This is a genomic window from Thermobifida sp. (genome assembly GCF_017577275.1).
Classification (GTDB): domain Bacteria; phylum Actinomycetota; class Actinomycetes; order Streptosporangiales; family Streptosporangiaceae; genus Thermobifida; species Thermobifida fusca.
Window position 1 is genome coordinate 1 of sequence record NZ_PITY01000029.1, and the last position, 57671, is coordinate 57671.

Sequence of the window (57671 nt, forward strand, 5' to 3'; positions counted from 1 at the left end):
GGGGGGGGGGGGGGGCGGGGGGGGGGGGGGGGGGGGGGGGGAGGGGCGGGGGGGGGGGGGAGGGGGTGGGGGGGGGGGGAGGGGGGGGGCGGGGGGGGGGGGGTGGGGGGGGGGGGGGGGGGGGGGTGGGGGGGCGGGGGGGGGGGGGGGGGGGGGGGGGGGGGGGAGGGGGGGGGGGGGGGGTGGGGGGGGGGGGGGGGGGGGGTGTGGGGGGGGGGGGGGGGGGGGACGGGGGGGGGGGGGGGGGGGGGCGGGGGGTGGGGGGGGGTCCAGCGGGCGTGGAGGACCCGGTAGGCGGTGGGGGCTGGTTCGTCTCCGGTGAGGAGGGCGGGCAGAAGCCGGAGGACGGTCGTGTCGGGGGTGGCTCCGGTGAGGAGGAGCCGGGTGGCGAGTCGGCTTGCGTCGTCGACGACGGCGGGTTGGGCGCGGGAGAGCAGGCCGAGTAGGGCGACGGCGATGCCGAGGATGGCGCGGTCGGTGCTGTCCAAGGGTTTGGGGCGGCCGAGGAGGAGCACGGTCCGGTCGCGGGCTTGGTCGCCGATGGCGTGCAGGACGACTTCGTCGGGGGGGATCCAGAGTTTGGCGCTGAGGGGGCCGCCTGGCGTGCGGACTTTGCGGATGAGTTCGTGGGCTTCGTCGGGGAGTGGGGGGACGCGTCCGACTTGGCCGAGAGGGCGGGTGCCGAGAAGCTTGGTCCAGCAGCCGAGTGCGGCGCTGAGCGTGGTGAGGAGTTCTTGGACCGGGGTGGCGCCGATTGCGGCTTTGGTGAGGGAGCGTCCCGCGGCGGTGAATCTGCGCTGGCCGGCGAGGCGGAGCCGTTCGAGTTCTTCACCGACGGCTTGGCTGACGGCGACGAACGGTGTTTCACGTGGAACGAGCAGGAGGGGGAGCCCGTGGGCGCGGCAGCGTGCCACGAGCGTGTCGGGTACTGCGTCGTGGACGGGGGTGACGCCGAAGCCGAGCGCGGTGACCTGTGCGGAGACGAGGGCGGTCACGTACCGGTCGAGTGCTTCAGGGTCGGTGGGCAGGTTGGTCCCTGCGGTGAGGAGGAGTTCCCCACCTTTGAGGTAGGGGGCGGGGTCGAGGAGTTCGCTGACTGTGGCCCATCGAACGTGCGCGTCCGGGGCCGCGGGAACAAGGGGTTCCAAGGCGAGGTCACGGCGGGCGAGGATCGTGCGGAGCGGCACGGTTTGGGCGTCGGAGACGCCGTCACGGAAAGGTGCGGGAGACAAGTGGCTGCTTCGTCCAGGTGCGGCACAAGAGGTGTGCGGGGCGTCCATCTGTGCGGAGTTTCTTTCGAGTCTATGGTGTTTGAGGCCTTGACCTGTGCCTTTAGCGGATCGAGGACCGCATGTTCCGCGCCGTGTTAGCCGATCACGACAGTGAGGGAAGGCGGTAATCCCGTGAGCACACCGATCGGTCCCACCGACTCCAGCTTGGTTCCCCGGTTTGCTGGTCCGGCGACTTTTGCCCGACTGCCCCGCACCGATGAGGTAGCCAAGACCGATATCGCCGTGGTCGGTATCCCGTTCGACAGCGGTGTGTCCTACCGTCCCGGCGCCCGGTTCGGTCCTGCTGCTATCCGTGAGGCTAGTCGGCTGCTGCGCCCCTACAACCCGGGGTTGGATGTGTCCCCGTTCGCTGAAGTCCAGGTGGCCGACGGCGGTGACATCGCGGTCAACCCGTTCGCGATCAAGGAGGCCATTGCAACGGTCGAAGCCTCAGCCAGCGAGTTGTTGTCTCAGGGTACTCGCTTGGTGACTTTGGGTGGAGACCACACGATCGCGTTGCCGCTGCTCCGCGCCGTGCACCGGATGCACGGGCCGGTGGCGCTCCTGCACTTCGACGCCCATTTGGACACGTGGGACACCTATTTCGGTGAGCCTTACACGCACGGCACCCCGTTCCGCCGTGCCGTGGAGGAGGGGATTCTCGACACGGAAGCCCTCACCCACGTGGGGATCCGCGGCCCCCTCTACGGCAAGAAGGACTTGGAGGACGACCGCCGGTTCGGTTTCGGTATCGTCACCGCCGCGGACGTGATGCGCCGCGGGGTGGACGAGATCGCTGACATGGTGCGGCAGCGGATCGGGAACCGGCCGCTATACGTGTCCGTGGACATCGACGTCCTCGACCCGGCGCACGCTCCCGGCACCGGCACCCCGGAGGCGGGCGGCCTGACCAGCCGGGAACTGTTGGAGCTGCTGCGTGGGCTGGCCTCCTGCAACCTGGTGGGGGCCGACGTGGTGGAGGTTTCCCCCGCATACGACCACGCGCAGATCACGGCGACCGCGGCCGCCCACGTCGCCTACGACTTGGTGTCCCTTCTCGCGTTGACCGCGAAGAAGGACCGCTAGGCCACAGATACCGGGACGTGCCAGTGCCGCCGCGTCCCGGTTTTCTTCTTCACCCCCGCACCCAGCAGCCATGCTGGTTTCCCCCTTGTTGGGAGGCACTATGTCCGCATCCCGTCTTGCGCCTGAACCGGTCACGAAGATCGAAAGCTACGGGATCGCTCCGATCCCGGTGGAGGCCCAGACGTCACGCCCGTTGGACTTGTTCCGGTTGACGTTCGGAGGCGCGAACACGTTCGCGACCATCATTTTGGGCACCCTGCCGGTGGCGTTCGGGTTGAGTTTCTGGGCGTCAGTGGCAGCCATTGTCACCGGTGTTGTCGTGGGTGCGCTGATCCTCGCCCCGATGGCGTTGTTCGCACCGCGGACCCGCACCAACAACGCGATCTCCTCGGGAGCACACTTCGGCGTGGTAGGCCGGGCTTTGGGTTCGTTCCTGTCGCTGCTGACCGCTGTCACTTTCTTCTCCCTGTCGGTGTGGGGGAGCGGTGACGCGATCGTCGGCCTCGCGCTGCGGCTCGGCTTCGACGGCGGAGACGCGCTGCAAGCCGCCTCGTACGGGGTGATCGCGGTGGCCGTGTTCACGGTGTGCATTTACGGCTACCAGTTCATGCTGCTGGTCAACAAGGTGGCGGTGGTCGCGTGCACGGTCATCATGCTGCTCGGCGTGGTGGCGTACGGCGGTGTTTTCGACCCGTCGTACGCGGGCACCGGCTCCTACATTCTGGGGAGTTTCTGGCCGACGTGGATTCTGGCGGTGCTCACCGTCATGGCCAACCCGATTTCTTTCGGCGGGTTCCTCGGCGACTGGGCCCGCTACATTCCTGCCAGCCACAGCACCCGGTCGCTGCTGGCCGCGCCGTTCTTTGCCCAGGTGGCGACACTGGTGCCGTTCTTGTTCGGTGCGAGCACTGCGACGCTGGTCGCCGACCCGAACAACTATGTGACCGGCCTGGCCGTGGTGTCGCCGCTGTGGTATGCGCTGCCGTTGATCGCGGTGGCGCTCATCGGCGGCCTGTCGACGGGCACGACCGCGCTCTACGGCACGGGGCTGGACTTCAGTTCGCTGGTGCCCCGGTTGAACCGGGTGCAGGGCACGGCTGTGGTGGGCACGCTCGCGCTCGTGCTGATCTTCGTGGGCAGTTTCGTCGTCAACATGGTCGACGCGTTGAGCGCGTTCTCGATTCTGATCGTGCTGCTGACGTCGCCGTGGATGGTGGTCCTCATGATCGGGTACGTGGTTCGGCGCGGCTACTACCTGGTCGACGACTTGCAGGTGTTCAACCGTGGTGAGAAGGGCGGCGCCTACTGGTTCACCCGCGGGGTGAACTGGCGGGCTGCGGCGGCGTGGCTGGTTGCGGCGGTCGCCGGGCTGCTGTTCGCGAACACGTCGATTATTGTGGGGCCGTTTGCGAACGCGGCCGGGGGATCGACATCAGTCTGCCGGTGACGCTGCTTGCCGCCGCGGTGGTCTACCCGGTCATGCTGCTGCTGTTCCCGGAGCCGCGCGGCGTGTTCGGCCCGGAAGGGCCGCGGTTCGTCCCCGCCCGGGACACGGTGATCGAAGAGATCCGGCAGCGCCGTTCCGTGGAACCGACCACCAGCGTGTAGACGTCGGGTCTGGCAGGGCCGCGCCCCGTCCCCTAGGGTGCGGCCCTTTTCTGTGGGGTCCCTCCCAGCGTGGGGACCGTGTGTGGACCGGGGATGACGTGCAGTTTCCCCAAAAATGACTTGACGAAGTATCACCAAAAGAAGGTGGGATGCGCTGGCGGGGCCTCCTAGGCTCACCAGGTGAGCGGGTCCGAACCAGGACGGCGGTCCGACCGGGTCGCCGCGGGCCGGGGCCCGACCACCCCGGTCTGGCCCGTATCCGACGGGGAGGTCCCCATGGCTCAGCTCAACAGCACGACAGTGACCGGTACCGCGGTCGCAGAATTCCGTTCCGAGTTCGCCGGACAGGTCCTGGAACCTGGCGACTCCGGCTACGACCAGGCCAGGACTGTGGTCAATCCTCTCGTGGACTTGCGTCCCCGCGTGATCGCCCAGTGCGAGACGGTGGACGATGTGGTGCGGGCGGTCAGGTTCGGCCGCGAACACGATTTGGAGATCGCGGTCCGCGGCGGCGGCCACGGGGTGGGCGGTGAGGCGCTCACCGACGGCGGAATCGTCATCGACTTGCGGCGCATGAGCGAGGTGACGGTCAATCCCGAAGAGGCGAACGCGCGGGTCAGCGGAGGGGCCACGATGGGGCACCTGGACCGCGCCGCCCAGCCGTATGGTCTGGCTACGACCGGGGGCCGGGTGTCCACGATCGGGGTGTGCGGGCTGGTGCTCAACGGGGGCAGCGGCTGGCTGGACCGCAGGTTCGGTTTGGCGTGCGACAATTTGCTCGCCGCGGAACTGGTGACGGCTGACGGTGACGTGGTGCGTGCCTCCCCCGAGGAGAATCCGGAACTGTTTTGGGCCCTGCACGGCGGCGGGGGGAATTTCGGCGTGGTCACGTCGATGACGCTGCGCTTGCACGAGCTGCCGTCAGTGAACGTGTCTTTGCTGCTGTGGGATGCCGAAGCGGGCCCGGATGTGGTGCGTGCCTACCGCGAGTTCATGGGGGCGTCCACGGATGACGTGTGCGGCGGGTTGATGTATATGACGGCGCCGTCGGAAGATTTCGTGCCGCTGTGGCTGGTGGGCCGGTTGGTGTGCGCGGTGCTGCTCATCCACACCGGCCGGGACCCGGACGAGGTGGCGCGTGACTTGCAGCCGATGCGGGAGGCCGGGCATGTGGCGGAAATGTCCGCGGAGATGGCTTATGCGGATGTGCAGTGCCTGTTGGACGGTCCGCCCGGCTACCACACCTACTGGTCGGCGGAGCATGTGACGACGCTGCCGGATGAGGCGGTGGACCGCTACTGCGCGGGGGCGCAGAGGATGCCGGCTCCGTCGCCGTCGCAGTATCTGCTGGCCCCGCAGGGCGGCACCGTGTCGCGGGCGTTGACGGATTATCCGATCCCGTGGCGGTATGCCGCGTGGGGGGTGTACCCGTTCGGGGTGTGGCGGGATGCTGCGGACGAGGAGCGGGTGGTCCAGTGGGCGCAGAGTGTGCGCGCGGAGATGAGTCCGTGGGCGACGGGCGCGGTCTATCTCAGCGTGGCCGGTGATGAAGAGGAGCACCGTATGGTGTCCGGGTTCGGCGGCTGGGACAACTATCACCGCCTGGCACGGGTGAAAGCCCAGTACGACCCGGAGAACGTGTTCCACCGCAACCCGAACATCAAACCCGCCTGACCAGGGCGATCCGGGGCGGCAGGCCGCCGCGGGCTCAGTGGTCCGCGGCGACCCGGCTCAGGAATTCAAGGGCTCCGTCCAGGTCGAGGGCGTGCGCGGCATAGGAGCGGGACAGCAGTTCCTCGCCTAGGTAGCGGTCGTATTTGTGGCGGCGTTGATCAGCGACCCTGCGCGCGAGTTCCACGGGGTCGGGCAGGTCGGCTGCCACGAGGTGGGCGGCTGTGGCACGTACTGAGTCCGCGGGTGTGCCTGGCACGGCGAGGAACGCTCCCACGTGGACGGCTTTCATTCCGGCCCACTGGAACAGGTGGCGGAGGGTTTCCGCGGTTCTGTCTCCCCGCCACGGGAACAGCAGCGTGTCCCCGTTGTATTCGTAGACGTCGGTGTCCGCGAGTCCCATGGCACGGAACGCGGAACGTCCTTCGTCAAGGAGGATCGCTGCGGCTTCGTCGAGGTAGCGGGGCACTTCAGTGTCGAGGTACACCTCGCGCATGCGCTGCCGGATCCGGTCGTGGACCGGGGCGGCCGAGCCCATGAACCCGGGTGGGACGGCGGAGCCGCGGGCGGGGGTGACGAGGATGCGGCGCTCATCGGGTTTCACCTCTACGACCTGCCAGGTGCGTCCCGCGAATGCGAGGAGTGCGCCCGCGTCCACGCTGGGGCTGAGCGGCATGGTGCCCATGTCGCCGTCCACGGTGGCGATCGCGTACTCTTCGGCGACGTCGAACGCCGAATAGAACGCGTAGTGGTTGAGTAGGGCTTCCCCGATTTTTCCGGGCAGCAGCAGGCCGCTGCGTTCTTGGGAGATGAGCTGGTGTTCGCCGAGGGACCGCAGCAGGCTCGCAAAAGTGTGCTCGTCTACTCCCGGGAATGCGCCTGTAGCGCACAGCTCCCGGTACAGGCGGAGGGCGTGCGCGCCGCCGTGTTGGGCGAGGACGGACAGGATCTGCTGGACCAGGGTGGACAAGTGCGGGGTGTCCAGGTTGGGCGGCTCATACCAGCGGCTCAACAGGAGTTCCACCATGGCCACGGTCTGCACCAGGTCAAGGCGGAGCCGGTCCACTGGCATGTCGGGGTGGGCTTGTTCGGTGATGTACAAGTACAGTTTCGCGGCGGCACCGCCCCGCCCGGACCGGCCGAGCCGCTGCCGTAGCCCGGCCACGCTGGGAGGCACCCCAAGCTGCACGACTGTGTCCACCCAGCCCACGTCGATGCCGAGTTCGAGGGTGGACGTGCACACCACGGTGGCGGGTGCCGACCGGTTTTTCAGTCGTTGTTCGGCGTGGGCGCGCAGTTCTGCGGAGAGTGAGCCGTGGTGGGGGAAGAACGGGTTGGGCAGCCGCTCTTGGCGGGCGAGCGCGGATAGGGCGGAGACACAGCTTTCTACTGCCCCGCGCGAGTTGACGAACACCATGTTGTGCCCGGTGCGGACCACCTGGTACAGGTGGGCGAGCGCGTCCGGGCTCATGCTGGTGCCGGGGTCGCTTCGCATGTCCGCCACATAGCCGCGGAGTTGGAGGAGGAGTTCTTTGCCGCCATGCTGGTCTTCCACGACCACGACCTGTTCTCCGTGGCCGGGGCGGAGGAATTCGGCGGCGGCGCGCAGGTCGGCGAGGGTGGCGGACATGCCGATCCGGGAGACTCGGCGGCCTGCCGCGTGTTCGAGCCGGTTCATGAGGGAACGCAGTTGCGCGCCGCGTGCTGTGCCGAGGAAGGAGTGCAGTTCGTCGACGACGATGTAGCGCAGGTCGCGGAAGAGCTGCGACACCGTGGAGCCGCGTCTGACGAACATTGCTTCCAGTGACTCTGGGGTGATCAGCAGGATGCCGGCGGGGTCTCCCCGCAGTCGGTCTTTCTGGGTGACGCCGATATCGCCGTGCCAGGCGGTGACCGGGACTTTGATGCGCGCGCACAGTGCGGTGAGACGCGCGTGCTGGTCGTTGATGAGCGCTTTGAGCGGGCTCAGGCACACCGCCTGGATGCCGGTGGCCTCCCCGTGGTCGGCGTCGCGGGCCAGCACCGAGCACACGGGGAGGAACACCGCTTCGGTTTTCCCGCCGGCGGTTGCCGCTGCGAGCAGCACGTCGACGTTACCGCTGATGATCGGCTGGATGGCTTGTTCTTGGATGGGGCGCAGGCTGGTCCAGCGCTGCTCCCATACCCAGCGTTGTACGTCCCGGTGCAGGAGCGAGAACGCGTCCGGGGCGGTCGTGTTAGAGCCGGAAGGAGGCGAGGGGCGAGTCATTCTCCACGTCGTCCTTGGGGTCCAGCGGCTGCAGGTCGGGGTTGGTTTCTTTCACGACTTCCATTTGGGTGAGGAGGGTGCGCCAGTCAGCGTTCTCGTTCTGCACGAGCACGTCCATGAGGCCGATGAACTGTTTGATGGTGCTGCGCGGGGTGCGGAAGTAGGCGTCGCCGACACGTTCTTCGCAGTGCCGCATGAACGCTTCGATGGCCTCGTCAGGCAGCGGGTGTTTCGCCGGGTCGCCTGAGGCGTAGACGTGGCGGACTTTGCGGAGGAGCTCGTAGAAGTGCTCTTTGGTGAAGTGGCTGAGCCGCATGACTGGGCCGTGGAAGTCGACGAGTCCGCCGGTGGCGTAGGGGTTTTCTTCGAGCCGGGAGCGCAGCGCCTCGTAGGAGTAGAGGCCGCGCAGCGGGTCTTCGAGGAATTCCGGGGTGCCGCCGAACAGGAAGCCGATGTATTCGGCGCGGCCTTGCTGGGTGTCGTTGATGATGTTGAGGATCTGCTCGTAGTTGGCGTGCCGGGACCCTTTGTGGCTGAGCTTGTAGAGGTTGACGAGCTCGTCGAAGCAGACCAGGAGCCCACGGTAGCCGGCCATGGTGGTGAAGGCCGCCATGAGTTTGAGGTGGTCGAACAGGGACCGGTCGTCGATGATTTCGCTGACGCCCAGGTCTCGGCTGGCTTCGGTTTTCTTCGCGTATTCGGCGCTGAGCCAGCGCAGGGCGTGGGCGCGTAGTTCTTCGTCTTGGTGGACGTGGGAACGCCAGTACGCTTCGATGACTTTGGCGAAGCTCGGACCGCCAGGGAATTCGCGTAGTCCCCACAGGCGTTCGCTGAGCTGGTGTTCCACTGTGGTGCCGTTAGCTTCAGCGTCCCGCCGCACTTGGGTCACGAATTTTTCTACGACGGTGGTGAGTGCGCGGCCGCCGGGCTTGCCGCGGGTCGCCATGTTCGCCATGAGGGTGGAGTAAAGTCTGCGGGCTCGGCCTTGGCTGCCCTGCAGTCGGCGGTCCGGGGTGAGGTCAGCGTGGACGGTGACCAGGTCTTCTTTGTGGGCGATGGACCGGACCAGGTGGAGGAAGAACGTTTTTCCGGCCCCGTAGTCGCCGATGACGAACCGGACGGCGCCTGCCCCGTTTTTGATCTGCTTGATGCTGGTGTGGAGGGCTTCGAGTTCTCTGCCCCGCCCGACTTGGATGAGATGGGCCCCGCGGTAGGGGACGACGCCGTTGCGGAGCGCGTCAAGCAGCGGGCCTCTGTCTTTGCTGCGGATGGTGAGGGAGGGGACGGGCGTTTCAGTCACTGGGTCATCTCCTCGAAGATCACCTTGTGCACGGTGATGTGGTCGTCGTTTTCGCTGAGGACAACGGTGCCGGTCCGGTGCAGCGCTACTTCGTTGATTGCGTCGATCGCGTCGTAGACGTCGATGCCGTACCAGTGGGCTAGCCGAGTGGTGTCGGCAAGGTTCCAGTGGTCGCGGGTTGCAAGGTCGGTGAGCAGCGCGATGTGGCGCTGGCTGAGCGGCGTGATTTTCGGGAGTTTCTTTGGGGTGAGCGGTGTGTCGGGGGAGGCCGGGGTGAGCGGGTTCCCGGAGTGGGGGTTGTCGGGCGGGGGAGCGATCCCCCGGTAGCTCAGTCTCAGCCGGAGGATTGCTTCCAAGCCGAGGATGCGGTGGACGCTGAGCAGGAAAACAGTCTGGTTCTCGGTGGTTTTTCCGCCCACTTCGGCGACGTCGAGCAGCAGGTCGCCGAGTTTTTCCCGCTCGCGTAGCGGGAGTTGGGCGAGGCGGGAGCACAGGTTGAGCGGGGGTTCCGTGGCGGCTGTCTCCCGTTCGTGCAGGCGCAGCTCCCGCCAGTCTTTCTCGAACAGGTCGGCTATGGTTTCGGCCGCTCTCGTGATGAGGAGCCGGTGTTCGACGGTCAGCGGTCCTGCCAGGGATGCCAGGTGAAGAGCAAGCTCAGCGAAGTCCCGGATGGTTTGCTGTGAGGCTGCCGCTGGAGCGGGGACTGGTGGCGGGGTGACTGCTGGGGGTTTCGGCGCGGCGGGAGCTGCTGTTGCCCGGTTGGCGGGGGAAGAGTGCAGCGTCGTATTCCCCGTGGCGAGGTTTCCCGCGGCGAGGGTTGAGCTTGGGGTTGCCGTGTTCCCGGCAAGCCGGTTCCGTTCCACGGCTTGCGCGTAGATCTTCTGTACCCGGTTGACCAGGTCCTGCGGCGGGGCGATGTCGGCCACGTCGCGCACCCCAGGTACCGGCAGCCGGACTTCTCCCAGGCCGGGGCAGGAAGCCCGGTAGACGTATTCGAATTGCGGGGCGGTTGCCGGAACGATCTGATCGCCTTGGTAGGGGAGGATGAGACCCTTGTAGGGGAGCGGCAAGTTGAGGGAGGAGAAGTTTTTCCGGTATTCCTCAGGGTTTTCTGGACGTAGATGGTAGAGAACCCATTCCAGTGCCCACTCGGGAGGCAGGGAGAGGTTGTCTCGAGCCAGCAGTCCTAGCCCGAGTCGGAATTCTTGTGGAATCTGCTGGGTTGCTGGAGAGTAGCGGGGCGGAGAGCTAGGGGCCGCGAGTTTTTCTCCGCTGGCGATGTCGGCAAGGATGAGTAGGCGGCGTGTTTGCTCAGTGAATTCGGGGCTCGCCGCGAATTCTTCGATGAGTCGTTTCAGTTCTTCGCGCAACCGCGGAGGGATGCGAATTTTCTCTTTCGTGGACCGGATCATTTCGATGATCCGGCGCTCTAGCCCATTGCGGAATAGTCTTCCGAAGACGATCGGAACTGATGCTCCACTGTCCCGGTTTGCCAGCCATGACAGGTATCGGGCCCGCTCCTGCGGGGTGAGGTCGGGGTATCCGGCTACTGGACGGCGGGGAGCCCTGCCGTGCGGGCTGACAACAGAGCTGTCGATTTCCAAGGAGAGGTCGATGGCTGAAGAGCGCTGGATGTCGTCGTCTGCCTCTCGCGGGGCATAGCCTGTATACACCATTCCATCGGGAATAGTGTATTTGCTGATGCGGACAGTTGTTCCGGGTGCTTTCCAGGAAGACCAGCGGATTTTTTGGGTTGTTTGAGAGAGTTCGGCTTCTGGGTGGGGAAGGGGTGTAGCGAAGGGTTGCGCAGGACGGGCTTCTTCTTTCTTTGTCTTCTCTACATCGGCTTGTGCTGCGCGAACAATACGCCCCAAATGGCTCAGCGGGAGGGCTAGGTTGCTGATGTCATAGATTTCGGGGACGGGGACTCGAATCGTGTCAAGATCGGGGTTGGCGGGTGTGTAGACCCAGGTGAATTCTTTTCCTTCGTTGAAGGGAACAGGCATTCCTCCTGGGAATTCTTCGGTGAAGCGTCGCCGGAACGCTTCGTGGAAAGCCTCGTCGGTGCGCAGAGCCATGGGCGGGCGTACCTGCTCGTGGTGGACAGCCCAGGACAGCGCCCAATCGGCGGGGATCTGCTTGTTGTGTGCTTTCAACACACCCAGCCCGTAGCGGAGTTCGTCGGGCAGCGTGTCGTAGGGGTCTTTGGGCGACGGTGGTTTGCCGGGGCTGTGGAGGTTTCCTTGAGCGAGGTATCTGACGAGCGCGCGTAGTGTGTATGCGCGCTGCCGGAAGCGCCGCATGATGCGGTACGTGTCGATGAGGCGGTCCAATTCCGCGTGGATGGTTGCCAGTTCGCTGGTGGGTGCACTGCCTGGGAGGATGTCGCACAGCACCCGCTGCTCTAGCCCGTAGAGGAAGAGGAAGAGCGGGGTGTCTTCGGACACCACTCCGATGCGTCCCGCGGCGAGCCAGTCTAAGTAGCGGCCTCGGGCGTCAGGGGGAAGCTGGTGGTAGCCCTTGTCGTGATGGTTGGAGGCGGGGGTGCCTGGAGCGCTCTCAGCCGGGAGGTCGGGGTTGATGAGCGCGGCTTGCCGATCGTCGACCGGGGTTCCGACATAGACCAGTCCGGTTGTGATTTTCCGTCCTTGGACGGAGACGGTTTCCCCGATCCTGACCCAGAAGCCTTCCTGACCTCGGGCGGCTGGCGGCTCTGGCAGGACAGCCGGAGGCGGTGCGCTGCTGGACGCGGCAGGCTGCTGCTCTGCTTTGGTTGGAGGCGTCTCGACGGAGGCGGGCAGGGCTCCTTGTTTCCGGAGCACCTCTACCACTTCAGGGTCGACTTCGATGGTGTCTTCTTGCTCGTCGACAAGCTCCATGTCGACGAGGTCGAGTGCGTATTCGTTGATCTCGGCTAGCGCACCGTCGATCATGAGGCCGTGGTGTCGGGCGAGCGAGGAGACTTCGACCCGAGCCCATTCCTGCTTGGTGATCAGGGTGGCGAGGAAAGCGTGGAGCCGGTGTTCCAGCCGGGAGAGGACTGCGGTGTCTGTGTCCGTCTCGGTTCTGGTGGACGCGGCGGGAGGAGCTAGAACGGGGGCTGTTTCTTCCGTGTGCTCCTCGTCTTCTTCGTTTTCGTACAGGTCGGCGAGGAATGCGTCTGTGTGACGCACCTCGTCTTGGACGGCGGCGAGGCGCTTGCGGTCGAGGAAGTCGCTTTGTTGGGGAGCAGAGCGCGGTTGGACCGCTTCGCTCTGTGGTTTTTCTGCTGGTTGTGCGGCCGGAGTCGGGATGGGTTTTCCAGTGTCGGTGTTGGGGGCGGTAGGGGGCGGGGCTGTTGTTGTTTCCGCGGGTTTTTCTGGTTGTACCTGTTGTTCGAAGAGGGCGGGTTTGCTGGGGACGGTTTGAGGCTTGTGCGGCTTCCGGTAGTGGACGGGTTGGCGCTGGGAGATGGATGGACGGTAGGTCTCCTCTCCGGGCGAGGGGTCTTGCGTCCAGCTAAGCTGCCAGTCCTGTTCAGGGGTGTCCTCGAGGTAGGTGAGCAGCTTGAGGAAGTGAGCTGCCTGCTTTTCTAACCTGGCGTCAGCGCCGTAGACGGCTAGCAGCCGCTCGGTTTCTTCGCGGATGGCTGAGAGGTCGCTTGCTCGTTTGTGCTCTTTCAGATTCCGCAGGATCCGGCTTTCTAGTCCGGTGAAGAAGAGGTAGACGAAGCTGATGGAGAGGCCGCGTCTTTTTCGGCCGCTGGCTAGCCAGCGCAGGTAGGCGGTTCTGGCTGAGGGGAGGAGGAGACGGTAGGGGAGCATGGAGGCACCCCGCGGCAGGGAGGGGTGGAAGTCGGGAGCCCAACCGACGGGCAGCGAGGGGTCGAGCTGTGAGAGTTCGGGGGGCGGTTCTTTGGTGGAAGGGGTTTGCCCGACGTACACCATCCCGTCGGGGATAGTGATGAAGTTGACGACGACCGGGGTGCCAGCAGGGATCCACCAGAGATTGTCGCCTTCTTGCTGCCAGTGCTGTTCCGGCTGGAGACCGCTTCTTTTCGATCCCGTAGGCGACGTTCTCTTGGTCAAAGTCCCGCTCCTTAACTCTTGTTGAGATGCTCCCGAGGCCGGTGGCGTGTCTCCGCGGCTTATCCGAGCGGTTTGGGGGGTGAAGCCGACCGGTGGTCTGTCCGCACGGTGTCCTCTATGAGGACATGCGGCCCTCTCTGCACGGATGCCTCCGTCCATCTCCTCTCTTATCAGCTCTTTTAGGGATTTACGTCCCGAATTGTGGCGATTTTCAGGCGGGGTGCCTTCAGGAGTGCCACGATCTTCAGTAAGCTACACATTCCGACTGCGATGTGAACGTAGCTAACAATTTAGTGTCTTTTCTTGGTGGGTCACACTGCTTCCCTTGTGTTAGGGGCACGCTTGTGACCTTCCGTCCGCAAGAAGAAACCCACAGCGAGCGCAATCGAGGCCATACCTGCCCAGGCCCGGTTGCGGTTCGCAGAGAGAAGCGGGGGTGGCGCCAGGTCGACCCGGTCAGACAGGCCACTTCGGTGTCCCTGTACAGCGTCGAAGACGACCGGTTCGGCGAGACCTTGGCCAATGATCTGAGGCCTCGACCCGGGTGTACGGCCCCTCCTAGCCGCAGACCGCGAAAGTCCGCGCCTTACCAGAGCGAGCCACAAAACTGCGGACAACTGCACCGGTCTTCTTGAGAAGTGCGAATGTCGCGATACGGTCGAATAACGGGTGGGACGGAAGGAAACAGTTCAATGGCGCGCCTGGCGATTGACCGTGACTTTCTCCTCGACTTCGCGAAACTGGAGAAAAGCGTCCAGGACCGGGTCACCGAGGTCTTCACGAAATTCGAGCATGCCCGCCACACGGGAATCCACCTCGAAAAGATCGCCAATGCCCGCGACGACCGGTTCCGCACCATCCGCATCGACCAGTTCTGGCGCGGCGTAGTCCTCGCCCCCGAGGCAGGCGACATCTACACCTTGCTCAAAGTCCTCCCGCACGACGACGCCTACGCGTGGGCGCAGCGCCGCACCGCCACCGTCAACGGGGCCACCGGCCGCATCGAAATCCGCGACGTGGAAGCCATCGACGCTTCCCTGCCCCACCTCGAACAGGTTGCCCAAGACGCCCCGCGGCGGTTGTTCGACCAAGTCAGCGACAGTGACCTGCGCCGACTGGGAATCGACGGGCAGACACTCGCGTTCGCCCGCGTACTCACCGACGAAGCCCAGTTGGAAGCCGCCGAAGGCCTCCTGCCTTCCGTGCAGTGGAAAGTCTTGACCGCGCTCGCCGCAGGCTACACCCCGGAGGAAGCGTGGGACGAGCTGTGTGTCGACATCACCAGCGAGCAGATCGACCCTGACGACTTGGACGCGGCAGTCGAACGCAGCCGCGACCGGGTGGTGTTCGTCGACGGCCCCGACGAACTGCTGTCAGTGCTCGCCTACCCCTTCGCGCTGTGGCGGGTCTACCTGCATCCGGTGCAGCGGAGCGTGGTCGAAGCCAGCTATCGGGGTCCGGCCCGGATCACCGGCGGGCCCGGCACCGGGAAAACCGTGGTCGCCCTGCACCGCGCCCGCCACCTGGCCCGCACCGGGGAAGGAAAAGTCCTCGTCACCACGTTCACGTCGACGCTCGCCGAGTCGCTGCGGGCAGGCCTGATGCTGTTGGACGACTACGACGAGTTCGTTGACCGGATCGACGTCGCCCACGTCGACCAGCTCGCCCACCGGATCGTCCGCGAAGAGCACGGCGCCCTGCGGATGCTGACCGGCGCGCAAGAACGCGAACTGTGGTCCACGATCATCCGCGACCTGGGGCTTTCGTTCACGCCCGCGTTCCTCGCCGAGGAGTGGCGGCAGGTCGTCATCGCCCAGCAGGTGCGTTCGGCACAGGACTACCTCGCCGCGAAACGCACCGGGCGGGGACGGCCCCTCGGCTCCCAGCAGCGTGCCCACGTCTGGCAGGCGATCTGGGAGTTCGAAGCCGCACTGCGCGAGCAGGGTCTGTGGACGCACGAAACCGTGTGTGTGGAGGCAGCGCGGCTGCTCGCCGAACGCGACCGGAAACCGTACCGACACATCGTGGTGGACGAAGCCCAAGACCTCAGTCCGGAAAAATGGCGGCTGCTGCGCGCCGCCGTGTCTGAAGGCCCGAACGACTTGTTCTTCGCTGCCGACACCCACCAGCGCATCTACCAGCATCAGGTCACTTTACGTGACGTCGGTATCACCATTGCGGGACGCTCCACCCGGCTGCGCATCAACTACCGCACCACCGCGGAAATCCTCGCCTGGAGCCTGGGCCTGCTGCACGGGGAACGGATCGACGACATGGACGGCGGCGTCGAATCGATCACGGGCTGCCGCTCGGAACTGCACGGTCCCCCGCCTACCGTGCAAGGGTTCGCCAGCAAGGAAGACGAGCTGTGCGCTGTCGCCGCCGCAGTCCGGGAGTGGATGGACAGCGGGGTGGCCCCCGAAGAGATCGGGGTGGCTGTGCGCTCCAACCGGCTGGTGAAAGAGGTTGCCGAGACGCTGAACGCAGAGTCGATCCCCGTGCGGGAACTCGCCGGAGGGCTCCCTGAGGACGGTGCGGTGTCCGTCGGCACTATGCACCGGATGAAAGGACTGGAGTTCCGTTGCCTGGTGGTCGCCGGAGTCAGTGAAGGGCAGTTGCCCGCCCCCAAAGCGGTTGTCCCGGAATCTGAGGACAAAGCCGCACACCGCGCTGGCCTGCAACGGGAACGCTGCCTGTTGTTCGTGGCGTGCACGCGGGCCCGTGAACAACTCCTGGTCACGTGGAGTTGCGAGCCGAGCCCGTTTCTTACCGCGCTCTCTTGAGGTTTTCTCTGCAACAGTGAGAAAGGTTCCTTATGGCCAATTGTCTACATTGCTCGACCAAATCGACTCAGGAACGATCCTGCTTCCTGAGTTCCAGCGCGGTTACGTGTGGAACCGGGACCAGGTGCGCGGGCTGATGCGGTCCCTGTACCGGGGGTACCCGGTGGGCAGCCTGCTGCTGTGGGAGACCGCGGCGACCGATGTGGCTGCTCGAGGCGGTACGGTGGGAGACGGCCGGACCCACCTGATGCTGCTGGACGGCCAGCAGCGTATCACCTCCCTGTACGGCGTCATCCGAGGTCGGCCACCCGCGTTCTTCGAAGGGGACGCGAAGGCGTTCACCGGGCTGTACTTCCACGTGGAAGACGAGGTCTTCGAGTTCTATTCGCGCAGCAAGATGGCCTCAGATCCCCGTTGGGTGAATGTGACCGAGCTGTTCCAGCAGGGGCCGGTTCCCTACTTGGCGAGGTTCACCGATGCTCCCTCTGAACTAGCCACCATCTACCTGCAGCGGCTCAACCGACTCCACCAGGTGACCGAGCGCGAGTTCCCCCAGGAGAAAATCACTGGGGCGGACAAAGAAATCGACGAAGTTGTCGACATTTTCAACCGGGTGAACTCGAGCGGTACCAAGCTGTCTAAGGGTGACCTGGCACTGGCCAAGCTGTGCGCACAGTGGATGGAAGCCCGCAGCAAGATGCGTGAAGCTCTCCGCCGGTGGGAGCGGGCTGGGTACCGTTTCGACCTGGATTGGCTGCTGCGCACTGTTACCGCGGTGGCAACAGGACGTTCCCAGTTCGAAGCACTGGAACGGCTCAAAGCTTCTGAATTCAAGGCCGCCCTAGAGAAGACGGTCGCTCACGTCGACACTTTCCTTAACACCGTGTCTGGACGGCTCGGGCTCGATCACGACAGAGTGCTGCCCGGCCGGTACTCCATCATGGTGGTGGTACGACTGCTGGAGCTCAACAACGGCTCCTTCACGGACGGCGTGCACCGGGACAAGACCCTCTACTGGTACATCCACTCCGCCCTGTGGGGTCGCTACTACGGTTCCGCAGAGAGCAACCTGCAACAGGACCTCGAGACCTTGGCCCGGGAAGGCATTGACGGACTTATCTCTTCCCTGGAACGGGTTCGAGGCGGTTCTCTCACCATCCGCCCGCACGACTTTGAGGGGGCTACTAAGGGCTCGCGTTTCTACCCGGTGCTGTACATGCTCAGCCGGGTCAAGGGAGCCCGCGACTTCGGAACAGGACTGGAACTGAAGGCCGAGACGTTGGGCAAGTTCTCATCTTTGGAGATCCACCACGTCTTCCCGAAGCCACTGCTGTACAACGGCTACGACCGCAAGCATGTGAACGCAATCGCGAATTTCTGTTTCCTCACCCCGCAGAGCAAACTGGAGATAGGCAACCGCAGTCCTGAGGAGTACCTTCCTGAGGTGGAGGCCCGGCATCCTGGGGTGCTCGCTTCGCAGTGGATTCCCACCGATCCTGCGTTGTGGAAACTGGAACGCTACCGCGATTTCCTCTTCGCCCGTCGGGAACTGCTGGCTGAGGCAGCCCAGTCTTTCTTGGAGGAGCTGCGCTCCGGGACAGCAAGTGCAAACGAGACGGTGCTCCGCCCGATCAGCGTGGTCACGGAGAAGTCCGACGACGCGCGTGCCGTACAGGTCCGCGAGCTTATCGAAGAGCTGCAGCGGATGGGATACTCGGAGCCGCTCGTCGACACCGAAGTGCCCGACCCGGAGACGGGGCGGGCAATCGCGGTTGCCGAGGCGTTCTGGCCGGAAGGGTTGCAGGCCGGACAAGGGGCTCCCGTGGTGTTGGAGTTGGATCCTGGGGAAGCCGACCTCCCCCGGTTGAAGGAGTTGGGCTACGAGGTGTTCACCTCGGTGGATGCCCTGCTCGGCTATGTCAAGCGGCGGAACGCGGACGCAGCTGGGGAACGCCTGGTCGAACCGGAAACCGTGGCGGCGGAGCCCCGGGAGGAAAACGAACCGCTGCTGCGGGAGCTGGGATTGGCGCTGCGTTCGCTCTACGACCGAGCCCGCGACGAGGCCGGATACACCCCCTCCCAACTGTTGAGCATGATTGCGGACTTGGGGCCGTTGGGTGCGGCACGTCGACTGCTGCACGCGCCCACAGTCTCCGACGGGTTCTCTGCGCTGTGGGAGCGCGGCCGCCTCGACCTGACCGTGGAAGCAGTGGTGTGCGAGCCCCGGTTCGCCCCGCTGTTCACTGAAGAGGAGTTGGAGACAGCGCGTCGGCGTCTCAACCAGTTCGGCTATTCCGTTGACAGCGCGGCCTGAAATGCTCCACCGCGTGCCCGGTGCCAGGGCTGCATACCGGAAAAGCCTTGGCGCCGGGCAGCGGTGACGCGCCCGAAAGCAGAGTTCGCGGCCGTGATTCTTCGCGGCGTAGAGGGCGGTTAAGGCAGTCAGGAGCACTCAGGCGGACACCACCGCGGATCTTCCGGTGGGCAGAAACAGCGGGTGCTCGGATGAGGGCTACGACGTGAGGGGCCGCATCAGGTCGTCAAACCCGGCAGCGTACTCGGTGAACGGTAAGGACAGGTGGACGGCCTGGTCACGCCAGAGGTTTGCTTAGACAGTCTGTTCAGGGTCGGCGACGAGTTCAGCGGACAGGAAGGTTCCGTCGTCGGCGTAGTTCATGCGCACCAGGGTTGAGGAGTCGAACAGCCAGTAGTCGAAGCGGGGGAGTCCTGCAGGCTACTGGCCTTCGGGTACGGCGATGATGCGTACGTCCTCTCCGGCCGCCACGGTGTGGCGATAGGCCCACGCGCATTCGAAACGCACATAGTCGGAGAGCGGCTCGGTCACCATCATGTGAACACGGTGGAATCGTTTGCCGGCCCGGACGCCTCGCCGGACCCGTTCCACCCAACGGGTGATACTGGGGAAGTTCCCTCCCGCTTCACCCTCCTGGAATCTGGCGAGTTCCACCATTTCGTAGGGACGCCATAGACGAACAGCGACGCGCTTAAGTAGAGCTGTTCCCTTCAGGAACCCCCGCTCCTGAGCTGTGCAGCCGAGTGAGCGTGTCGGGGCATCGCCAGGGTGTCATGGGTGTCCGCCGCCTCCTGGGGCAAGGCTGTGCCCTCGCCTTCACGAGGCACACGACCGTGGCAGCGGTCCGATCATGAGTGCCACCCCACCATGGGGGCGCTTCTCGGTCACGGTCTGTGCATGGCTACTCTGCGGTTTCGTGCCGTGGGAGACGGCGGCGACACACCGTGGAGGAGCGATGGGGGAGTTCATCAGGTTCGAGTCGGACGGCCCGGTGCGGCACATCGTCCTCAATGCGCCGCAGCGGCTCAACGCCCTCGACCGGCCGATGCTCGCCGAGCTGGCCGAGGCGGTCCGCGCGGTCGCGGCTGATGAGGAGGCGCGCGCCCTAGTGGTCAGCGGCGCGGGCCGGGCGTTCTGTGCGGGCGCGGATGTCACCAGCCTGTTCGGGGATCCCACGCGTCCGCCCGCGGTGATCCGCGACGAGTTGAAGCAGGTGTATGCGAGCTTTCTCAGCATTGCCGACCTGACGATTCCCACGATCGCCGCGGTGGGCGGTATCGCGGTCGGTGCCGGGGTGAATATTGCGATGGCCTGCGACATGGTCGTGGCGGGCCCGAAAGCGAAGTTTGCGATCACGTTCGCTGAGATGGGGCTGCACCCGGGCGGCGGCTGCAGTTGGTTCCTCACCCGGCGGATGGGCGGGCACCGGGCGTTGGCGACCCTGTTGGACGCGGAGCGGATCGATGCTGAAGAGGCGTTCCGCGCCGGTCTGGTCACCCGGCTGGTGGAGGATCCGGTGGCTGAAGCGCTGGCTATGGCCCACAGCTACGCCGAGCGTGATCCTGGCCTGGTCAGGGACATGAAACGGGCGGTGCGGATGGCGGAGACCGCGGATCTCGCCACGGTGTTGGAGTTCGAGTCGTGGGCGCAGGCGTCGTCGGTGAATTCGCCGCGTTTCCAGGAGTTCCTCGCCGAGTTTGCGGCGCGGAAGAACAAGAAGGAGTGAACGGGTGTGGGGCGGTCCACCTACCGCCCCACACTCTTCTCCCTTCCCCCGGCTTGGGTTAGCGGACGACCGTGACCGTGTGTGCCGTAGCGTCGCGGGCGAGGTGGCGGCCGATGACGAGCCGCTGGATCTGGTTGGTGCCTTCGAAGATCTGCATGACTTTGGCTTCGCGCATGTAGCGTTCGACGGGAAAGTCGCGCGTGTAGCCGTAGCCGCCGAGGACTTGGACTGCGTCGGTGGTGACGCGCATCGCGTTGTCGGTGGCGATGAGTTTGGCGATGGACGCTTCTTTGCTGTAGGGCAGGCCGGAGTCTTTGAGGCGGGCGGCGCGCAGGGTGGCGGCGCGGGCGGTTTCTACGGCTGCGGCCATGTCGGCGAGCAGGAAGGCAAGCCCTTGGTGTTCGATGATGGGTTTGCCGAAGGCTTCGCGCTGCCGGGCGTAGTCGACGGCGGTGTCGAGCGCGGCTTGGGCTAGGCCGGTGGCAACGGCGGCGATGCCGAGCCGTCCGGCGTCGAGGGAGGACAGCGCGATCGACAGGCCTTGGCCTTCGGCGCCGATGCGCTGGTCAGCGGGGATGCGCACCCCGTCGAAGCGCAGCATGGTGGTGTGCGAGGCGGTCAGCCCCATTTTCCGTTCGGTGCGGTCGGCGCTCAGGCCCGGGGTGTCGGCGGGGACAAGGAAGCAGGAGATGCCGCGGGAACGGTCGTCGCTGGTGCGGGCCATGACCGTGTAGAAGTCGGCTTGCCCGCCGTGGGTGATCCACGCTTTCACGCCGTCGAGGATGTAGTGGTCGCCGTCGCGTCGGGCACGGGTGGTCATGGCGGCGGGGTCGGAGCCGGCGTGCGGTTCGGAGAGGCAGTAGGCGCCGAGCAGGTCGCCGCTGAGGAGGTCGGGAAGCCACCGTTGCCGTTGTGCTTCGGTGCCGTAGACGGCGAGGGCGTAGCAGGAGAGTACGTGCACGCTGACGCCGACGCCGACGGAGGCCCAGACTGCTCCGATTTCTTCGAGGATGTTGAGATAGGCCTCGTAGGGTTGGCCGCCTCCGCCGTACTCCTCCGGGTAGGGGAGGCCGAGGACACCGAGTTTGCCGAGTGTGCGGAACGCTTCTCGGGGGAAGCGTTCGGTTTCTTCGGCTTCGGCGACGTGTGGTGCGAGTTCCCGCGACGCTACTTCGCGGACGAGTTCGACCAGGTCTGCGGTTTCTTGGGACGGCATCAAGCGTGTGACGGACATGAGCACACCCCCGTACTATTTCGAGTACCAGAGTACTGTTTTGAGTACTCGGAAAACAAGAGGGCCTCTCGGTACGCTGGGGCCATGCCTGCCCTCCAGAGGTTGTCGGAGAAGACCCGTGCGCGCCGCGAGGAACTCCTCGACGGTCTGCGCCGCCTGTTCCTCGCTGAGGGGTTTGCGCGCTTCAGCGTGAGTGACATGGCGGAACGGCTGCGCTGCTCCAAGAGCACCTTGTATCTGGTGGCGCCGAGCAAAGAGCAGATCGTGGTTGCCGCGGTGCGTTCCTATTTCAAGAGGGCAGCCGAACGCATCGAGGCCCGCGTGGCCGAAGCGCCGCCCGAGAAGCGGCTCGTGGTCTACTTGGAGGCAGTCGCCGCAGAGTTGGAGCCGGTGTCGGAGCAGTTCTACGCCGATTTGGCGGCGTTCGCTCCCGCCAACGAGGTCTACCAGGAGAACACGCTGGTAGCGGCCCGGCGGGTGCAGGAACTGGTCGCTGAAGGGGTGGCTGCTGGCGTGCTGCGCCCGGTCAACGCTGCTTTTGTGGGGGCTGCGGTGGCCCGGGTCATGACGGGGATCCAGGACGGCACGATCAAAGAGGCCACGGGGCTCGACGATGCCGAGGCCTACCGCCACTTGGCTGACCTGGTGATGGCGAGTCTGACCCGGGAGGTCACCGAGTCGCCGCTGGCTTAGCGGAAAGGGCGCGGCGGCACTGCTTGCTGGGTTTGTTTCTGCTGCGGCCCCCGGGAGCGTTCAGTGTTGGGGTAGAGGATGCGCTCCCGCGGGGCCGCCTTGTGCGGTGAAGGATGAGGGCAGTGCTCACCGCTGCGGGAATCCGGGCAGGCAGTGCCAGTGCTGCCCCTGTGGGCGTCCCGCGGTTACTGCAGGCTGGGGAGGGCGCGCAGCACGTCCAGGGAGACTGCGATCCGTTCCCGGGCTGCTGCGGGCACCGTCCCGCCGACAGGGTCTTCAGCTGTTCCGCCCCACCGGCGCAGGATCTGCAGCGGGCGGAGTCCTTCACGCTCGCTGTGCGCGATCCGGTCGGCCCAGAAGCGTGCTGCGGGTTCTTCGGCGGTATCCAGTGCGAGGAATCCGACGGCGTCGTCGGTTTCTGTTGCCCACAGGAAGCCCAGCAGTGCTCCCTTGCGGACTACGGGGAGGTAGCGGATCAGCGCCGTGGACGTGGGAGTGTGGCGTGGCGCGGTGTCCGGGGAGGTGGGCGGGGGGATCGAGGCGGGGGATGCTCCGTCGGGGTGCGCGGTCAGATCGTCCACCGGTTCCGTCTCTTTCGTCATTTGTGCTGGAAGTCCGCTCGTGGCGTGCGGCCACGCTGCCTCCACTCGACCTCGCGCACCTCCCGTCCTGGTGGGGTGTCGGGTGGATCGCCGTGGCTGCTCCTTCCTCACCAGCGACAACGACAAATTTCACTTAATGGCGAGGATGCGGTTTTCTGTGATGGTTTTCGGAACTTCGGACATTACCACGTCTGCCGACATTGAATTACTGCGCAGGACATAAGGGGCAAATTCTGCCATATCAGACAGAGGTCTGATGTGTCCTATCATCTCTTGGGCCCCTGCAATCCACTCTCGGCGGAGCCGGGATCCCTCTGAGTGCTCAGGAGGAGAATTCCGCTGAGGCCAAGGCCTTCCTTAGAAGGAATCCATCATCCGGTCATCCTAGGAAAACAATTCTGAACAGATGGCGGTGAATCTTCATTTTCGTGAGGGAGTGGCAGGTGCTAACGCGAAAAGAATTCTGAGAAAACGAAAACATCTTTCATTTTCTCGGTGGTGGTCAGCACAAAGGCCACGGGCGGGACCGCAGTAAGCGGTCCCGCCCGTGGCCTTCTCCCCCCTTATCTTCCCCCCGGGAGACAGGTCAGGAATCTCGGACTTTAAGCCGTCAGCAGCGACTTACCGGGATGCTTCCGTGCTCAGCAACCACGCCCGCGTCAAGGGCCGTCATGCCTGCGAAACCCCCTGTCGTGGGCTGCAGGGAGAGCGCAGCCGAGTGCGCCCTCCCTGTCCTGCGCCGCGGCCTACCTGGGACAGCGACCACATCCCCATGGCCCCGGGCAGCCCGCAGTGTGGGGGACCCCGCTGCCACCCCGAGGCCGCCAGCCACGGCTCCCCCGCTTGCCTGCTGGCTGAGCGGCCACGGTGGTGAACCCCCACGTAAGGCCAGCGCACCGCAGTAGCCCCCGAGTAGAAAACCCTGGCTGGAGGCTTCCCCTGCGGTATTCGCCACCCTTTCCTCGTCACCGGAATCCGTGCCACACGAGTCCCCGATAAGCCCGGCTGCCGGGATACCCCCCTCCTTGCCCGGCGTGCCATCGGGAGAAACGGCGAGATGCGCGGCCTTTCGATGGAAGAAATCCGCCATCCACCTCACCTCTCCTCTTGTGTCGGGGACACCGCTGCCGATTTACGGCAATGGTGCTCGACTCCGGTGATAGGAGCAGTGAAATTCTAAAAATGAACCATCCCCCTTCGCAGGGGATTCGCGCATATTCCCACCGTCTTGAACAAAAAATTCGGGCTTTGCGTGCAAAGCCCCCTAAACGATCAGTGGTGAACACGCCGGATCGGATAGCGGACGAGTCCTAAATCCTGAATCGGACTGACAGAAACTGGGGAGGGTGTTCCTCGGCCCGGGACCCCGTCGCAGCCCCGAAAAAAAGACACACGGTCCCGCCCGCCGACTCCGCAGTCCCCGACACACAACACGGCTCGGGAAGGCGGGATGACACCCTCCGCCCCCGAGCCGTCTCACTGATCCATGGCAGCGGGCCGCGGCCCAGCCCCAGGTATGCGCCGACCTACAGGTACGGTCCCGAGCTGCCCTGCACCCGACCCTGCTGGGCGTGCTCGCCCTCCCCCTGCTGCTGCAGCGCAGAAGGCAGCGCCCGGCGCATGTTCTCCAACTGGGCGCGCGCCGCCATCTGCTGGGCGAACAGTGTCGTCTGAATACCGTGGAAGAGACCCTCCAACCAGCCCACGAGCTGAGCCTGAGCGATCCGCAACTCGGCCTCGCTCGGCGTCTCCTCGTCGGTGAACGGCAAAGACAGCCGCTCCAGCTCCTCCACCAGTTCCGGAGCGAGCCCGTCCTCCAGCTCCTTGATCGAGCTGGCGTGGATCTCCTTCAACCTGACCCGGCTCGCCTCGTCCAAGGGGGCGGCCTTGACCTCCTCCAGCAGCTGCCGGATCATGCTGCCGATCCGCATGACCTTGGCAGGCTGCTCCACCATCTCGGTGACCGGACGCCCCTCCGACTCCTCCTTCTCCTCCTCATTCGAGGGCGCAGGGGGCACGGCGGCCGGGCCGCTCGGCCCCAGAATCAGCACCTGGGGCTGCTCTTCCTGACTGGGTCCGTTGTTCATCGCATCTCCCACCTTGCGGCTGTTGACGTTGGAGACACTACGCCGATTTCGCGGTGAGTGTTATTAATTGGTAACAAGCAGAATCTTTCCGACATGCTCGCTGGCTTCCAGGACACGGTGCGCTTCGGCGGCCTGGCTGAGTGGCAGTACCCGGTCCACGACCGGCCGGATCTCCCCTCTCTCGACCAGCGGCCATACCCGCTCTGTTACCTGCGCGACGATCGCGGCCTTCTCCTCCAACGGGCGCGACCGCAGCGTCGCGGCGTGCACAGACAGCCGTTTGATCAGCAGCCGCCCCAAGTCGAGCTCTGCTCTGCGCCCGCCCATCAAACCGATGACGACCAGCCGTCCGCCCACCGCAAGTGAACGGAGATTAGCCTCCAGGTAGCTGCCGCCCATGATGTCGAGCACCACGTCGACGCCGCGGCCGCCGGTCTCTTCCCGCACCCGCGCAGCAAAGTCCTCGGAACGGTAGTTGATCGCCACATCCGCACCGAGCTCCCGGCAGCGGGCAAGTTTCGCTTCGCTTCCCGCGGTGGTCAGCACGCGGGCGCCGAACGCGCGGGCCGCCTGGATCGCGAAGGTGCCGATCCCGCTGGCGCCGCCGTGCACCAGCAGAGCCTCGCCTTCACGCAGCTGGGCGGTCATGAACACGTTGGCCCACACCGTGCAGGCAACCTCGGGCAGGGCTGCGGCCTCGACCAGGCCGACCCCTTTGGGGACCGGCAGCAACTGGCCGACAGGAACCGCTACCCGCTCGGCGTAACCGCCGCCGCTCAGCAGCGCGCACACCTCGTCGCCCACCCGGTAACCAGAGTCTTCAGTGCCGGGGCCGAACGCAATGATGCGGCCGGAGCATTCCAGCCCCAGGTATTCCGGGGCGCCCGGAGGCGGCGGGTAGTTGCCTTCCCGCTGGCTGATGTCGCCTCGGTTGACCGCTGTTGCCGCAACCTCGACGAGGACTTCTCCCGGCCCGGGCTGGGGGTCGGGGACCTCCTGCCAGACCAGATTCTCCGGACCGCCGGGGGCACTGACGACTATCGCTCGCATGGAATCCACGCTACCCACCCCGTCGCGGGCGGGGCAGACCCGTCAAACAATGCCGAGATGCGGCTTTCGCTCCCTTCTCATCTCATGACCACTAGTTCTATCGTTGATGACCGAGTGCCCGACGAACCCGGAGACGGCGCGACTCGCCGAGCGCACCGTCTTTCGACTATGAAATAGCCAAATACCACGCATACCCAGTACGGTCTGCGGAATGTCCTGAGGAGTGGCGCGGTGTCCTACGAAGAGCACGACGGTTCCGAACACTTCGGTGCTCGTTCGCCGCGCTCGCGATACGAGGATCCCGCGGTCGACACCGAGCTAGGGGAGGACCGCTACGAGGGAGCCGACGAGTGGTTCGGCGACGACGATTTCGACTTGGACCTTGCCCCTCCCCCACCCTATGCCCAAAAACTGAGCCCTGAACCGGCTCCGACCACCTCATCTCCCCCCGAGCCTGCCCCGTTCGCGGACCAGTCCTCCGGCGACAGCCACGGTCCCGGCCAGCTGGCGCCGCCCGGTCCGCTCGCCCAGCCGCAGCCTTCCCCACCGCGGCAGTTCGACGGGCCTGCGCCGGCAGCCCCGTCGCCTGACCTGCCGCCGGACCCGCTCCCTACCGTGTCGTCCCCGGACTTGTTCCGGGCCGACGCCACCCGGGGCGGACCGGAAACAGGACCGCCGTCCCCCGCCGTGCCCGATGCGAGCGGCCCCGGCAGCGAAGCCCACTCCCCGGAATCCTCGGCGCCGAAGGCGGATGACTCGCCCGCCGAATCGGTGCGGTCGCGCTTCGGCCGTAACCGGCCGCAGCTCCGCCAGTTGCTGGAAGAAGCCCAGCAGCGGTCCGCTCCCCCGCCGCCCCCGCCCGAGGACGTTCCCGAGCCGGAACCGCTTCCCCCGCTGGACTTCTCCGGGGCATTGACCACTCCCCCGCCGGGCCCGGCCCCGACGACGCCCCCGCCTGCCGCCCCAGCCTGGCGTGACCCTCACCCGCCGCGCCGGGAAGACACGCCGCCTCCACCAGTCCACGACCCGCGGACCACGGACCCGGAGACCCCGCGGTCTACGGCAGCGTCGCCCACGCCTTCCAGGCCCGCGTCCGCGAAGACACCCCCGTGGTTGTCCTCCCCGTCGCAGGGGAACAGCGCCACCGGTCCCGCGACGTTCGCCCCGCCCGTGGTCACCCCGGGCCGGGAGTGGAGCGGCGGCTACCGTCCCGGCGCGGTCACCGGGTGGCGGCGGGCCGTGCGGTCGATCACCTTCGGCCTCATCAACCCGGGGAACTCGCGGGCGGAACGCCGCCGCCAGGAGATGATCGCCCGAGCCTGCACCCATGTGGTGGGCGGCCACCACCGGGTTGCGGTGCTCTCCCTCAAAGGCGGGGTCGGCAAGACCACGACGACCGCTGCCCTCGGATCCATGCTGGCGTCCCTGCGTGGCGACCGCGTACTCGCCATTGACGCCAACCCGGACCGGGGCACCCTGTCGGACAAACTCCACTTGGAGACTCCCACCACGATCCGGGACCTGCTCAACGAGAAGGACACGATCTCCCGGTACGCCGACATCCGCGCGTTCACGTCCCAGGCCCCGTCCCGGCTGGAAGTGCTCGCCTCAGACCAGGATCCTGCCGTCTCCGAAGCGCTCAGCGAATACGACTACCGTGAGGTCGCCCGGATCGTCGAGCACTTCTACTCGATCACGCTCACCGACTGCGGCACCGGGCTGCTGCACTCGGCGATGCGGGGCGTGCTTGGCCTGGCCGACCAGATCATCGTGGTCTCCACCCCGTCGGTGGACGGAGCGCGCAGCGCGTCCGCCACACTCGACTGGTTAGACGCCCACGACTACGGGTCACTGGTGCGGGGCGCGGTCGTGGTGATGTCCATGGTGCGCCGCAACAGCAAGTCCAACGTGGACTTGCAGCGGTTGGAGGAGCATTTCGCGTCCCGATGCCGCGCCGTAGTGCGCGTGCCGTGGGATCCGCACCTGGATGAGGGCGCCGAAATCTACTTGGACCGGCTGCAGCCGAGCACCCACGACGCCTACCTGGAACTGGCCGCCACCGTGGGGGAGGCGTTCGCCTGGCCGCGGTGACCGCCGCGGGGCTGGCGTGCCTTAGGCAATAGGGAAGAACACGGAGCAGCGTCGCGCACCAACACACCGTGTCGGTGCGCATCAGCATGCCCGCGCGTATGCCCGCTTTTCCTCCGGGGTGCGGCGCCGTGTGCGGCTCCTCCGATAGGGGTTGAAGACACCGATTCGCGGTTCAATATGTGCCACAGCAACATGTGAATCACATCACTTCTTCTCTACCTTCGGTGGCACACCCCTGATCCTGCCGTCCCCACCGCCGCCCGCAGGGTGGCGGGGACACCTGGAGGAGACCATGCGTTATCCCCCTTACGCACCTTTCGCAGCCGCGCTCTGCGCCGGTGCTCTCGTCCTCACCGCCTGCGGCAGCCCGGAGAGCGCCGCCACAGGCGACGCTGACGGCCCCATCAAAATCGGCCTCGTCTACTCCATGAGCGGGCCGCTCGCCACCTACGGCGAGCAGTACTACCAGGGCTTCGAAGCCGGACTCGAATACGCCACCGGCGGCACCATGGAAGTCGACGGCCGGCCCATCGAAGTCACCACCCGGGATGACGCTGGCGACCCCACCAAGGCGGTGTCCGCGGCCCGGGAACTCATCGGCGAAGGCTACGACATCATCGCCGGGTCCACCGCGTCCGGCGTGGCCGTCCAAGTCGCCCCGCTCGCCGAACAGAACAAGGTGCTGTTCATCTCTGGACCGGCCGCCACCGATGCCATCACCGGCATCAACGACTACACGTTCCGTTCCGGCCGCCAGACCTACCAGGACATTCTCGCCGCGGGTTCTTTCATGGACGACCCCGAAGGCAAGAACGTCATCGTCTTCGCCCAGCAGAACGCGTTCGGCCAGGACAACGTGGACGCGGTCACCACCGTCCTCGAAGCCCAGGGCGCCACCGTGGACAGTGTCCTCGCCCCGCCTGACACCACCGACCTGACCCCGTTCGCGGAACAGGTCCGCCAAGCCGACCCTGACCTGCTGTTCGTGGCGTGGGCGGGGGAGACCGCCTCCGCCATGTGGAAGGCCCTCAACCAGCAGGGGGTCCTCGACGCCACCGAGGTCGTCACCGGACTGGACATCAAAGCGTCCTACCCGGTGTTCGGCGAAGCTGAAGGCAAGATCTCCTTCCTCTCCCACTACTTCGACGGGGCCGCGCAGACCGAAGCCGAGCAGATGATGCGCGAATTCGTCGAAGACAACGGCGGTGAAGTAGACCTGTTCACCCCCGACGGGTTCACCGCCGCGCAGATGATCGTGCACGCCATCTCTGAAGGCGACACCACCGAGGAGCGGATCAAAGCCCTGGAAGGCTGGACCTTCGAAGGCGTGAAAGGCACCCTGACCATCCGGGCGGAAGACCACGCGCTCCTCCAGCCCATGTACCAGGTGCGGTTGGTCGGCAGCGGCGCAGACGCTGTCCCCGAACTGATCGCGGAAATCCCTGCCGCCGACGTGGAACCCCCAGTCGCGGAGTGACGTGATGACCTCCCCCACCCCCTCTCCACCAGCCCCGGTCCTGGTCCTCAACGACCTGAGCTGGTCGGTTGGCGGCGCCGTCATCGTGGACGGCGTGTCCATGACCGTCTCCGACGGTGAATTCCTCGCCGTCATCGGCCCCAACGGAGCCGGGAAAACCTCGCTGTTCAACCTGGTGTCCGGGCTGACCCGGCCCACCCGCGGCACCGTGGAACTGCTGGGGACCGACATCACCCGGCTCCCGCCGCACCGGAGGGCCCGCCTGGGCCTGGGCCGCACCTTCCAGACCTCCAGCGTCTTCGCTGACCTGTCCGTTGGCGCGAACGTCGGTCTAGCGGTCCAGGCCCGGTTGGGGGAGTCGCGCCGCTTCTGGCAGCGCGCCACCCCCGTGACCGGGCCCGAGATTAGCCGGGTTTTGGACCTGGTCCGGCTCTCCCACCGGGCCGACGCACTCGCCGGAGACCTGTCCCACGGCGACAAACGCAAGCTCGAACTCGCGCTGCTGCTGGCCCGCGAACCCCGCGTCATCCTGCTCGACGAACCCATGGCCGGGGTGAGCGCGGGGGAGATCGGTGAACTCGTCGACGTCATCCGCACCGTGCACCGCGAACAAGGCTGCACGGTGCTCATGGTCGAACACCACATGGAGGTGCTGCTCGATATGGCCGACCGCCTGGCCGTCATGCACCACGGCGCGCTCCTCGCCCTGGCCGACCCGGACACCGCCATGGCGGACTCGCGGGTCCAAGCCGCCTACCTTGGGGATGCGCTGTGACCGCCGCCGAGCCGCTGGTGGACGTCGCCGATGTGCACGTGTGGATCGAGGGCTCCCACATCCTGCAAGGGGTGTCGTTCACCGTTGCTGACCACGGGGTCACTTCGCTGCTCGGCCGTAACGGGGTCGGCAAGACCACGACCGTCAAAGCGATTCTCGGACTGGTGCCGCGCACCGGTCGGATCGTGTTCGCTGGCCGCGACATCACCGCCGACCCCACGCACGCGATCGCCGCGATGGGCATCGGCTATGTGCCGGAAGACCGGGGCGTGTTCGCCGGGCTGACCGTGGCCGAGAACCTGCGGCTGGCGGAGCGGCGCGGGCACACCCCCCGCTACGACCTCGTGCACGACCTTTTCCCCGAGCTGGCGCGGCGCGCCAACCAGCCCGCGGGCACCCTGTCCGGCGGCCAGCAGCAGATGCTCGCCATCGGCCGCGTCCTGCTCAACGACAACCGGCTGCTCATCGTGGACGAGCCCACGAAAGGGCTTGCCCCGCGGGTGGTTGCGGAGGTGGCGGACGCGGTCGCCCGGATCGCGGAAGAAGTGCCGGTGCTGCTTGTCGAGCAGAACTTGGCGCTGGTGCGCCGGGTGGCCGGGCAGGCCGTGGTCGTGGACGCCGGCCGGGTCGTGCACACCGGCAACGTGCTCGACCTGCTGGACGACGCCGAACGCACCCGGGAACTGCTCGGCGTGTCCAAAACCTCCGTTCCCGCACACGGCCAGCCGGGAGGAGCCGCATGAGTACCGTTGTCTTGCTCGTCGTGACCGGGCTCGGGCTCGGCGCGCTCTACTTCCTCATCGCTTCAGGCCTGTCCCTCATCTTCGGCCTGATGGATGTGCTGAACTTCGCGCACGGCGCGTTTTTGACCATCGGCGCCTACGCCACGTGGTGGGCCAGCGTCTATCTGCCTGGCGCAGGCGGGGACGGGGTCGGTTTCCTTGTCGCTGTAGCGTTCGGGGTTGCTGCGGGCACGCTCGCTGCCACCCTCGTCGAACTCGGGGTGATCCGCCCCTTGTACGGGCGGCACCGGGAGCAGATCCTCGTCACTGTCGGACTCAGCTTGGCGGTCCCCGCTCTCGTGCAAGCGATCTGGGGCGCGGACCCGCTGCCGTTCCCCCGCCCGGAGCTCGTCTCCGGCACGGTGACTCTGCTTGGCGCGGCCATTCCCACCGACCGGTTCCTGCTGATCGCGGTTGCTGCCCTGGTCCTCGCCGGGCTGCTGCTGTTCGGAACCCGCACCCGCTACGGCCTGATCGTGCGCGCCGGAGTGGAGGACCGGGCCATGGTCACCGCGCTTGGTATCGACGTGCGCAAGTCCTTCACCTTGGTGTTCGCGATCGGCGGGGCCGCGGCCGCGCTCGCGGGCGCGCTCGGCGGCCTCTACTTCGGGGTGATCACCCCGTTCCAAGGCACGTCCCTGCTGGTCTTCGCGTTCATCGTGGTCGTGATCGGCGGTACCACGTCCACGGTGGGCTGCGCGGTCGCGTCGGTCGCGGTCGGCATGGTCCAGCAGTTCGCCAACTACTACACCGTCGCCGGGCTCGGCGACATCGCCGTGGTGATCGTGCTCGCCGCAGTGCTGTTGACACGGCAGGGCGGGCTCGCCAAAGCAACCGCCGGGAGGGTGGCATGAACGTCGACACCGACACCAAGCACACAACCGAGGCCCCTGCCGCCCCCGCCGCACCGGTCGCCGAGGCGGTGCGCCGCCCCCGGCGGGTTCCCGCGTGGGTGGCCCCGGCCGTGGTCGCGGTGGTGCTGCTGTCCCTGCCGTTTTCCACGCTGCGGATTCCCGGCCTGTTCGAAGGCACTTTGAACAGCCCGTCCACGCTGCACGTGCTCGCCACCTGCCTTGTCCTGGGCGGGCTCGCCACCAGCTACGACCTGCTGTACGGGCGGGTGGGGCTGCTGTCGTTCGGGCACGCCCTCTACTTTGCGGCCGGCGCCTACCTGGCGGTGCTGCTCATGGGGATTCTGGAGCTGCCGCTGCTGTGGTCGGCGCTGATCGCCGTGGCTTCCGGCACCCTGCTGGCCTTGGTGTTGGGCGCGATCTCGCTGCGTGTCTCCGGCATCGCCCTGGCCATGGTGACCTTGGCGTTCGCGCAGGCCGGGTCGATCCTGGTGGTCCGCGACCCGGGGCGGATGACCGGGGGCGAGGAAGGGCTGTCGCTCAACCCGGACCTGGTGCCGGACGCGTTCATCGGCGTGGTCAACACGGTCAACCTGTACTGGCTGGCTGTCGGCTACGTGGTGGTGGCGCTGGGCGTGGTGTGGTGGCTGAGCGCCACCCCGGTGGGCCGGGTCTGGCAGGGGATTCGCGCCAACGAGCAGCGGGTCTCGGTGCTGGGCGTCAACCCTTACCCGTACAAGCTGGCCGCGTTCACGGTCGCGGGCGCGCTCGCCTCCCTGGGCGGGGTGGTCTACCTGGTCGTGTCCGGCGGGGTCACTCCGGCGATCACCACCGCCGAGTTCACGCTGACCCTGCTGGTGATGGTGTCGCTGGGCGGCGCGGGCACCCGCTGGGGGCCCCTGGTGGGCGCGGTCGTCTACACCTACGTCGACCACCGGCTGCTGCAGTTGGCGGCCTCGGACGTGTTCGACGGTCTGCCCGCGGTGGTGCGCGCCCCGCTGAGCCAGCCGCTGTTCATCCTCGGCACGCTTTTCGTGCTGCTGGTGTTCTTCTTCCCCGGCGGGCTTGCCGCACTGCCTTCCCGGATCCATGCGGCGCTGCGCCGCCGCGCCGCCGCGGCATAGCCGTCCCAAGCCCGGCCCCTGCTGTGCAACCGTCAAGTTCCCTCACCTAGCGGGGGCCGCGGGCCGGTTCCGGGCCGTTCCCTGGCGGGCGTACGGTTCGGAACCGGCCGTCTCGCACCCGGTAACCGTTTGAGGAGTCGTGTCGTGACCGGAACTGAATTCACCGTGGACGTGGCGGGTGGCGCCCTCACCGTCACCCGGTGGGGATCTGCTGAGGCGCTGCCCGTCGTGGCTTTGCACGGCATCACCGCTAACGGGCACTCGTTCGCCCGGGTCGCCGCCGAGCTTCCCGACACGCTGGCGCTGCTCGCCCCCGACCTGCGGGGCCGGGCCCGCAGCGCCCACTTGCCCGGCCCGTACGGGCTGGGGGCGCACGTCGCCGACACGATGGCCTTGTTGGACGCGGTGGGCGTGGACCGCACGGTGCTGGTCGGGCATTCCATGGGTGCGTTCGTGGCCTGCCTGGCTGCGGTCCGCCATCCCGACCGGGTGGCAGGGGTGGTGCTCGTCGACGGCGGGTTCGGGCTGCCTGCCCCGCCGGGAACCGACATCCAGCAGGTGATCGGCCCGGCAATGGCTCGACTGTCGATGACGTTCGCCGACCGGGACACTTACCGTTCTTTCTGGCAGAAGCATCCCGCGTTCGCGGGCCGGTGGAACACGTGGGCCGACACCTATGTGCAACGCGACCTGGTGGGGGACCCCCCGGAGATGCGGTCCAGTTGTGTGGCGGACGCGGTGCGGATCGACGGCGCCCAAGTATTGGAGGATCCGGAAGTGCTGGGGGCGATCCGTGCCCTGCCGTGCCCGGCGTGGCTGATGTGGGCGGCGCGCGGACTCTTGGACGAAACCCCCGGGCTGTACACGGCGGAGCGGCTCGCCGCGTTGGACGGCAGCGGAGTGCAGTTGGTGGAGCTGCCGGACGACAACCACTACACGCCGCTGTTCTCGTCAACCGCGGCCACGGTTGCCGCCCAAATCCACACCGCGGTCCAGCAGACCATGGAGGCGGAGCGCTAGCTGGATCTCCAAGGCCCGGCTGGGCTCCTGCCAGTCGTCGCCGATGAGCTGGGAGATCCGCTCCAACCGCTGGGAGACCGTGTTGACGTGGACGTGCAGCGCGTCTTTGGCGCGCGACAGGTTGCCGCCCGCCGCGAAATAGGCGCGCAGCGTGTCCACGAGCGCGGTCTTCCGGCGGGCGTCGTAGTCCAGCAGCGGGCCCAGGGTGGCGGTGACGAACCCGTCGACGTCCCGGTCGTCACCGAGCAGCAGCCCGAGGAACCCTAGGTCGGTGGGGGCGGCGACTTCCCCGGTGCGCCCCAGGGCCTGCAGGGTTTGCAGGCAGCGCAGCGCCTCGGTGAACGAGGACCGGAATCCGGGCAGGGCTTCGACCGGCCCCGCCACCCCCACGGTCACCGGACCGTTGACCGCGACCCCCAGGTCAGCGCCGATACGGCGGCCCACCGTGGTGGGGTCGGTGCCGGGCAGGACGAGCACGACCCGGCCGCCGCGGATCCCGGCGAGCCCGCCCGTGGTTTCAGCGATGTGCATGGCGGCGAGGCGCAGCCGCCCCACATCAGCACCGGGGGATTCCGCGACCGCAACCACGTGGGGGACGGTGAGGTTCGCGCCGAGGCGGGCCGCGCGCTGCCGCAGCGACTCGGGGTCCCGGTCCGGGGTGTCCAAGAGTTCGTCGAGCAGGTCGCCGCGGACCCGGTGCTCCGCTTCGGTTGCGGAACGGCGGATGAGCAGCAGCAGCGCGGTGACGACGGCGGCGCGTTCCAGGATGCGCTGGCCGGTGATGTCGGGTTCGATGCCGCGCAGGACGAGCATGCCGAGCAGTTCACTGCCGGCTGCGGCCGCTGCCACCCACGCATCCCCGGCGCGGGCGGTGCGGCCGCTGTGCAGCGCGGTCTGCACGGCTTCGGCAACGGCAGGGTCCTCGCAGCAGGGCGGGGGAGTGGCGGCCGTGTTGAGGTCGTGGATGCACACTTGGCCGCCGAGGACGTCGCCGACTGCGGCCGCGACTTCTTCGATCCCGCCGCCGCGCAGCACGAGGTCGGTGAGCCGGTCGTGGGCTGCCGCGGCGCGTTCCACGGATTCGGTGTGTTCTTGGAGCCGCTGGTTGACGGTGTTGAGTTCGGCGAGCGCCCGCCGGGTGTCGTCGATGAGGTTGGCGTTGTCGATAGCGATCGCCGCGTGCGTGGCCAGCGAGCTCAACAGGGCTACTTCCGCGTGGGAGAACGGCCGTTCCCGCCGGTTGGCGGCGAACAGGACGCCGATGACACGGCCGTTGAGTTGGAGCGGCACGCCGAGGATCGCGACCAGGCCTTCTTCGCGCACCCCCGCGTCGATGTGCTCGGTGTGCTGGAACCGGGTGTCCGCGAAGTAGTTGGCGGTGACATAGGGGAGGGCGGTCTGGGCGACCAGGCCGCCCAGACCTTCCCCGTGGCCGAGGCGTAGCTGCTGGAAGCGGGCTGAGACGGAACCGGACGTCACCCGCATGTAGGTGTCCCCGCGTTCCGGGTCGCTGAGTGTCAGGTAGGCGACGTCGGTGTTGAGGAGGTGGCGGGCCCGGTCCACGATGGCGCGCAGCATCTGGTCGAGGCTGCGCATCCCGGTCAGGTCGTTAGCGGTTTCGAACAGGGCCGTGAGTTCGGATTCGCGGCGCTGCAGGTCGCGGAGGACGGAGCGGACCCGTAGCGCCAGGAGTTTGGCGCGTTCCAACCGGGCCAGGGTTTCCGGGGTGTCCCCGCGGGCACGGGCTTCCAGCAGCGGCCGTTCGTATTCGACCGCGGGAGCGTCGCGCAGCAAAAGTTCCAGGAAGGCCGACTGGGCGTCTACCGCCCACGGGTCGTCTTCGGGGGGAACCGGGGTGTTGTTCAGCTCGCGCTCCATGCTCCATCAATGGTCAGGGAGGCGCCGTTGATGAAAGACGCCTCGGGACAGCACAGGTAGGCCACCATTTCAGCGACTTCGGCGGGTTCGATGAGCCGTTTGATGGGGCTGCGGGCCAGCAGCACGGTTTCCACTACGTCGCTGGCGGGGATCCCGTGGGCGCGCGCCTGGTCGGCGATCTGCTGTTCCACGAGGGGGGTGCGCACGTAGCCGGGGTTGATGCAGTTGGAGGTGACTCCGTGCGGGGCGCCTTCGAGGGCGACGACTTTGGAGAAGCCTTCCAAACCGTGTTTGGCGGCCACGTAGGCGGACTTGTAGGCGGAGGCCCGCAGCCCGTGCACGGAGGAGATGTTGATGATCCGCCCCCAGTTGCGCGCGTACATGTGCGGCAGCGCGGCCCGCACGATCCGGAACGGGGCTTCCAGCATGAGTTTCACCATCATGGAGAAGCGTTCCGGGGGGAATTCGTGGACGGGGCAGACTGTCTGCACTCCAGCGTTGTTGACGACGATGTCGACGCCGCGTGCCACAGTGTCGACCGCGTCCAGGTCGGTGAGGTCTACGTGGTGGGGTTCGCCTATTCCGCGCTGGGCGAGTTCGTCGAGGGCTTCCCGGTTGAGGTCGACGAGGCGGACGGTGGCCCCGGCGGCGGCTAGGCGGGTCGCGCAGGCGCGGCCGATGCCGCTGGCAGCGCCGGTTACGAGAGCGGTCCGGCCGGTGAGGTCCACGTCAACAGAGGTCCCGGCCGCAGCGGAGGTGGGGGGTGCGGCCGTGTCGGGACGAGTGTCATGCGGTGTCATGGGCCTCAATGTAGGTTTTGTGAGGTTCGTCGCTGATATGGGCGGCCACCACAGGGTTGGGCGGTTCTATGTGGCGTTCGGCTATGTGGGGGAGAGCTGTGTGGGGTCTTCACGGGTCGTGTCGCCGCAACCTCCACACCAGACACATGTTATTTAGGTCACATTGTTCGTAGGGTGTGGGCACTGGTGTTCGGCCGAACCCGTGTCCCCCGCAGGGTCTTTCCAACGGAGGCACCATGCTGCACCTGACCCGACGCATACCCGCCCGGGTATGGGTGGCGCTGACCGCTGTCCTCGGCCTGGGCGCCGCCCTTCTCGGCACCACTGCCCTCGCCCCCCGCGCGGAAGCCGCCACCCTCACCCAGGTGTCCGCGTTCGGCTCCAACCCGGGCAACCTGAACATGTACGTCTACCGGCCCGCCACCCTCCCCGACAACGCCCCGCTCGTCGTCCTCCTCCACGGATGCTCCCAGGACGCCGCCACCTACCACGCCCACTCCGGCTGGGCCAAGTACGCCGACAGCCTCGGCTTCGCCCTCGTCTACGCAGAGCAGAAATCAGCGAACAACAGCTCCTCGTGCTTCAACTGGTTCCAGAAGTCCGACACGGCGCGCGGCTCCGGTGAAGCACAGTCCATCCGCTCCATGGTCGACTACGCGGTGCGCACCTACAGCCTGGATGAGGAGCGCGTCTACATCTCCGGCCTGTCCGCGGGCGGCGCCATGGCCTCCGAGATGCTCGCGGCCTACCCGGACGTGTTCGCCGGGGGAAGCATCGTCGCCGGAATCCCCACCGGCTGCGCCAGCAGCCTGCTGGACGCGACCACGTGCATGTTCTCCGGCCGCAACCTCACCCCCAAGCAGTGGGGCGACCTCGTGCGCGCTAAGAACCCGGGCTGGCAGGGACCGTGGCCGCGCGTCGCCATCTGGCACGGCACCGCGGACACGGTCGTGACCCCCAAGAATGCGCAGTCCTCCCGCGACCAGTGGACCAACGTGTGGGGTATCGGGCAAACCCCCGCGCGGACCGCCAACCTCGGCGCGAACACCACCGTCGAGTACTACCAGGACAGTTCCGGACGCGACGTGGTCGCCCGCTACCTGGTCTCCGGCATGGGGCACGGCACTCCCGTGGACCCGGGGTCCGGCACGGACCAGTGCGGCACCGCCGGCGCCTACTTCCTCGACACGATCTGCTCCACCTACCACACGATCCAGTTCTGGGAACTCGACGGCGATCCGCAGCCGTCCCCGTCCCCTTCTCCGTCCCCGTCGCCCAGCCCGTCCCCGACCACTCCGCCCGCGGGGGAGTGCGTGACGGCGAACAACTACCAGCACGTGGCTGAAGGCCGTGCCTACGTCAGCTACGGCTACGCTTACAGCGTGGGCGGCAACGACCTGCTCGGCCTGTGGAACATCTACGTCATCACGTCCGTCCAGGAAACCTCTCCCGGCTACTGGGAGCGCGTATCCGGATGCTGATCCGACCATGACCACCGTGTCAGCCCGTGGCGGCCGGGGCGCGACCCCGGCCGCCCGCGCGTATCTCAGCCCTCCACTCGCGCCGGGAAACCGCCACGGAAAACACCGGAATGACTGCCGAGAGTTTTTGACTTACCCCGGTGAGCCCGATTCGAACCGGGCATCTATGCTCTTTTTCAAACTGTCTCGGATGCGCCCTCAGGGAATTCCCTTCCGCGCTTTCTGAAAAACCGGCTCCAAGGGAACTCCTTCCGCTATCACAACACCGTGACCTACCCCGCAGTATTCCGTGTTCATCCCCTGTGACGTGGGCAGCTGCTGAAATAAAACCCGTGCAAGAGAAACTCTGCAGCGGGTGGAGAACACATTGCACAACCCCCAAATGGTCTAGTCCATAAGCGCGGCAAAGGTCTAGTCCAAGGTCTATGCCAACTGGTGGTAATAGGGGGTGATCGTTCATCATTTGAAACGACCCCTGAGGAGGAGGAATCGTGACTACTGCGGTCCACGGAAATAACGTGGCTCCGACTAGCCATCAGGAACTAGTCGACTGGGTACGCGAGATCGCGGAACTGACACAACCGGACGAAGTGGTCTGGTGTGACGGTTCGGACGCCGAGTGGGAGCGACTCACCTCCCAGCTCGTCGAACAGGGAACCCTGATCCGGCTCAACGAAGAGCTCCGCCCGAACAGCTTCTACTGCCGCTCCGACCCCAGCGACGTCGCCCGAGTCGAGGACCGCACCTTCATCTGCTCAGAGCGCCAAGAGGACGCCGGGCCCACCAACAACTGGGTGGACCCCGCCGAAATGCGCGCCACCCTCAAGGAGATCTTCACCGGATGCATGCGCGGCCGCACCATGTACGTGGTGCCCTTCTGCATGGGACCGCTCGGCGGCAAGATCTCCCAGCTCGGCGTGGAGATCACCGATTCCCCCTATGTCGTGGTGTCGATGCGCATCATGACCCGGATGGGCGCGCCCGCACTGCGCCTCATCGAGGAGCGCGGCACCTTCGTCAAAGCGGTCCACTCCGTGGGCGCCCCCCTGGAGCCCGGCCAGAAGGACGTGCCGTGGCCGTGCAACTCCACCAAGTACATCACGCACTTCCCTGAGACCCGGGAGATCTGGTCCTACGGCTCCGGCTACGGCGGCAACGCGCTGCTCGGCAAGAAGTGCTACGCGCTGCGCATCGCCTCGGTGATGGCACGCGACGAAGGCTGGCTGGCCGAGCACATGCTCATCATCAAAGTCACCCCGCCGTCGGGCGAACCCCGCTACATTGCCGCGGCGTTCCCCAGCGCCTGCGGGAAGACCAACCTCGCCATGCTCCAACCGACCATCCCCGGGTGGAAGGTGGAGACGATCGGCGACGACATCGCGTGGATGCGGTTCGGGGAAGACGGCCGCCTCTACGCCATCAACCCGGAGTACGGCTTCTTCGGGGTCGCCCCCGGCACCGGCGAGTCCACCAACGCCAACGCGGTCAAGGCGCTGTGGGGCAACAGCATCTTCACCAACGTGGCGTTGACCGACGACGGGGACGTGTGGTGGGAGGGCCTCACCGACGAGCCTCCCGCACACCTGACCGACTGGCGGGGCCGCGACTGGACCCCCGACTCCGGCGAGCCCGCCGCGCACCCCAACGCCCGGTTCACCACCCCCGCTTCGCAGGCGCCCACGATCGCCCCCGAATGGGAAGACCCCAACGGGGTGCCGATCTCAGTGATCCTGTTCGGCGGCCGCCGCGCCACCGCGGTGCCGCTCGTCGTCGAGGCGTTCAACTGGCAGCACGGCGTCTACCTGGGCGCGAACGTGGCCTCCGAGCGCACTGCCGCCGCTGAAGGCAAGGTCGGTGAACTGCGCCGCGACCCGTTCGCGATGCTGCCGTTCTGCGGCTACAACATGGGCGACTACTTCGGCCACTGGCTGAAGATCGGCCGCCAGACCGACCCGGACAAACTGCCCCGGATCTACTACGTGAACTGGTTCCGGAAGAACGACGAGGGCAAGTTCATCTGGCCGGGCTTCGGCGAGAACAGCCGCGTGATCAAGTGGATCATCGAACGGCTCGAAGGCAAGGCAGCAGCCCAGGACACCCCGATCGGCCGGGTGCCCACGCCTGAGGCGCTCGACACCGAGGGCCTGGACATCTCCCAGGAGGACTTGGAGCTGCTGCTGTCGGTGGACCGCGAGGTCTGGCGTCAGGAAGCCGACCTGGTCCCCGACTTCTTCAACTCCTTCGGGGACCGCCTGCCCAAGGAGCTGTGGGACGAGTATGAGGCGCTGCGTCAGCGGCTCGGCTAGCCGCTGCCAGGCGTGACGTCGGCGACCTCCCCGTGGTTTCACCTCGTCGGCGTCACGGCACACGTTGGCCCCCTCCACAACGGCGTGGAGGGGGCCAACGGTTTGCGCGGAGGGTGTGGGATTTGAACCCACGAGGCCGGGGCTACCGACCTAACGCTTTTCAAGAGCGTCGCACTCGGCCGCTATGCGAACCCTCCTTGCGGGCATATGCCCTTGCAGTGATGGTAGCCCACCTAGGCGCCACGTGATGAGCGGATGCGCCACCCCAGCGGGGTTCCTTGCCGGGCCGCCGCGCCCCCGGTAGCGCAGCCGTGCAGGTCTTAGCGGGGGAACAGTTCGAAGGTGACCGCAAGTCGGCCGCCGAACCGCGGGGCGTTGGCGGACAAGGTCTCGTCCAGGAAGGACCGCACATAGGTTTCCGGGTCTTCGTCGGTGAGCCCTTCGATGTAGGCGCGGTGCTCCAGCAGGGAGCGGACAGCGCGCTCGTAGCCCGGGGTGGCGTCCACTGCGTGCGTGGGCTGGGGCGAGGCCGCCACGGCAACCCAGCGCACCCCGTTCCACGGCTCCAGTCCCTGGTCGACGAGTTCCGGGAAGATCCACCGGTTGCCCGCGTCTGTGGCAGCGTCGAGCGTGGCCCGGCCTACCGCCTTGTGGTCAGGGGTGTTCCAGAAGCCGCCGTGGAAGGTGTCGCGGTGGTTGAGGGTGATGACGAGTTCGGGGCGGTGCCGCCGGATCGCCGCGGCGATATCCCGGCGCAGGGGGAGACCGTATTCGATCACCCCGTCGCAGTAGTCGAGGAACTCTACGGTGGTGACGCCGACAACGGCAGCGCTGGCGATCTGCTCCCGTTCCCGCAGCGGGGCCGCCTTGCTCGGGTGGATGCCGTCGATGCCCGCCTCACCGCGGGTGGCCAGCAGGTAGCTCACCTCTTTGCCTGCGTCAGTCCAGGCGGCGATCGCTGCGGCAGCCCCGTATTCCAGGTCGTCGGGGTGGGCGACGACGGCGAGGGCGCGCTGCCAGTCTTCGGGCATGGGGGAGAGCTGCTCGGTCACGGGATTCTCCTGTCGGTCGGTTGGGCGGCTCGCTGGTTCTGGCAAATGCGACGATTCGGGACTAATTGGGGTACCCAGGATTTTTACTGATCAGTAATATCTGCGGGCATGGTCATCAGTGAGGCTGATTTCGCTAAGTCGTCCATCATGGCGGCCATGCCGCTCGCCCGCATCCTCGGCGTGGAGTTCGTGGAGTTGGCAGAGGAGCGGGCGGTGATGCGGCTCCCTGACAACCCTGACCATTACGACCACACTCAAAACCAGCACGCTGGAGCGCTGATCGTCCTCGCAGAGACCACGTCGGGGGCAGCCGTGTTCAACGCCCTTGGCGACCGGCTCAAACTCGCGCTCCCCGTGTCCTTGGACGCCCGCGTCGACCACCGCCAGCCGTTCTCCGGCCCCGTGGTCGCTGAAGCCGTGCTGGGAGAGGAGTGGCGCACAGCCCTCACAGAACTGGAAGCCGGGGGCCAACCCGAATTTCCCGTGGACGTGGCGCTGCGCGCCGAGAACGGCTCCACCACCGGCACGGCCACGATCACGTGGATGCTGCGGCCCCACCCCTAAACCACCCTGCCGCCCGGATGCGTGCACTGCTGAACCAGCAGGCAGGGCACGCGCGAAAACGCACGTCTACCCCGGTCCTCTCCGCTGCGGCCCGCTGGTAGGTGCGGGGACGACGAAGGTGGATGCGTGGTCGACCGCGGCATCGAGGGCGAGCGGACCGCCCCCGCCCCACCGCCCTCAAACGCGCGAAAGGCGGCCGGTCAACGTATCGGACAGCTGGCTCCCCGCAGCACCAGCTGCCGCCCCGCGCACACCCTCGGTATGCGTCCGGTGGCGGCCGCGACAAGGGAACGGACGCCACAGCCGCCGAGATCCGTGCTGCCCTGATCCCGCCACCGTGCTGCTCCACGGAGACACCCAGTGAGCAGCGGAAATGCTGGCACAAGTTTTCCACAGGCTGGGGACAACTTCTCGGGTTTTGTCATATCCGCCAGGTAGGGTCCTCCCCAACCCGACTCTGGAATGCCGGACGGTACAGGGAGGCCCCAGTGAAATTCCGAGTAGACCGCGACGCCTTCGCGGACGCTGTCACCTGGACAGCACGGGCACTACCCGCACGCCCCGCTGTTCCCGTGCTCGCGGGAATGCGCCTGGAGGTCGCCGACACCGCCTCCGACACCCTGCGGCTGTCCGGGTTCGACTACGAGGTTTCCGCTCAAGCGTCCGTGGACGTCCACGCTGAGGAAGCCGGCAGCGTTCTCGTCCCCGGCCGTCTGCTCGCCGAAATCGTCCGCACCCTGCCCCCGCATCCCGTGGAATTCCACGTGGAAGGCTCCCGATCCCTTCTCACCTGCGGCAATGCCCGGTTCACGCTGCTCACTCTGCCGCTGGAGGACTATCCGACCCTGCCGGCCATGCCCCGCACGATCGGCTCGGCTCCCGCGGACGTGTTCGCCACCGCGGTACGCCAGGTGCTCCCGTCGACCAGCCGCGACGACACGCTGCCCATGCTCACCGGCGTGCACCTCACCTTCCGAGGCGACACGATCCTGCTCGCCGCCACCGACCGCTACCGCATTGCCGTGCGGGAAATGTGGTGGAAACCGGAAGAGGTCGACATCGACACATCCGCCCTGGTCCCGGCCCGCACCCTCGGCGACTTCAGCCGGTCCCTGACGGGCGGCAACGTCGACATCGCCCTGTCCACCAGCGACAGCCGAGGCGCAGGCGAAGGCATGATCGGCTTCGAGCATGACGGCAAACGCACCACCACGCGGCTGATCGACAGCGACTTCGTCTCCTACGAGTCGCGGTTCCCCACCGAGTTCGCCGCCCAAGCCGACGTTCCGGTCGCACCCCTGGCCGAAGCGGTGAAACGAGTAGCGCTGGTCGCGGACCGCAGCACCCCGGTGCGGCTGTCGTTCACCTCCTCTGAGGTGGTGCTGGAGGCAGGCTCCGGTGACGACGCCCAAGCATTGGAAGCCTTGGAGGTGAATTTCGAAGGCGAACCGATGCGTATCGCGTTCAACCCGCAGTACTTCCTCGACGGGCTCACCAACGTGGAGACGGAGCGCGCCTTCCTCAGGTTCGTCGCCCCCACCAGACCGGCGGTGATCACTGGAACCCCGGCGAAGGAAGGCGGAAAACCGGACTTCCGCTACCTGGTGATGCCGCTCCGCTTGGCCTAAGGCTCGACAGTACGGAGCAGGGCTGCCGCGAGGGCAGAGCGCAGGGCAGGGCTGACAGCGGTGAGGTGAAGAGAGACCCGGCGCGGGAGGAGATCAACGGGGGATGTCCCCTGCTGTTCGGTGCCGTGGCGGGCCAGCAGGGGAGTGCGGGAACAGGGCGGCCGCTACTCGTCTTCTCTTTCTCTGCGGGGTGCGGGCACGACGGGAGCGGTCCAGGTGCGGTCGTAGGCGTCAGTGCAGTCGCCGTCGTGGCCTTGGGGCCGTAGACAGGTGCTTTGGTGGACGGGGTGACGGCCCGGGCAGGCGTCGTCGAGCCAGCTTGTGATGCGTGCCAGCAGATCCAGACTGGTGCGGCGGGTCCGGTCGAGCCAATAGGTGCGCTGCTGGCTGGCTGAGAACAGATCCTCGGCGAGGCCACGGAGGATCTGGGCTTCCTCAGGCGTCAGCTCGACCATTACGTGTCCTCCTCAGCCGAGGCGGCAGGCCTTTTCGAGGCGGGAGAGATAGGCGCGGGCATAGTCAGGCGGGCTGAACTCGATCAGCGTAAAGTCCAGGGCTTCCAGGTCGCTGGCCCCCACGACAAGGTCAGGCAGGAGCCGGTGGCGGGCAGTGAACATCACGACCTGGGTCGGGTCATAACCTAGCGCCCACAGCGGAGCATGCCGCCGCGCAACACGGACGAAATCCGTTGCCTGTTCGTAGGTCAGGGTTGCCGCGGGCAACGGCACAGCAGGCTGGGGGCGCGGTTCCCGGACTTCTGGTGACTCTTCAGCGGCGGGGGAAGAGGCGGCTGAGGTTTCTCGGCGGTTGGCAAAAGGCCAGGACCGGGCCACGAACAGCGGTAACGCTGTGACCAGCGGAAGCAAGACGCGAACAAGTCGCATAGCGCGCTCCTCTCGAACAGGGGGTGGACTGGCAGTCTCTGCTCTGACTCATTGCATCCAATATAACTTGCAAGATTCATATTTGTACTCAGAAATTGTTTCTACATGTCTACTTAGAAAAATGTTGGGAGTTGAGTGAAATGTCTGGTTCTCTGAGGGGCGTCTTAGGATCTGATCAGCAGATTCGCTGTGACACGAGGAGCACACCGGACGTGGCTATCAGTCCCACTCTTCGCCGCCGACACCTCTCCTCGCTGCTGCGTGAAGCACGCGAGAAGCGAGGGCTTACGGCCAAGTGGGTGGCTGAGAAAGCCAAGGAGCGGTCCGGGCGGGAGCGCGGCTGGTCCGAGTCCAAGCTGAACCGGTTGGAAAGCGGCGTCTGGAAGCGGGTGCGCGCCGAGGACATCACCGTGCTGCTCGACATCTACGGGATCACCGCCCCGGACGAACGCGCCACCTATCTCACGCTTGTCCGGGAGGCCATGCAGAAGGGCTGGTGGGCCTCCTACAGCGACGTGCTTGGCACGGGCGAATTCGTCGGTTTGGAAGCGGAGGCATCGCGGATCCGCACCTTCGAATCAGCGGCCATCCCAGGACTGCTGCAGACCGAGGACTATGCCCGTGCGCTCATGCGCGATAGCGAACAAATCGGTTCCTCAGCCAGCCTCGACCGGAGAGTCCAGGCGCGCATGCTGCGACAGCAGATCCTTAACCAGAGCAGCCCGCCCGATTTCCACACCGTCATCGACGAATCTGTCCTGCTTCGGATTACCCCCGAGCTCGCCGGGCAGCTCGACCACCTGTGGGAGGCCAGTCACCGCCCGCACATCGACATCCGTATCCTCCCGCTTAGCAGAGGACCGCACGCTGCGATGACCGGGCAGTTCGTCATCCTGGACTTTCCCCTGCCCAATCAGCCGGTGGTCTACCTCGAAGCTCTGGCAGAAGAGATCTACCTGGACAAACCTGAGGAAATCGACCGCTACCAGCGCATCTACGAGTACCTGCGGGACCAGGCACTGTCCCCCGAAGACTCACGGGACCTGATCCACACCCTCCGGCTGTCCCTGAACGAGAAACGCCATGACTGAGACACCCTGGCTACCCTTCCGCAAGTCCAGCTACAGCGGGTCGATCACGCAGAACTGTGTAGAAGTCGCTGTTACTTCCGAGTTTGTTGCGGTGCGGGATTCTGCGCACCGCGAGTTGGGGTATCTCACCTTCCCACTGGCCGAGTGGCGTGCTTTCCTCACCGAGCTCACCGACCGGTGACTCCAAGACGCCAGCACTTGATTGGACCGTTGGTGCTCGGTTGACGTGCGAAAAGAGCTGAAGACCGGTTCGCAGTCCGATCCGGAAGCCACCCCGGTGCGCGGTTTTGTTTGAGACGACACAGGAACGCAAACCGGGGGTGGTCCACGCTCCGGAACGTCTCATTGGAAGACTGGTCGCAACACACGTTTCGGGTGGGGTTGTGGCGTTCGAAGCGACCGGCTCGAGCGCTCTTCCCGCACAACCTCCGAGTGGACCAGGAGTGACAAGCATGGCCAAGGCTCCAGTCAACGTCACCGTCACCGGCGCTGCCGGACAGATCGGCTACGCACTGCTGTTCCGGATCGCCTCGGGCCAGCTCCTCGGCGCAGACACGCCCGTTCGGCTCCGCCTGCTGGAGATCCCGCAGGCGATCAAGGCGGCCGAGGGTACCGCGATGGAGCTTGACGACTGCGCGTTCCCGCTGCTCGCCGGGGTCGACATCTACGACGACCCCCGCAAGGCGTTCGACGGCGTGAACGTGGCCCTGCTGGTCGGCGCCCGGCCGCGTACGAAGGGGATGGAGCGCCGCGACCTGCTGGAAGCCAACGGCGGCATCTTCGGTCCCCAGGGTGCGGCCATCAACGACGGTGCCGCTGACGACGTGCGCGTCCTCGTCGTGGGCAACCCCGCGAACACGAACGCGCTGATTGCGCAGGCGCACGCCCCGGACATCCCGGCGGACCGGTTCACCGCGATGACCCGGCTCGACCACAACCGGGCGCTGTCCCAGCTCGCCGCCAAGCTGAACGTGTCGGTGAGCGACATCAAGAAGCTGACGATCTGGGGTAACCACTCCGCGACCCAGTACCCGGACATCTTCCACGCCGAGGTCAACGGCCGCAGCGCGGTGGAGGCCGTCAACGACGAGGAGTGGCTGCGCGACACGTTCATCCCGACCGTGGCCAAGCGTGGTGCGGCGATCATCGAGGCCCGCGGCGCTTCCTCGGCTGCGTCCGCGGCGAACGCTGCGATCGACCACGTCTACGACTGGGTGAACGGTACCCCGGAGGGCGACTGGACGTCGGTGGCGCTGCCGTCCGACGGCTCCTACGGCGTGCCGGAGGGCCTGGTGTCGTCGTTCCCCGTGGTGTCCCGGAACGGCTCCTGGGAGATCGTCCAGGGCTTGGAGATCAACGAGTTCTCCCGCGAGCGGATCGACGCGTCGGTGCGCGAGCTGGAGGAGGAGCGGGAAGCCGTCCGCGCTCTGGGTCTGATCAAGTAGTCCGCGTTCCTGCGGGGACAGGGTGCCTCCAGTGTGGGGACACCCTGTCCGAAACCCGGGGTCAGGCGCGGGTGGCGGGCCAGCAGGTCGGGCTAGCCCGCCACCTTTTCCACAGGGTTGTCCCCAGCGTCGTCCCCGACCGGGAGCAGCTCGTAGTGGACGGGCTCGTAGCGCAGCATCCGATAGGACAGCGGCAGCATCCACCGCCGGGTGATCAGGTGGCCGCGCGCCAGCAGTCGCGCGGCGCGGTGGGCTTCCTCACCGCTGAGTGGTCGGACCCGGCCGCGGACCGGAGCACTGGTGGGTTCCCCGCGGAACGTGCATGTGCGCAGGTCAACGAGGGGATTCTCGGTCATTCGCGCGGCTGTGCTGGAGTCTTTGCCGACCCGGAACAGCAGTCGGTCACCGTCGAGTGCGATGCTCACCGGGGTGTGCACGGGGGTTTTGCCGTTGTTGAGATACGTGGTGAGCAGCGCGATCCGCTGGTGGCGGAACTGGTGGAGCAGCGCGGTTCCGGGCATCCTCTCCCCCTCTGCAGCGGCCGTGGTGTCAAGGCCCCACTTTCCCGGAATTGGGGGCTGCCACCACTGACCATGTCCAGGCAGGCCAAGTTATCCACAGATTTCCACAGGTTTATCCACAGCTTTTGAGGGGTGGGGGATGGCCGTTTCCGGTCTGCGGAAACCCGGGGACCGCGGCGGAACCGCCTCGCGCTCCGCTTTAGTTCGCGGCCGCCTGCCCCGGCAACGAGTGGGTGCCGCCTTTGCCTACCGCGGTCTCCAAACCCAACTGTGCGTTACGGCCCCGCAGATAGCCTGCCCGGTACCCAGCCCGATGATAGGTGCGCTCGGGCCGGGTCGGCCGCAGTTTCGGGAAACGGCGGGCAAATTCCTCCCGCACCCGGTCCACATCCGTACGCAACACCAGCTCCGCACCCGTGCTCGGCGTGTCCTCCGCCGCGCCCGCACCACTCCCCACCTGGGCATCCTCGGCGAGCCGGGCCCGAAACTCCCGGATACGCTCCGCTACCGCAGTCCCGTAGGCGCGGATGAACGACCGGTAGAAGCGGTTACGTTCCGTGGCCAGAGTGGAACGGTCGTAGTTGCGCAGCTCCCGCAGGTTCGCCACATGCTCCCGCGCCGCGAACCGCGCCGACGACTCCATCTGCATGGTGATCGACGGCAGCAGCACTCGCAGCGAATCCAACGCACTCACTGTTCCGATGATGATCAGCGTGCGGTCGGTGTTCGCTGACGTGTTGCCGCGCACCGCCGACTGGCATCCGTACGCGGCCGCGATCGCTGCCAGCGCCTTCACCCGGGCTTTGCCGTGCCCGCCGACACCGGAAACCGGGAAGTCCAGCCTGCTGATCTCCTCAACACCCTCACCGCGCTGCGCCCGCGCCTCCGCCTCCGCAATCGCGTGGCGGGTCATCAGCTCAGCGGCTTTCGCGGTGAACGCTTGGCTTTCCGCGTCGGTGACCGAAGGGTCCTCTGCCATGCGCAGCAGCCCGCGGACCCGTTCGATCATCTTCTTCCGGGCGTCTCCCCCGGCGCGCCCCCGTGCGTCAGACGCCATGGACCCAGCTCCGTTCCCTGTTGGGCAGCGGCCAAAAACCGCTCCGGGGTGGTGTGCTTCCCCGGAGCGGTGAAGTTTGTCGCGGTTCAGTCAACCGTTGCGATATGTCAAGGACTGTGCAGCAGCCTACTTCTTGTTGCCCGCCACCATGGTGATGATCCCCAAGATGACCCAGAGCACCGCTGCGGTCGCAGCGCCACCCAAGATGCCCAGGATCAATCCGCTGCTCAGCAGAGTGCCTACGGCTGCGCCGGCGCCACCGATCAGGGCAGGAACCATGGCGAACCGCCACGGGTACTGGGCCGCGTAGCGGCGTGCCCGCCGGTCCCCCTTGCTGCCCAGAGCTCCGACCGCACCGCCCACCAGCGCGAAGAAGAAAGCCGCGGACCCGATGCCGCTCCCCAACGCGCTGAGCACGCCCTCGTTCAAACTGGTCAGCAAGGCGAGCACTCCGGCCACGCCGCCCGCGACCACGGAGCTGCGCCAGGGCCAGATCAGTGTCGCCGAGGCGACGGGGGTGAAAGCGTTTCCGCGCTCCAGCGTCATATCTGCTCCAAGTCCGTTAGTGAACGTTCCGGACGGTACGGCCCGGCTGTTCTCGTTTCCACCATGCCCCACAACAGGCCCGAGCTCCATCGGGAATCGACCCTGACTTCTCCCTGACGCTGCGCCAGCAGGGAAAAGGGGAATCCCCGAGCCCCACCCGGTTCCGCTTACTCAACGAACCAGCCGGGCAGAAAGTGCCCGGAAAACCGGTCCCGCGGGAGTCTCGTCCACTGTCCTGCCGTACTCCTACGCTTAAGGCGCATGAACCGTTTCCACGTGGTGGACGCTTTCACCGACCAGCCGTTCCACGGCAACCCCGCGGCCGTGCTCGTCCTCGACAGCCCTTACGACGACGCCTGGGCCCAGCGGGTGGCTGCCGAATTCAACCTGTCCGAAACCGCGTTCGTCCGGCCCCTTGCCGGGGCGGACGCCGACTACGAACTGCGCTGGTTCACCCCAACCACTGAAGTGGACCTGTGCGGGCACGCCACCCTCGCCGCCGCCCACGTGCTCGCAGCAGGCGGGGCCGAGGGGCCGTTCCGATTCGCCAGCCGCAGCGGGGTGCTCACCGTCACCGCGCGCGACGGCCTGCTGTGGCTCGACTTCCCTGCCAACCCGCCGTACGCGAAGGACGTTCCTGACGGGCTTGTGGCCGCGCTCGGCGGCGAACCGGTGTGGGCGGGGTTCAGCGACGTCAACGACTATTTCGTGGTCTATCCGGACGAAGCGACCGTGCGCGCCCTTGCCCCCGACCTGGCCGAGGTCGCCCGGTGCACGGTGCGCGGGGTGACCGTCACCGCGCCCGCCGACCCCGGGCAGCCCTACGATTTCGTGTCCCGGCTCTTCGCTCCCGCGATCGGGATTCCGGAAGACCCGGTGACGGGGAGCGCCCACACCGCGCTCGGCCCGTACTGGGCCCAGCGGCTGGGCCGCACCCGGCTGGACGCCGTGCAGTGCTCAGCCCGGGGCGGCCGCCTGGTCGTGGAGCTTCCCGCCGATGCCCCCGACCGGGTCCTCATCGGGGGAACAGCGGTCACAGTCAGCGAAGGGACTCTACGTTACTGAGGAGCCGCGTTCGACCGGGCTGGACTCTTCCCGCTGGGCAAGCTCGTACGCCCACGACACGGGGGCCGTGTGGACGCCTAGGGCCGCGGCCTGTGCCCGCGTGTCCGGATGGTCGGTGGCGACGACGATGCGGGTCTGCGGCAGGCGCTCGGAGACGAGCTGCGCTATTGCGGCGGCACTGCCGTCCGACACCTGGACTACGTCGACCCCGTGGACGGGGGCAGGCAGGGCGGCTCGGCTGTGGGCGTCCACGAGGAGCAGCACGCTGGGAAAACGCCGGTGCAGCGGGGTGAGGGGCACATCGGGGGGAAGCATGTCGTCCGTAACTCCGACCTGCGCCAGCTCAGTCAACCGGTGGCACAGTGCGCCGGGGGTGATGGACTGCGGCACCACCGTGGTGTCCACGATCAGCAGGAGCTGTTCAGAGAGCGCGGCCGCCACCTCCGGCCAGACCTTCCCGAACGCGGGCAGCAGCGGCATCGACGGCACGTCGGGGACCGGAATCCAGCGGATGCTCTCGCTCTCCGGGTTGCCGGGAGTGAACGGCCGCCGTTCCGGCACACTGGCCAGCACGGTGTCGAACACCCAGACCTGGTGGTCTTGCCGGTGGATGCCGAGCAGAGACAGCGTGCCCAGGTCGCCGTCCACCTCTTCGACGAATTCGCGGATCGCAGCGGAAACAGAGGACTCGCCGCTGTTGCGGGCACCGCCGGGCAGCCCCCAGGTGCCGCCCTGGTGAGTCCATGGGGCACGGTGCTGCAGCAGCACGTGGCCGGTTCCGGACTCGTCCACGCTGTACAACAGCAGTCCGGAAGCCCCGTACAGTCCCCACCGCCGTGAACCGTCGGCCAGGATCACCCAGCCGTCGCCATCCCCTGCGGTCACCATCCCACCTCCTCCGACGCCCCAGAACCCCCGGATAGGGTCCCACGTGGCATAACTCAGCATGCCTGGTCAAGCTTCCCTTCGGTGGGGATCGCGGCAACACGTGGCGGGTGGACGGTGCTGTCGCAGGGGACAGGGACACTGGGGCGGGCGGGTGCCGGAGGAGCGGCAGGGGCCTGCTGGAGGCCGCTGCCGTCAGGGGCACGGCTGGTTCAGGGGACGGCGCGCATGAACTACCGGGGCACCGGTTGAAGCCTTATGCGGAGTGCCGCGTTTTTGGTGCGGGGCAACGGTTGAACGCCATTCGATTTCTGGTGTTCATGAATAACAACTGTGTTCCGATGATCCCATCACATTCGCCTCGCTGCTCCCTCTTTCTTCTCGGCTATCAGAACGCCGCATAGTCCTCCGGGATGTGCGGTGAGAAAAATGAAGGAAATTCAGGTTTTCCCTTCTCTGTTGCTGTCGGGCAAGCAGCAGGACTCCATGATGTATCCGCTGGTCAACGCGCTTTTCTGCGCGTCGGCCAACGGCTTGTCTGTGACGGTGTGTGCAGGAGGGATCGCGCGTCGCAGAATGTCAGATCCGGGGAAAGAAAGGCGAAGAGGACCATTTCCTCAGTCGCATAGATATTGCTCCAGGAAGGAATTTGTGTCACAGAAAAGCAACGTTCCCTATGGTGCGGGATTTATGAGAAAACTCGGGTATAGGGTTATTTACCCAGCCGCAGCCGATGGCTGTCCGGCGAGAGATGCTGCCTAAGGCTCACCGTGAACCATTGCGGCTTTCACGGTGAGCCCGATCTCTACCTGGACCAGCCCTCAGGTCCTGCCCGGCGCTACCAAGCCGGGCAGTGGAACGCGCGGTTCCTGATCCGGAAGACCCCGGATAGGCCACAGAGCGCTGTCTGACAGACAAGCACTAAAGGCATCCCCATGACCAACGGACCCTTTCCTTCTGAGAGCCCTTCACCCCAGCCCTCCGACGGCCAGGGCAGCACTTCAGGAAACATTCCGGAGCCCGTCACCCAGCTCGCAGCCCAACGCGGTTTCGGTGCCCTCATCGACATGCGCTCCGACGGTACCCGGGCAGAGAAAGCGCTTGGCGGCTGTGCGATCGCGGTCGGCTCACTGCTGCTCATGGTCCTCGTGGCCTACCTTGCCCCAGAGGACGACCCCTTCTCGTTCTCCCTGCTCCGCTCTGTACTGCGGTTCTTCGCCCTGTTCTTCCTCTTCGTGGCTGTCTGGGCCGCTGCCGCCGGGCTGCGCGGCCTCATCGTCGCCCCCCGCTCGCACTACCTGTACGAAGGCGGAATCATCTACGCGGCAGGAAAACGGCTGCAGCCTGCGGCGTGGGAGGAAATCAGCCACCTGACCACCATCTACGGCAACCGCGCCACCGGAACCAAAGGCAAGATCCTCGGTTACAAGGTGTGGCTGGGAGACACCACGTCGTTCGACGTGCCCCTCATCCTCACCGACGGCCGCGACAGCTTCATGGACCGCATCATCCACGAAGTGCGCTCCCGCAACCGCCCTATCCGCTGAACCACCACCGGCACCACACCCATGGCTGAACAGCACACCCCCGAGCCGCACTCCTCAAACCGCCCCCAGCCAGAACCCGTGCCCAACGCAGAGCACACGGACGCTGCACTTTCCCCTTCCGCTGAGCCGCCCCCGTACGTTCCGCGCCCCGAGGCCCTGCGGCATGACTTGAAGGTCCGGGGTGAACGGGCGGTCATCTTCGGCGCGCTCTGGCTGCTGGCCGGCGTTCTCATCACCCTGATCACCTACGTGAACGCCCTGCAGTCGTTCTCCGGCGGCATCTACGTCGTCGCCTGGGGGCCGCCGGCCGTCTACGGCCTCTACCGGATCATCTCCGGACTCATCATGATCAAAAAGAGTCGCACGCAAAGCGTCAACTGAACACCAACAGGTATCTTCTGATCCACCCCCGTGCCGTGTCCTGGCACGGGGGTGTGCCCGTCTGCGCGCCGACCAGCCCACTCGACCTTCACACCACCCCGGCCGCGGCGGGCATGGACAGGCGGCACAATGCTCCTGTCCCACCCTCAGGGAGAAAGCGGATCAGATTGTGACGACGTCCATTCACCAGCGGATCGCCGAGGAGCTTGGGGTACGCGAACGGCAGGTACGGGCCGCAGTCGAACTGCTTGACGACGGCGCAACCGTGCCGTTCATCGCCCGCTACCGCAAAGAAGTCACGGAGATGCTCGACGACGCCCAGTTGCGGGCGATCGAAGAGCGGCTGCGCTACCTGCGGGAACTGGAGGAACGCCGCACCGTCATCCTGGAGTCGATCAAGGCGCAGGGCAAACTCACGCCCGAACTCGAAGCCGCGATCATGGCCGCCGACTCCAAGGCACGCCTGGAAGACATCTACCTCCCCTACAAGCCGAAGCGCCGCACCAAGGCGCAGATCGCGCGCGAAGCCGGACTGGAGCCCTTGGCGGACGCGCTGCTCAACGACCCCTCCCGCGACCCGCACGACCAGGCCGCCGCCTACGTTGATGCGGACAAGGGGGTCGCGGACACGGCTGCCGCACTGGAAGGCGCCCGCGCCATCCTGGTGGAACGGTTCACCGAAGACGCCGACCTCATCGGTGAACTGCGGGAACGCATGTGGCAGCGGGGCCGTCTCGTCTCGCGGGTGCGGGAAGGCAAGGAAGAAGTCGGCGTGAAGTTCGCCGACTACTTCGACTTCGCCGAAGCGTTCACCACCCTGCCCTCCCACCGGGTCCTGGCTCTGTTCCGCGGTGAGAAGGAAGAAGTCCTCGACCTCACCCTGGAACCGGAAGAACCGGCAGAAGACCCGAGAGCCCGCAGCAGCTACGAGGTCCGCATCGCCCAGCACTTCGGTATCGCCGACCAGGGCCGTCCCGGGGACCGCTGGCTGTTGGACACGGTCCGCTGGGCGTGGCGCACCCGCATCCTCGTCCGTCTCGACATCGACCTGCGCTCCCGCCTCTGGCAGGAAGCCGAAGACGAAGCAGTCCGGGTGTTCGCCGCCAACCTGCGCGACCTGCTGCTGGCCGCGCCCGCCGGCACCCGGCCCACCATCGGTCTCGACCCGGGCCTGCGCACCGGGGTGAAGGTCGCTGTCGTGGACGGCACCGGCAAAGTGGTGGACACCGCGACGATCTACCCGCACGAACCGCAGAAGCGCTGGGACGAGTCCATCGCCGTCCTGGCGGCGCTCGCCCAGAAGCACCGGGTGGAACTGGTCGCGATCGGTAACGGAACCGCGTCCCGCGAAACCGACCGTCTCGCCGCTGACCTGATCAAACGCCACCCGGAGCTGAAGCTCACCAAGGTGATGGTGTCGGAGGCCGGGGCGTCGGTGTATTCGGCGTCCGCCTACGCTTCCCAGGAGCTTCCTGACTTGGACGTGTCGCTGCGCGGCGCTGTCTCTATTGCGCGACGACTCCAGGACCCGCTCGCCGAGCTGGTCAAAATCGACCCCAAGTCAATCGGGGTCGGCCAATACCAGCACGACGTGTCCGAGGTGAAACTGTCCCGCTCCTTGGACGCGGTCGTGGAAGACTGCGTGAACGCGGTCGGCGTGGACGTGAACACCGCGTCGGTGCCGCTGCTCAGCCGCGTTTCCGGTATCACGGCGAGCCTGGCCCAGAACATCGTCGCCTACCGTGACGCCAACGGGCCGTTCCGTACCCGTGCCCAACTGCGGGAAGTGCCGCGGTTGGGACCGAAAGCGTTCGAACAGTGCGCGGGTTTCCTGCGGATTCCTGACGGGGACGACCCGTTGGACTCTTCAAGCGTCCACCCGGAGGCGTATCCGGTGGTGCGGCGCATCCTCGAGGCGACCGGCCGGGATATCCGGGCGCTCATCGGCGACACGGACACGCTGCGCTCGCTGCGCCCCGACGACTTCGTGGACGAGCGGTTCGGTCTGCCCACGGTGACCGACATCCTCGCGGAGTTGGAGAAACCGGGCCGGGACCCGCGCCCCGAGTTCCAGACCGCAGCATTCCGGGACGGGGTGGAGGACATCACCGACCTGAAACCGGGCATGGTGCTGGAGGGCGTGGTCACCAACGTGGCGGCGTTCGGTGCGTTCGTGGACGTGGGAGTGCACCACGACGGCCTGGTGCACGTCTCAGCGATGTCGAAGAGTTTCGTCAAAGACCCGCGGGACGTGGTCAAGCCCGGCGACATCGTGCGCGTCAAAGTGCTGGACGTGGATGTGCGTCGCAAGCGGATCTCGCTGACTCTCCGCTTGGACGATGAAGTGGACCAGCGCAGTGGGGAGAACAACCGCTCCGGCGGGGAGCGCCGGGAGCGGGGTGCGCCGCGGCGCGGGGACCAGCGGCGGCAGCGCGGCGGCCGCGGCGAGCAGCAGCCCATGGGGGCGATGGCGGAAGCGCTGCGCCGCGCAGGCCTGGTGTAGTCGATGCGTGTGGGCGGTGTTGCCAGGCACCGCCCACATGTCGTCTATGCGGGGGTCGGGGACGTTTCCGTGTTGTCGGCTGCCGCGGCGGTCGTCTGGAGCGCCGTGGCGAGGGCTTCCCGGGCTTGTCGGGCAGCCTGCCGGGCCAGGTAGACCTCGACGAGCAGCAGGTTGGGTAGCCACGACGTCCAGTGGCTGACGGCGTAGGCGGTGGCGAAGAGCTGGTCGAAGTCGCCTCCGTAGAGGGAGTCGAGCCAGGGAAGTTGGATGGCGACCAGTGCACTGAGCCAGATGCGCAGGGTGACTGCGGCGAACGTCAGGGAGAAGTTGCGCAGCATCCACTCCCGGTGTGCGGCATAGCGGCCGGCGCGGGCGGTCCGGTAGGCGGCGAGGCCCGTGATGATCCACAGGATGTCGAGGGAGAGGAACGCGGCCATCGCCACAGGGCCGCTGGAGGTCAGCAGGGCGGCGACGATACCGCTGAGCGCCGAGGGCAGCACTCCGGCGAACAGGTAGACCCGGCCGATCCAGCGGTGCCAGACTCCGCGGCGGCGCAGTCGCCGGCTGAACTGGAGTGGGCCGGTGAGCAGCGCGATCCCACCGGTGGCGGCGTGGATGGCGACGGCGGGAAAGTGCAGGGCCGAATCCGGGCGGAGTGCGACCCTGCTGGAGCCGGGGTCGAGGGACAGGTAGGGGGGCACAAAGATCGCAGCAACGAGGACGCAGGCGAAGGCGGTGATTGCCACGACCAGGGAGGTGCGGTTCCAGCGGACACCCGGAAGCCGGCGCGGGCTGCGGGGCGGTGCCGTAGCGGAAGAGAGAGTCATCGTCGGTCCTTGCTCCTGGAACGGCTGAGGGGGCCGAAACACCACAACTTAGATAGAAGAATTATCGATAATTGAATTATCGATAACAAAGCTATCTATTGACTGCTGGGGACGCAAGAGCAAAGGAGACAGGGTGCGCATCGGCGAACTGAGTCGGCGAAGCGGCGTGTCCGTGCCGACGATCAAGTACTACCTGCGAGAAAAGATGCTTCCCGAAGGCGAACGCATCGCCGCCAACCAGGTCAGATACTCCGAAGAGCATCTGAGACGCCTCCGACTGATCCGCAGCCTCATCGACGTCGGTGGACTCCCCGTGCCCACAGTCCGCGAAGTCCTCGCCGAAATCGACGCATCCCAGCCTTCGGTGCACCACGCCGTCGCCCTCGCCCACCGCGGACTGCCTGTCCTCACCGGGGAGCGCAGCGACGAGCCCCGGGAAGAAGCCCGACGCTACGTGGAATCAGTGTTCGCCGCCCGCGGCTGGACAGTCCCCGAAGACCACCCCGGTTTCACCGCGCTCGTAGAAGCCTTGGCTCGGATGAGCCTGCTGAATCAGCGCGGCTTCTTCGAGTGCGTAGGCCGCTACGCCGAACTCGCTGAAGCGATCGCCGAGGTCGACATCGACCTGATCTCCGGCCACACCGATGTGGCCGACGTCGTCGAAAAAGCAGTGCTGGGCACAGTGCTTGGCGACGTCGTCATCACCGCGCTGCGCCGCATCGCCCAAGAACAGGTGTTCAACCGGCGGATGGCGCAAGGCGGCTGACCCCTCGCCCACGACGTGGGCAGGCAGTGCCGTCTGCCACGTGTGTTCCGGCATACCTGGGGTAGCCGGGGGTGGGACAGGTCTGCAGAGAGCAGAAAGGGAACGACTGTGACCACTCCCGAGGAGAACCGGCCGAAGACCCGCGGCACCGAGCAGACACTCCCGGAGCCCGATGTGCAGGCTCCGAAGCTGCCGCAACCCCGCCCCACCCTGGGCGCGGAACTGGAAGATGCGATGCGGCGGTCCGGACTCTCCCGTGAAGACTTCGGGAAGGAGTAGTACCGCTGCTTGTGGTGAGGGCGGCACCGGGATTCCCGTGACGCCAGCGCACAGCGGCGCTTCCTGTCGTGGCGATGAAGGCTGCCGCCCCATCTGCCCTGGTGGACTTCCCGGTGGAACACCCCGCGTGTCCGCAGCGCGGCGGACACGCGGCTGGACGGAGCCCGGGAGGAGCGTGCCGGTGCGAGGAGCGCCCTCGAGGGATACCCCACACCGGTTGCCAGGTGTGCTGGAGAGAAGTCCTCGGTTTTCTCCCTGCTGTTTTTATGTGAAGTGGATCACTATTTAATGCCGTGTGGGTCACG

44 protein-coding genes, 1 tRNA gene and 3 pseudogenes are annotated in these 57671 nt (G+C 66.6%); 28 read left to right on the forward strand and 20 right to left on the reverse strand.

The genetic code is table 11. The features are described from left to right. Nucleotides 1–278: 278 nt before the first annotated feature. The gene (locus tag CW348_RS14000) at nucleotides 279–446 is read left to right on the forward strand and encodes a hypothetical protein (RefSeq protein WP_287464035.1); all 168 of its coding nucleotides are present in this window, start codon (nucleotides 279–281) and stop codon (nucleotides 444–446) included. A 438-nt stretch (nucleotides 447–884) separates the two neighbouring features. Here CW348_RS14000 and CW348_RS14005 read toward each other — a convergent pair. Next, nucleotides 885–1280: pseudogene (locus CW348_RS14005) on the reverse strand (PucR family transcriptional regulator ligand-binding domain-containing protein); the annotation flags it as partial. Nucleotides 1281–1403: 123 nt separating this feature from the next. Here CW348_RS14005 and speB point away from each other — a divergent pair. The 3 genes and pseudogenes from speB to CW348_RS14025 all read left to right on the forward strand — a co-directional run bounded on the left by speB (nucleotide 1404) and on the right by CW348_RS14025 (nucleotide 5639). Beyond that, nucleotides 1404–2357: an agmatinase gene (speB, locus tag CW348_RS14010; RefSeq protein WP_104612970.1), complete on the forward strand. Its 954-nt coding sequence runs from the start codon at nucleotides 1404–1406 to the stop codon at nucleotides 2355–2357. A 100-nt stretch (nucleotides 2358–2457) separates the two neighbouring features. Then, a pseudogene (locus CW348_RS14015) lies at nucleotides 2458–3965 on the forward strand (purine-cytosine permease family protein). 276 nt (nucleotides 3966–4241) lie between these two features. Further along, nucleotides 4242–5639, forward strand: coding sequence for an FAD-binding oxidoreductase (locus tag CW348_RS14025; RefSeq protein WP_016187982.1), 1398 nt, complete (start codon nucleotides 4242–4244; stop codon nucleotides 5637–5639). Nucleotides 5640–5673: 34 nt separating this feature from the next. Here CW348_RS14025 and CW348_RS14030 read toward each other — a convergent pair whose 3' ends face one another. Genes CW348_RS14030 through CW348_RS14040 form a run of 3 tightly spaced genes read right to left on the reverse strand, consistent with a single transcriptional unit; the run spans nucleotide 5674 to nucleotide 13251 of the window. Continuing rightward, nucleotides 5674–7884 (reverse strand): DEAD/DEAH box helicase, encoded by a 2211-nt coding sequence (locus CW348_RS14030; protein ID WP_016187983.1) that lies wholly within the window; start codon nucleotides 7882–7884, stop codon nucleotides 5674–5676. Beyond that, complete coding sequence (locus CW348_RS14035; RefSeq protein ID WP_011290509.1) at nucleotides 7853–9184, reverse strand: ATP-binding protein; 1332 nt, start codon at nucleotides 9182–9184, stop codon at nucleotides 7853–7855. Before CW348_RS14035 ends, CW348_RS14030 begins: the two co-directional genes overlap by 32 nt. Continuing rightward, nucleotides 9181–13251 (reverse strand): TerB N-terminal domain-containing protein, encoded by a 4071-nt coding sequence (locus tag CW348_RS14040; protein WP_287464000.1) that lies wholly within the window; start codon nucleotides 13249–13251, stop codon nucleotides 9181–9183. Before CW348_RS14040 ends, CW348_RS14035 begins: the two co-directional genes overlap by 4 nt. 692 nt (nucleotides 13252–13943) lie before the next feature. Between CW348_RS14040 and CW348_RS14045 the strand changes: the two genes are divergently transcribed. Both CW348_RS14045 and CW348_RS14050 read left to right on the forward strand, forming a co-directional pair. Beyond that, entirely contained in the window at nucleotides 13944–16034 is a 2091-nt protein-coding gene (locus CW348_RS14045) for a UvrD-helicase domain-containing protein (RefSeq protein WP_104612973.1), read from the forward strand. 40 nt (nucleotides 16035–16074) lie between these two features. Beyond that, nucleotides 16075–18348 (forward strand): DUF262 domain-containing protein, encoded by a 2274-nt coding sequence (locus CW348_RS14050; RefSeq protein ID WP_258076900.1) that lies wholly within the window; start codon nucleotides 16075–16077, stop codon nucleotides 18346–18348. Nucleotides 18349–18642: 294 nt separating this feature from the next. On the opposite strand, the pseudogene CW348_RS15960 reads toward CW348_RS14050, so the two are convergent. After that, nucleotides 18643–19005 (reverse strand): annotated as a pseudogene (locus CW348_RS15960) (DUF6879 family protein). A gap of 298 nt (nucleotides 19006–19303) precedes the next feature. Between CW348_RS15960 and CW348_RS14055 the strand changes: the two are divergent. Then, the gene (locus tag CW348_RS14055; protein WP_011290514.1) at nucleotides 19304–20074 is read left to right on the forward strand and encodes an enoyl-CoA hydratase; all 771 of its coding nucleotides are present in this window, start codon (nucleotides 19304–19306) and stop codon (nucleotides 20072–20074) included. A gap of 58 nt (nucleotides 20075–20132) precedes the next feature. On the opposite strand, the gene CW348_RS14060 is transcribed toward CW348_RS14055, so the two are convergent. Further along, nucleotides 20133–21308: an acyl-CoA dehydrogenase family protein gene (locus CW348_RS14060; protein ID WP_104612976.1), complete on the reverse strand. Its 1176-nt coding sequence runs from the start codon at nucleotides 21306–21308 to the stop codon at nucleotides 20133–20135. Nucleotides 21309–21392: 84 nt separating this feature from the next. Here CW348_RS14060 and CW348_RS14065 point away from each other — a divergent pair, with 84 nt between their 5' ends. Further along, the gene (locus tag CW348_RS14065) at nucleotides 21393–22001 is read left to right on the forward strand and encodes a TetR/AcrR family transcriptional regulator (RefSeq protein WP_061783942.1); all 609 of its coding nucleotides are present in this window, start codon (nucleotides 21393–21395) and stop codon (nucleotides 21999–22001) included. 185 nt (nucleotides 22002–22186) lie between these two features. Here the strand turns inward: CW348_RS14065 and CW348_RS14070 are convergent, their stop codons facing one another. The 3 genes from CW348_RS14070 to CW348_RS14080 all read right to left on the reverse strand — a co-directional run bounded on the left by CW348_RS14070 (nucleotide 22187) and on the right by CW348_RS14080 (nucleotide 25740). Beyond that, on the reverse strand, nucleotides 22187–22603 hold the full coding sequence (locus tag CW348_RS14070; RefSeq protein ID WP_016187989.1) for a hypothetical protein: 417 nt from the start codon (nucleotides 22601–22603) through the stop codon (nucleotides 22187–22189). A gap of 1526 nt (nucleotides 22604–24129) precedes the next feature. Then, the gene (locus tag CW348_RS14075) at nucleotides 24130–24690 is read right to left on the reverse strand and encodes a bacterial proteasome activator family protein (protein ID WP_011290518.1); all 561 of its coding nucleotides are present in this window, start codon (nucleotides 24688–24690) and stop codon (nucleotides 24130–24132) included. Between the two features lie 63 nt (nucleotides 24691–24753). Further along, nucleotides 24754–25740, reverse strand: coding sequence for an NAD(P)H-quinone oxidoreductase (locus CW348_RS14080; RefSeq protein WP_104612977.1), 987 nt, complete (start codon nucleotides 25738–25740; stop codon nucleotides 24754–24756). Nucleotides 25741–25971: 231 nt separating this feature from the next. On the opposite strand from CW348_RS14080, the gene CW348_RS14085 reads away from it, so the two are divergent. The 7 genes from CW348_RS14085 to CW348_RS14115 all read left to right on the forward strand — a co-directional run bounded on the left by CW348_RS14085 (nucleotide 25972) and on the right by CW348_RS14115 (nucleotide 33860). After that, nucleotides 25972–27831: a MinD/ParA family protein gene (locus CW348_RS14085; protein WP_016187990.1), complete on the forward strand. Its 1860-nt coding sequence runs from the start codon at nucleotides 25972–25974 to the stop codon at nucleotides 27829–27831. Nucleotides 27832–28123: 292 nt separating this feature from the next. Further along, nucleotides 28124–29308 (forward strand): substrate-binding domain-containing protein, encoded by a 1185-nt coding sequence (locus CW348_RS14090; RefSeq protein WP_011290521.1) that lies wholly within the window; start codon nucleotides 28124–28126, stop codon nucleotides 29306–29308. A 4-nt stretch (nucleotides 29309–29312) separates the two neighbouring features. Then, nucleotides 29313–30083: an ABC transporter ATP-binding protein gene (locus CW348_RS14095; RefSeq protein ID WP_016187991.1), complete on the forward strand. Its 771-nt coding sequence runs from the start codon at nucleotides 29313–29315 to the stop codon at nucleotides 30081–30083. Next, nucleotides 30080–30826: an ABC transporter ATP-binding protein gene (locus CW348_RS14100; RefSeq protein ID WP_011290523.1), complete on the forward strand. Its 747-nt coding sequence runs from the start codon at nucleotides 30080–30082 to the stop codon at nucleotides 30824–30826. The genes CW348_RS14095 and CW348_RS14100 overlap by 4 nt, the downstream gene beginning before the upstream one ends. After that, a complete protein-coding gene (locus CW348_RS14105) occupies nucleotides 30823–31719 on the forward strand; it encodes a branched-chain amino acid ABC transporter permease (protein WP_011290524.1) in 897 nt (298 codons plus the stop codon). The genes CW348_RS14100 and CW348_RS14105 overlap by 4 nt, the downstream gene beginning before the upstream one ends. Continuing rightward, nucleotides 31716–32840: a branched-chain amino acid ABC transporter permease gene (locus CW348_RS14110; protein WP_011290525.1), complete on the forward strand. Its 1125-nt coding sequence runs from the start codon at nucleotides 31716–31718 to the stop codon at nucleotides 32838–32840. The genes CW348_RS14105 and CW348_RS14110 overlap by 4 nt, the downstream gene beginning before the upstream one ends. Before the next feature lie 144 nt (nucleotides 32841–32984). Next, a complete protein-coding gene (locus CW348_RS14115) occupies nucleotides 32985–33860 on the forward strand; it encodes an alpha/beta fold hydrolase (protein WP_011290526.1) in 876 nt (291 codons plus the stop codon). Here CW348_RS14115 and CW348_RS14120 read toward each other — a convergent pair. Both CW348_RS14120 and CW348_RS14125 read right to left on the reverse strand, forming a co-directional pair. Then, entirely contained in the window at nucleotides 33792–35738 is a 1947-nt protein-coding gene (locus tag CW348_RS14120) for a helix-turn-helix domain-containing protein (protein WP_104612978.1), read from the reverse strand. The two genes, CW348_RS14115 and CW348_RS14120, sit on opposite strands and share 69 nt — an antisense overlap. After that, on the reverse strand, nucleotides 35723–36538 hold the full coding sequence (locus CW348_RS14125) for a 3-hydroxybutyrate dehydrogenase (protein ID WP_011290528.1): 816 nt from the start codon (nucleotides 36536–36538) through the stop codon (nucleotides 35723–35725). The genes CW348_RS14120 and CW348_RS14125 overlap by 16 nt, the downstream gene beginning before the upstream one ends. A gap of 236 nt (nucleotides 36539–36774) precedes the next feature. Here CW348_RS14125 and CW348_RS14130 point away from each other — a divergent pair, with 236 nt between their 5' ends. Further along, complete coding sequence (locus CW348_RS14130) at nucleotides 36775–38019, forward strand: PHB depolymerase family esterase (protein ID WP_016187994.1); 1245 nt, start codon at nucleotides 36775–36777, stop codon at nucleotides 38017–38019. A 518-nt stretch (nucleotides 38020–38537) separates the two neighbouring features. Further along, nucleotides 38538–40325 (forward strand): phosphoenolpyruvate carboxykinase (GTP), encoded by a 1788-nt coding sequence (locus CW348_RS14135; protein WP_016187995.1) that lies wholly within the window; start codon nucleotides 38538–38540, stop codon nucleotides 40323–40325. Nucleotides 40326–40432: 107 nt separating this feature from the next. Here the strand turns inward: CW348_RS14135 and CW348_RS14140 are convergent. Next, nucleotides 40433–40522, reverse strand: a tRNA-Ser gene (locus CW348_RS14140). A gap of 123 nt (nucleotides 40523–40645) precedes the next feature. Then, a complete protein-coding gene (locus CW348_RS14145) occupies nucleotides 40646–41377 on the reverse strand; it encodes a PIG-L deacetylase family protein (protein ID WP_181140048.1) in 732 nt (243 codons plus the stop codon). Between the two features lie 108 nt (nucleotides 41378–41485). On the opposite strand from CW348_RS14145, the gene CW348_RS14150 reads away from it, so the two are divergent. Both CW348_RS14150 and dnaN read left to right on the forward strand, forming a co-directional pair. Beyond that, nucleotides 41486–41941, forward strand: coding sequence for a PaaI family thioesterase (locus CW348_RS14150; protein WP_011290532.1), 456 nt, complete (start codon nucleotides 41486–41488; stop codon nucleotides 41939–41941). A gap of 488 nt (nucleotides 41942–42429) precedes the next feature. Continuing rightward, nucleotides 42430–43569 (forward strand): DNA polymerase III subunit beta, encoded by a 1140-nt coding sequence (gene dnaN / locus CW348_RS14155; protein WP_104612979.1) that lies wholly within the window; start codon nucleotides 42430–42432, stop codon nucleotides 43567–43569. Nucleotides 43570–43733: 164 nt separating this feature from the next. Here dnaN and CW348_RS14160 read toward each other — a convergent pair whose 3' ends face one another. Beyond that, nucleotides 43734–44024: a hypothetical protein gene (locus tag CW348_RS14160; RefSeq protein ID WP_011290534.1), complete on the reverse strand. Its 291-nt coding sequence runs from the start codon at nucleotides 44022–44024 to the stop codon at nucleotides 43734–43736. Nucleotides 44025–44036: 12 nt separating this feature from the next. Next, nucleotides 44037–44453, reverse strand: a complete 417-nt coding sequence (locus CW348_RS14165) for a hypothetical protein (RefSeq protein ID WP_258076903.1) — start codon at nucleotides 44451–44453, stop codon at nucleotides 44037–44039. A 212-nt stretch (nucleotides 44454–44665) separates the two neighbouring features. On the opposite strand from CW348_RS14165, the gene CW348_RS14170 reads away from it, so the two are divergent. The 3 genes from CW348_RS14170 (at nucleotide 44666) to CW348_RS14180 (ending at nucleotide 46989) form a co-directional block, all read left to right on the forward strand. Beyond that, complete coding sequence (locus tag CW348_RS14170) at nucleotides 44666–45544, forward strand: helix-turn-helix transcriptional regulator (RefSeq protein WP_324969770.1); 879 nt, start codon at nucleotides 44666–44668, stop codon at nucleotides 45542–45544. Next, on the forward strand, nucleotides 45537–45725 hold the full coding sequence (locus CW348_RS14175) for a DUF397 domain-containing protein (RefSeq protein WP_041427538.1): 189 nt from the start codon (nucleotides 45537–45539) through the stop codon (nucleotides 45723–45725). The genes CW348_RS14170 and CW348_RS14175 overlap by 8 nt, the downstream gene beginning before the upstream one ends. A 271-nt stretch (nucleotides 45726–45996) precedes the next feature. Continuing rightward, a complete protein-coding gene (locus tag CW348_RS14180) occupies nucleotides 45997–46989 on the forward strand; it encodes a malate dehydrogenase (RefSeq protein ID WP_016188000.1) in 993 nt (330 codons plus the stop codon). Nucleotides 46990–47081: 92 nt separating this feature from the next. Here CW348_RS14180 and CW348_RS14185 read toward each other — a convergent pair whose 3' ends face one another. The 3 genes from CW348_RS14185 to CW348_RS14195 form a co-directional block, all read right to left on the reverse strand. Next, nucleotides 47082–47510 (reverse strand): PPOX class F420-dependent oxidoreductase, encoded by a 429-nt coding sequence (locus CW348_RS14185; protein WP_287464017.1) that lies wholly within the window; start codon nucleotides 47508–47510, stop codon nucleotides 47082–47084. Nucleotides 47511–47709: 199 nt separating this feature from the next. Then, a complete protein-coding gene (locus tag CW348_RS14190; RefSeq protein WP_016188001.1) occupies nucleotides 47710–48519 on the reverse strand; it encodes a DUF2786 domain-containing protein in 810 nt (269 codons plus the stop codon). Nucleotides 48520–48693: 174 nt separating this feature from the next. Then, the gene (locus tag CW348_RS14195) at nucleotides 48694–49113 is read right to left on the reverse strand and encodes a hypothetical protein (protein ID WP_016188002.1); all 420 of its coding nucleotides are present in this window, start codon (nucleotides 49111–49113) and stop codon (nucleotides 48694–48696) included. A gap of 261 nt (nucleotides 49114–49374) precedes the next feature. Between CW348_RS14195 and CW348_RS14200 the strand changes: the two genes are divergently transcribed. Further along, nucleotides 49375–50178 (forward strand): PhzF family phenazine biosynthesis protein, encoded by an 804-nt coding sequence (locus CW348_RS14200; RefSeq protein WP_011290543.1) that lies wholly within the window; start codon nucleotides 49375–49377, stop codon nucleotides 50176–50178. On the opposite strand, the gene CW348_RS14205 is transcribed toward CW348_RS14200, so the two are convergent. Further along, the gene (locus CW348_RS14205; protein WP_011290544.1) at nucleotides 50167–51066 is read right to left on the reverse strand and encodes an NUDIX domain-containing protein; all 900 of its coding nucleotides are present in this window, start codon (nucleotides 51064–51066) and stop codon (nucleotides 50167–50169) included. The genes CW348_RS14200 and CW348_RS14205 overlap by 12 nt on opposite strands. Nucleotides 51067–51998: 932 nt before the next feature. Between CW348_RS14205 and CW348_RS14210 the strand changes: the two genes are divergently transcribed. The 3 genes from CW348_RS14210 (at nucleotide 51999) to CW348_RS14220 (ending at nucleotide 55494) form a co-directional block, all read left to right on the forward strand. Then, on the forward strand, nucleotides 51999–52610 hold the full coding sequence (locus CW348_RS14210; RefSeq protein WP_011290545.1) for a hypothetical protein: 612 nt from the start codon (nucleotides 51999–52001) through the stop codon (nucleotides 52608–52610). Nucleotides 52611–52631: 21 nt separating this feature from the next. Then, nucleotides 52632–52991: a hypothetical protein gene (locus tag CW348_RS14215; protein WP_104613104.1), complete on the forward strand. Its 360-nt coding sequence runs from the start codon at nucleotides 52632–52634 to the stop codon at nucleotides 52989–52991. Between the two features lie 169 nt (nucleotides 52992–53160). Then, nucleotides 53161–55494, forward strand: a complete 2334-nt coding sequence (locus tag CW348_RS14220; RefSeq protein ID WP_016188003.1) for a Tex family protein — start codon at nucleotides 53161–53163, stop codon at nucleotides 55492–55494. Nucleotides 55495–55538: 44 nt separating this feature from the next. On the opposite strand, the gene CW348_RS14225 is transcribed toward CW348_RS14220, so the two are convergent. Beyond that, entirely contained in the window at nucleotides 55539–56321 is a 783-nt protein-coding gene (locus CW348_RS14225; RefSeq protein ID WP_011290548.1) for a DUF2306 domain-containing protein, read from the reverse strand. Between the two features lie 133 nt (nucleotides 56322–56454). On the opposite strand from CW348_RS14225, the gene CW348_RS14230 reads away from it, so the two are divergent. After that, nucleotides 56455–57087, forward strand: a complete 633-nt coding sequence (locus CW348_RS14230) for a MerR family transcriptional regulator (RefSeq protein WP_011290549.1) — start codon at nucleotides 56455–56457, stop codon at nucleotides 57085–57087. A 108-nt stretch (nucleotides 57088–57195) separates the two neighbouring features. Next, nucleotides 57196–57366: a hypothetical protein gene (locus CW348_RS14235; RefSeq protein ID WP_016188005.1), complete on the forward strand. Its 171-nt coding sequence runs from the start codon at nucleotides 57196–57198 to the stop codon at nucleotides 57364–57366. Nucleotides 57367–57671 lie beyond the last annotated feature (305 nt).

Excerpts from the sequence above, each read along its gene's own strand:
- CW348_RS14025 (WP_016187982.1), top strand. The coding sequence starts at position 4,242 with ATGGCTCAGCTCAACAGCACGACAGTGACCGGTACCGCGGTCGCAGAA.
- CW348_RS14030 (WP_016187983.1), bottom strand. The coding sequence starts at position 7,884 with ATGACTCGCCCCTCGCCTCCTTCCGGCTCTAACACGACCGCCCCGGAC.
- CW348_RS14045 (WP_104612973.1), top strand. The coding sequence starts at position 13,944 with ATGGCGCGCCTGGCGATTGACCGTGACTTTCTCCTCGACTTCGCGAAA.
- CW348_RS14055 (WP_011290514.1), top strand. The coding sequence starts at position 19,304 with ATGGGGGAGTTCATCAGGTTCGAGTCGGACGGCCCGGTGCGGCACATC.
- CW348_RS14060 (WP_104612976.1), bottom strand. The coding sequence starts at position 21,308 with ATGTCCGTCACACGCTTGATGCCGTCCCAAGAAACCGCAGACCTGGTC.
- CW348_RS14065 (WP_061783942.1), top strand. The coding sequence starts at position 21,393 with ATGCCTGCCCTCCAGAGGTTGTCGGAGAAGACCCGTGCGCGCCGCGAG.
- CW348_RS14070 (WP_016187989.1), bottom strand. The coding sequence starts at position 22,603 with ATGACGAAAGAGACGGAACCGGTGGACGATCTGACCGCGCACCCCGAC.
- CW348_RS14075 (WP_011290518.1), bottom strand. The coding sequence starts at position 24,690 with ATGAACAACGGACCCAGTCAGGAAGAGCAGCCCCAGGTGCTGATTCTG.
- CW348_RS14080 (WP_104612977.1), bottom strand. The coding sequence starts at position 25,740 with ATGCGAGCGATAGTCGTCAGTGCCCCCGGCGGTCCGGAGAATCTGGTC.
- CW348_RS14090 (WP_011290521.1), top strand. The coding sequence starts at position 28,124 with ATGCGTTATCCCCCTTACGCACCTTTCGCAGCCGCGCTCTGCGCCGGT.
- CW348_RS14095 (WP_016187991.1), top strand. The coding sequence starts at position 29,313 with ATGACCTCCCCCACCCCCTCTCCACCAGCCCCGGTCCTGGTCCTCAAC.
- CW348_RS14105 (WP_011290524.1), top strand. The coding sequence starts at position 30,823 with ATGAGTACCGTTGTCTTGCTCGTCGTGACCGGGCTCGGGCTCGGCGCG.
- CW348_RS14110 (WP_011290525.1), top strand. The coding sequence starts at position 31,716 with ATGAACGTCGACACCGACACCAAGCACACAACCGAGGCCCCTGCCGCC.
- CW348_RS14120 (WP_104612978.1), bottom strand. The coding sequence starts at position 35,738 with ATGGAGCGCGAGCTGAACAACACCCCGGTTCCCCCCGAAGACGACCCG.
- CW348_RS14125 (WP_011290528.1), bottom strand. The coding sequence starts at position 36,538 with ATGACACCGCATGACACTCGTCCCGACACGGCCGCACCCCCCACCTCC.
- CW348_RS14130 (WP_016187994.1), top strand. The coding sequence starts at position 36,775 with ATGCTGCACCTGACCCGACGCATACCCGCCCGGGTATGGGTGGCGCTG.
- CW348_RS14150 (WP_011290532.1), top strand. The coding sequence starts at position 41,486 with ATGGTCATCAGTGAGGCTGATTTCGCTAAGTCGTCCATCATGGCGGCC.
- CW348_RS14160 (WP_011290534.1), bottom strand. The coding sequence starts at position 44,024 with ATGGTCGAGCTGACGCCTGAGGAAGCCCAGATCCTCCGTGGCCTCGCC.
- CW348_RS14165 (WP_258076903.1), bottom strand. The coding sequence starts at position 44,453 with ATGCGACTTGTTCGCGTCTTGCTTCCGCTGGTCACAGCGTTACCGCTG.
- CW348_RS14175 (WP_041427538.1), top strand. The coding sequence starts at position 45,537 with ATGACTGAGACACCCTGGCTACCCTTCCGCAAGTCCAGCTACAGCGGG.
- CW348_RS14180 (WP_016188000.1), top strand. The coding sequence starts at position 45,997 with ATGGCCAAGGCTCCAGTCAACGTCACCGTCACCGGCGCTGCCGGACAG.
- CW348_RS14185 (WP_287464017.1), bottom strand. The coding sequence starts at position 47,510 with ATGCCCGGAACCGCGCTGCTCCACCAGTTCCGCCACCAGCGGATCGCG.
- CW348_RS14190 (WP_016188001.1), bottom strand. The coding sequence starts at position 48,519 with ATGATCGAACGGGTCCGCGGGCTGCTGCGCATGGCAGAGGACCCTTCG.
- CW348_RS14195 (WP_016188002.1), bottom strand. The coding sequence starts at position 49,113 with ATGACGCTGGAGCGCGGAAACGCTTTCACCCCCGTCGCCTCGGCGACA.
- CW348_RS14200 (WP_011290543.1), top strand. The coding sequence starts at position 49,375 with ATGAACCGTTTCCACGTGGTGGACGCTTTCACCGACCAGCCGTTCCAC.
- CW348_RS14205 (WP_011290544.1), bottom strand. The coding sequence starts at position 51,066 with ATGGTGACCGCAGGGGATGGCGACGGCTGGGTGATCCTGGCCGACGGT.
- CW348_RS14210 (WP_011290545.1), top strand. The coding sequence starts at position 51,999 with ATGACCAACGGACCCTTTCCTTCTGAGAGCCCTTCACCCCAGCCCTCC.
- CW348_RS14215 (WP_104613104.1), top strand. The coding sequence starts at position 52,632 with ATGGCTGAACAGCACACCCCCGAGCCGCACTCCTCAAACCGCCCCCAG.
- CW348_RS14225 (WP_011290548.1), bottom strand. The coding sequence starts at position 56,321 with ATGACTCTCTCTTCCGCTACGGCACCGCCCCGCAGCCCGCGCCGGCTT.